The organism is Bifidobacterium pseudocatenulatum DSM 20438 = JCM 1200 = LMG 10505 (assembly GCF_001025215.1).
GTDB classification, from domain to species: domain Bacteria; phylum Actinomycetota; class Actinomycetes; order Actinomycetales; family Bifidobacteriaceae; genus Bifidobacterium; species Bifidobacterium pseudocatenulatum.
On the sequence record NZ_AP012330.1, the window covers coordinates 57672 to 115342 of the forward strand.

Annotated in this window: 37 protein-coding genes, 1 tRNA gene and 1 pseudogene (2 of these 39 cut by a window edge); 30 read left to right on the forward strand and 9 right to left on the reverse strand. The window is 58.0% G+C overall.

Features of this window, described 5'->3' with window-relative positions; all coding sequences use genetic code 11:
* Positions 1-591, reverse strand: the 5' portion of a protein-coding gene (gene tgt, locus BBPC_RS00240; RefSeq protein WP_004222894.1) for a tRNA guanosine(34) transglycosylase Tgt. 777 nt of this gene lie to the left of the window's left edge; 591 of the gene's 1368 nt are visible here — the first part of the coding sequence; its start codon is at positions 589-591; its stop codon lies beyond the left edge, outside the window.
* 274 nt (positions 592-865) lie between these two features.
* On the opposite strand from tgt, the gene BBPC_RS00245 reads away from it, so the two are divergent.
* Positions 866-2851 (forward strand): S1C family serine protease, encoded by a 1986-nt coding sequence (locus tag BBPC_RS00245; protein WP_004222897.1) that lies wholly within the window; start codon positions 866-868, stop codon positions 2849-2851.
* A gap of 379 nt (positions 2852-3230) precedes the next feature.
* On the forward strand, positions 3231-5765 hold the full coding sequence (locus BBPC_RS00250; RefSeq protein ID WP_004222899.1) for an HAD-IC family P-type ATPase: 2535 nt from the start codon (positions 3231-3233) through the stop codon (positions 5763-5765).
* A gap of 42 nt (positions 5766-5807) precedes the next feature.
* Here BBPC_RS00250 and BBPC_RS00255 read toward each other — a convergent pair whose 3' ends face one another.
* Positions 5808-6818, reverse strand: coding sequence for an asparaginase (locus tag BBPC_RS00255; protein WP_004222902.1), 1011 nt, complete (start codon positions 6816-6818; stop codon positions 5808-5810).
* A 220-nt stretch (positions 6819-7038) separates the two neighbouring features.
* Positions 7039-8538 carry an amino acid permease gene (locus BBPC_RS00260; RefSeq protein WP_004222903.1) on the reverse strand — a complete coding sequence of 500 codons (1500 nt, stop codon included), beginning with the start codon at positions 8536-8538 and terminating at the stop codon, positions 7039-7041.
* 484 nt (positions 8539-9022) lie between these two features.
* Between BBPC_RS00260 and BBPC_RS00270 the strand changes: the two genes are divergently transcribed.
* The 5 genes and pseudogenes from BBPC_RS00270 (at position 9023) to yddG (ending at position 13637) form a co-directional block, all read left to right on the forward strand.
* The gene (locus BBPC_RS00270) at positions 9023-10477 is read left to right on the forward strand and encodes an FAD-dependent oxidoreductase (protein ID WP_004222909.1); all 1455 of its coding nucleotides are present in this window, start codon (positions 9023-9025) and stop codon (positions 10475-10477) included.
* A gap of 193 nt (positions 10478-10670) precedes the next feature.
* The gene (gene htpX, locus BBPC_RS00275; RefSeq protein WP_004222911.1) at positions 10671-11771 is read left to right on the forward strand and encodes a zinc metalloprotease HtpX; all 1101 of its coding nucleotides are present in this window, start codon (positions 10671-10673) and stop codon (positions 11769-11771) included.
* Positions 11772-11875: 104 nt separating this feature from the next.
* Positions 11876-11949, forward strand: a tRNA-Gly gene (locus BBPC_RS00280).
* Between the two features lie 231 nt (positions 11950-12180).
* Positions 12181-12390 (forward strand): annotated as a pseudogene (locus BBPC_RS09450) (helix-turn-helix transcriptional regulator); the annotation flags it as partial.
* Positions 12391-12680: 290 nt separating this feature from the next.
* Positions 12681-13637, forward strand: a complete 957-nt coding sequence (yddG, locus tag BBPC_RS00290; protein ID WP_004222922.1) for an aromatic amino acid DMT transporter YddG — start codon at positions 12681-12683, stop codon at positions 13635-13637.
* A gap of 142 nt (positions 13638-13779) precedes the next feature.
* Here the strand turns inward: yddG and BBPC_RS00295 are convergent, their stop codons facing one another.
* Positions 13780-16104, reverse strand: coding sequence for a YhgE/Pip domain-containing protein (locus tag BBPC_RS00295; RefSeq protein WP_004222924.1), 2325 nt, complete (start codon positions 16102-16104; stop codon positions 13780-13782).
* Between the two features lie 2 nt (positions 16105-16106).
* Positions 16107-18890, reverse strand: coding sequence for a YhgE/Pip domain-containing protein (locus BBPC_RS00300; protein ID WP_004222926.1), 2784 nt, complete (start codon positions 18888-18890; stop codon positions 16107-16109).
* 308 nt (positions 18891-19198) lie between these two features.
* On the opposite strand from BBPC_RS00300, the gene fbaA reads away from it, so the two are divergent.
* The 8 genes from fbaA (at position 19199) to BBPC_RS00340 (ending at position 29399) form a co-directional block, all read left to right on the forward strand.
* Entirely contained in the window at positions 19199-20266 is a 1068-nt protein-coding gene (gene fbaA, locus BBPC_RS00305; protein WP_033524162.1) for a class II fructose-bisphosphate aldolase, read from the forward strand.
* A 210-nt stretch (positions 20267-20476) separates the two neighbouring features.
* Positions 20477-21763 carry an adenylosuccinate synthase gene (locus BBPC_RS00310; protein WP_004222937.1) on the forward strand — a complete coding sequence of 429 codons (1287 nt, stop codon included), beginning with the start codon at positions 20477-20479 and terminating at the stop codon, positions 21761-21763.
* A gap of 23 nt (positions 21764-21786) precedes the next feature.
* Positions 21787-23370, forward strand: coding sequence for a ClC family H(+)/Cl(-) exchange transporter (locus BBPC_RS00315; protein ID WP_004222940.1), 1584 nt, complete (start codon positions 21787-21789; stop codon positions 23368-23370).
* 186 nt (positions 23371-23556) lie between these two features.
* Positions 23557-24651 (forward strand): fluoride efflux transporter FluC, encoded by a 1095-nt coding sequence (locus BBPC_RS00320; RefSeq protein ID WP_033524163.1) that lies wholly within the window; start codon positions 23557-23559, stop codon positions 24649-24651.
* Positions 24651-25046, forward strand: coding sequence for a fluoride efflux transporter FluC (locus BBPC_RS09895; RefSeq protein ID WP_004222945.1), 396 nt, complete (start codon positions 24651-24653; stop codon positions 25044-25046). The genes BBPC_RS00320 and BBPC_RS09895 overlap by 1 nt, the downstream gene beginning before the upstream one ends.
* 644 nt (positions 25047-25690) lie before the next feature.
* Positions 25691-26776, forward strand: coding sequence for a LacI family DNA-binding transcriptional regulator (locus BBPC_RS00330; RefSeq protein ID WP_004222949.1), 1086 nt, complete (start codon positions 25691-25693; stop codon positions 26774-26776).
* Between the two features lie 263 nt (positions 26777-27039).
* Positions 27040-28554, forward strand: a complete 1515-nt coding sequence (gene gtfA / locus BBPC_RS00335; protein ID WP_004222953.1) for a sucrose phosphorylase — start codon at positions 27040-27042, stop codon at positions 28552-28554.
* Between the two features lie 188 nt (positions 28555-28742).
* Positions 28743-29399: a YesL family protein gene (locus tag BBPC_RS00340; protein WP_004222955.1), complete on the forward strand. Its 657-nt coding sequence runs from the start codon at positions 28743-28745 to the stop codon at positions 29397-29399.
* Positions 29400-29718: 319 nt separating this feature from the next.
* Here the strand turns inward: BBPC_RS00340 and BBPC_RS10010 are convergent, their stop codons facing one another.
* On the reverse strand, positions 29719-31596 hold the full coding sequence (locus tag BBPC_RS10010; RefSeq protein WP_004222957.1) for an alpha-amylase family glycosyl hydrolase: 1878 nt from the start codon (positions 31594-31596) through the stop codon (positions 29719-29721).
* 339 nt (positions 31597-31935) lie between these two features.
* Here BBPC_RS10010 and BBPC_RS00350 point away from each other — a divergent pair, with 339 nt between their 5' ends.
* The 10 genes from BBPC_RS00350 (at position 31936) to BBPC_RS00395 (ending at position 45420) form a co-directional block, all read left to right on the forward strand.
* Positions 31936-33222, forward strand: a complete 1287-nt coding sequence (locus tag BBPC_RS00350) for an ABC transporter substrate-binding protein (RefSeq protein ID WP_004222960.1) — start codon at positions 31936-31938, stop codon at positions 33220-33222.
* Between the two features lie 85 nt (positions 33223-33307).
* Positions 33308-34186, forward strand: coding sequence for a carbohydrate ABC transporter permease (locus BBPC_RS00355; RefSeq protein WP_022244560.1), 879 nt, complete (start codon positions 33308-33310; stop codon positions 34184-34186).
* A complete protein-coding gene (locus tag BBPC_RS00360) occupies positions 34186-35043 on the forward strand; it encodes a carbohydrate ABC transporter permease (protein ID WP_004222963.1) in 858 nt (285 codons plus the stop codon). Before BBPC_RS00355 ends, BBPC_RS00360 begins: the two co-directional genes overlap by 1 nt.
* A gap of 331 nt (positions 35044-35374) precedes the next feature.
* Entirely contained in the window at positions 35375-36976 is a 1602-nt protein-coding gene (locus tag BBPC_RS00365; RefSeq protein WP_004222967.1) for an MFS transporter, read from the forward strand.
* 452 nt (positions 36977-37428) lie between these two features.
* The gene (locus BBPC_RS00370; protein ID WP_004222972.1) at positions 37429-38778 is read left to right on the forward strand and encodes an MFS transporter; all 1350 of its coding nucleotides are present in this window, start codon (positions 37429-37431) and stop codon (positions 38776-38778) included.
* A gap of 308 nt (positions 38779-39086) precedes the next feature.
* On the forward strand, positions 39087-40139 hold the full coding sequence (gene ilvC, locus BBPC_RS00375; RefSeq protein ID WP_034878339.1) for a ketol-acid reductoisomerase: 1053 nt from the start codon (positions 39087-39089) through the stop codon (positions 40137-40139).
* A gap of 356 nt (positions 40140-40495) precedes the next feature.
* Positions 40496-41536, forward strand: coding sequence for a ketol-acid reductoisomerase (gene ilvC, locus BBPC_RS00380; protein ID WP_004222977.1), 1041 nt, complete (start codon positions 40496-40498; stop codon positions 41534-41536).
* Between the two features lie 141 nt (positions 41537-41677).
* Positions 41678-43495 carry a sialate O-acetylesterase gene (locus tag BBPC_RS00385; RefSeq protein ID WP_022244745.1) on the forward strand — a complete coding sequence of 606 codons (1818 nt, stop codon included), beginning with the start codon at positions 41678-41680 and terminating at the stop codon, positions 43493-43495.
* Between the two features lie 392 nt (positions 43496-43887).
* Positions 43888-44157, forward strand: coding sequence for a hypothetical protein (locus BBPC_RS00390; RefSeq protein ID WP_050775094.1), 270 nt, complete (start codon positions 43888-43890; stop codon positions 44155-44157).
* A 228-nt stretch (positions 44158-44385) separates the two neighbouring features.
* Positions 44386-45420: a LacI family DNA-binding transcriptional regulator gene (locus tag BBPC_RS00395; protein ID WP_004222986.1), complete on the forward strand. Its 1035-nt coding sequence runs from the start codon at positions 44386-44388 to the stop codon at positions 45418-45420.
* Between the two features lie 30 nt (positions 45421-45450).
* On the opposite strand, the gene BBPC_RS00400 is transcribed toward BBPC_RS00395, so the two are convergent.
* The gene (locus BBPC_RS00400) at positions 45451-45717 is read right to left on the reverse strand and encodes a hypothetical protein (RefSeq protein ID WP_004222994.1); all 267 of its coding nucleotides are present in this window, start codon (positions 45715-45717) and stop codon (positions 45451-45453) included.
* A 15-nt stretch (positions 45718-45732) separates the two neighbouring features.
* Positions 45733-47202 carry an amino acid permease gene (locus BBPC_RS00405; RefSeq protein ID WP_004222996.1) on the reverse strand — a complete coding sequence of 490 codons (1470 nt, stop codon included), beginning with the start codon at positions 47200-47202 and terminating at the stop codon, positions 45733-45735.
* A 252-nt stretch (positions 47203-47454) separates the two neighbouring features.
* Between BBPC_RS00405 and BBPC_RS00410 the strand changes: the two genes are divergently transcribed.
* Entirely contained in the window at positions 47455-50472 is a 3018-nt protein-coding gene (locus BBPC_RS00410) for an FtsX-like permease family protein (RefSeq protein WP_033524180.1), read from the forward strand.
* A 171-nt stretch (positions 50473-50643) separates the two neighbouring features.
* Here BBPC_RS00410 and BBPC_RS00415 read toward each other — a convergent pair whose 3' ends face one another.
* A complete protein-coding gene (locus BBPC_RS00415; protein WP_004223004.1) occupies positions 50644-52140 on the reverse strand; it encodes a cation:proton antiporter in 1497 nt (498 codons plus the stop codon).
* 294 nt (positions 52141-52434) lie between these two features.
* On the opposite strand from BBPC_RS00415, the gene BBPC_RS00420 reads away from it, so the two are divergent.
* From BBPC_RS00420 to BBPC_RS00435, 4 genes are all read left to right on the forward strand, one after another.
* Entirely contained in the window at positions 52435-52896 is a 462-nt protein-coding gene (locus tag BBPC_RS00420; RefSeq protein WP_004223008.1) for a hypothetical protein, read from the forward strand.
* A gap of 74 nt (positions 52897-52970) precedes the next feature.
* Positions 52971-54086 carry a class C sortase gene (locus tag BBPC_RS00425; protein ID WP_022244795.1) on the forward strand — a complete coding sequence of 372 codons (1116 nt, stop codon included), beginning with the start codon at positions 52971-52973 and terminating at the stop codon, positions 54084-54086.
* A 251-nt stretch (positions 54087-54337) separates the two neighbouring features.
* Positions 54338-56764 (forward strand): DUF7604 domain-containing protein, encoded by a 2427-nt coding sequence (locus tag BBPC_RS00430; protein WP_231857838.1) that lies wholly within the window; start codon positions 54338-54340, stop codon positions 56762-56764.
* A gap of 149 nt (positions 56765-56913) precedes the next feature.
* Positions 56914-57671, forward strand: the 5' end (the start) of a protein-coding gene (locus BBPC_RS00435) for a SpaA isopeptide-forming pilin-related protein (protein ID WP_004223015.1). Its footprint extends 778 nt past the window's final position; 758 of the gene's 1536 nt are visible here — the first part of the coding sequence; it begins with the start codon at positions 56914-56916; its stop codon lies beyond the right edge, outside the window.

A 57671-nucleotide genomic window follows, 5' to 3' on the forward strand; every position in this document is an offset into this window, starting at 1 on the left:
GCCGTTGAGCGGCGATTTGAACGTTACACCGTCCTCGTCCACGAACGCGAGACGCTCCTTGCCTTCGGCGATCACGTCGTCTGATTTCATGCCGGTCACGTCCATGGCGAGGGTTTTCTTGAAGCCTGCGCCGAGCGAAAGCACTTGGAAACCGCCGGAATCGGTGAAGGTCGGACCGTTCCAGTTCATGAATTTGGCAAGGCCGCCGGCTTCGTCGAGCACTTGCTCGCCGGGGCGTTCATACAGGTGAAACGCGTTGGACAGCAGGCATTGCGCGCCGAGGTCCTTCATGGTTTCGGGCAGAACGGCTTTCATCGCGGCCTGCGTGGCCACGGGCACGAACGCTGGAGTGTGAATATCGCCGTGGGGGGTATGGATGATGCCGGTGCGGCCGTATCGTGCGCCGCCTCGTCCCTTGCCGTCGGCTGCGTCGGGAAGACGGGTTTTCTGCTCGAAATAGAAGGCGTCGCGTCGGCCCGGCTTGCCTGGTTCCGCTCCACGCGGATGTTCGATGAGATTTTCGGACACTGCGGTTGCCGCGTTTTGCGTGTCTTGCGCTGTGTCGGTAGATGATTCGGTAAGGCTTGTCATGCGGAATATTTTATGCGATAGCGGCGATTCTTGAAAGTGCTGCAAAGAATGCGATCGGTGAAATGAAAACAAGGAAGATGTGGAAAGTGCGATGAAGGTGCCGATCGCATTTTGGTGCGATTTTCAGATTCAATGGTGATGTTGAACGTATTTGGCTGCTACTTTCAACAAACATTCAGGAAACTTCCAGAGCGAGTATCTTTACTCATAGATAGCAGTTCGAGCGGCACGATTGCTGATTTGTGAAATGCCGCGAGACGAATAAGGAGCGAAAATGGCTGAAGAGAACGACCAGAACGCCGTGCAGCCGCAGAATGACGAACAACAGACCGTGCCGATGCCGCCGGTTGATGCGGAACAGACGCAAACTTACGCAGGTGAGCCGTATGCTGCAGAGTCGGCTACCGAACCGATTGACGTGCAGGGCGGTATTGAGGATCAGCCGACGGCCGCCATGCCTGTTGCGAACGATGGCGCTTCGGCGGAATCCGCGGCTGCGGCGGGCGATACGCCGGATTATGCTTCCGCGGCGGACGAACGTACCGTGGTTGGCGGTTCCACGCAGGATGCGCCGGCCCAGCAGTACCGTCCGGCACCGGAATATGGTGCGTACGGTCCCGTGCCGACGCAGCCGGCTGATGGCACCGCAGCCGCGAACGATACTGCGAATGGTGCGCCGAACATACCCCCGCAGCCGCAATATGGCGCGTACGGGCAGGCTCCGCAGCAGCCGCAGCGGCCTCGCAATCCTTTCTTCGGAAATCCGTATGTGGGTGGAAATCAGCAGAACGATCAGCAGAACGCGCAATCGAATAACGGCAATCCATTCATGAAGCCCGCTGCGCAAGGCGGTGCCAACGTGCCGCCAGCAGCGCCGAATACTCCCAATAACGGCAACCCGTTTGGGAATCCGAATAACGGTAATCCGTTCGGTGCCCCGCAGCAGAATGGCGCAGCAACCAAGCCGAAGTCCGCTTCCGGCGTGACCGGGCATGTGATGACCGGCGTGGTGGCGGCCCTCGTCTCCGCGGCATTGTGCCTCGGCGTCGGCTACGCGGCAATCACCAATGGATGGGTGACCGTACCCACCTCCAGCTCACTGACCAGCGTGAAGTCCAACACGTCCGGATCCGGTTCGGCGAAAGCCAAATCCGGCGAGGCCGCGGACTGGAGCGCGGTGGCGAAAGAAGTGTCCGATTCTGTGGTGTCCATTGACGTGGCAACCAGCGACGGCAGCGCCAAAGGCTCCGGTGCAATCATCAGCGACAAAGGCTACATTGTCACCAACAACCATGTGATTTCCGGCGCGAAGCAGATTCAAGTGACGCTCGCCAACGGCACCATCTACTCAGCGCAAATCGTCGGCACCGACACCACCACCGATCTGGCCGTAATCAAACTCGACAATCCGCCGAGCAATCTGAAAGCCGCGGAATTTGCCGATTCCGACAATCTTGCCGTGGGTGAATCCGTGATGGCCATCGGCAATCCGCTCGGCTACGATGACACCGCAACCGTCGGCATCGTTTCCGCGCTCAACCGCCCGGTGACCGTGTCCGATGACAACAACAACGACATCGTCACCAACGCCGTGCAGATTGACGCGGCCGTCAACCCAGGTAATTCCGGCGGTCCGACCTTCAATGCGGCCGGCCAGGTGATTGGCATCAACTCATCCATCGCATCCACCACAACGTCTTCCGGCACCGCCGGATCCATCGGCATCGGCTTCGCCATTCCGTCGAACCTGGTAAAGCGTGTGGCTAACGAGATCATCGACAACGGCACCGTGCAGCATGTGGCGCTCGGCGTCACCATCAAGAGCTCCACGGTTGAGGCGGACGGCGTGACCCGCGGTTGCACGCAGGTGCAGTCCGTGGTCGACAACAGCCCGGCGGCCAAGGCCGGAGTGAAGGCCGGCGACTCCATCGTGGCGTTCAACGGCAAGGCGGTGAACAACAACTATTCGCTGCTCGGCTACGTGCGCGCCTCCGCCATGAACGACAAGGTGACATTGACGGTCGTGCGCGACGGCAACACCATGGAGCTTGACGTGACACTCGACCAGGAGGAATCCCAAACGAACTCCGCCAACAGCCAGAACCAGCGGAACAACGGCAATGATGGCCAGAGCCAGAACGGCAATGGCAACGGTTACGGTAATGACGGCAATGGCAACGGAAATGGACAGAGCGACGGCAACGGCAGCAACGGCTACGGTGACGGTGGCGGCCTGTTCGACCCGTTCGGCCTGTGGTAAAGCGAGATGTTGATGCGGTGCGTGAATTGACGGACGCAAGTTGTTGCGGTGCGCAAGTCAAGACTGTTGGGCTGGCTAAAACGTTTCGCGACATGCGAACGGACGGAAGCCACCCGATAGGCTGACGGCGAAGACGCGGCTGGCACCACGAAATCGCAAGTACAACGAAAACCGCGAAAATCAACAAAAAGCAAACCAAAAGAAGAATGCAATAAGGGCTGTGTGAGCAATCGCACAGCCCTTATTGCTGTATTGCGGCACAAAAATCGCAAATATTTGCTATGCTGAAAATATCTTTTTACGCCGTGTATCGATGGCTCGCGCGGGCGAGGCGCCGATGGGTTAACAAGGCGTCCGATACGAGCGTAAGGAGATTCTCATGCGTAGAATCATCGATATTTGCTGGCGACTGTGCAAACAGGTTCCGTTACTGCCGATTACCATTCTGTCCGCGATTCCGTTGGCATTGCTGGGGGAGTGGAAGCCGTGGGGCGAGGCTGCGTGGGATTCGTGGATTTCGCAAGTCGGCGTTGACGGGTTGAGTGCGTTCAATCCGGGCGTTGGGCAGTGGATTGTGATCGCGTTGGTTGCGTACACGATTGTGGTGACGGTACGCGGCATGATCGACGATCTGCGGCACGGGCATGTTGGCGTCGATCTGCTGGCGGTCGTCGCGATTGCGTCGACGGTCGCAGTGCAGGAATATTGGGCCGCATGGGCCGTGGTGCTGATGATCTCGTCAGGCGAGGCGATCGAGGAATTTGCGCAGTCAAAGGCCGAAAGCAACCTGACCGCGCTGATCGACGCGGCACCGCGAACCGCGCACGTGGTCGTGCTGCCCGGTATGCGGGGGCATGTGCACGCGTCGGGCAGCGAGCATACGGCCGACGTGACCGCCGACGGATTTCGTACTGTCAGAGTGTCCGATTCTGGAGAAACGGACAACCAAGACGGTGAAAAGCGTGCTTTTGCGTCTGAATCTCCAGAAACGGACACAAAAGGTGCTTCGCAAACGTATGATGCGGCTGGAGAGCGTTTCGAAACGGTCCCCGTTGATCAGGTACAGCTCGGCGACGTGATCCTGGTGTTGCCCGGCGAAACGGTGCCGGTCGACGGTGAGCTGCTGTCGGGCGTGGCCACGTTGGACCTAAGCAACATCAACGGCGAGCCCGTTCCCCGCGAAGTATATGCGGGCGCTCGCGTGATGTCCGGTGCGGTCAATGGCTCCACAACATTGACCATGCGCGCCACGCAACTTGCGCACGATTCGCAATACCAGAAGATCCTGGAGCTGGTCTCGTCGGCGCAAGAGTCGCGCCCCGCTGTCGTGAAGACCGCGGATATGCTTGCAGTGCCGTTTACCGTGCTTTCGCTTGCGATTGCTGGGATTGCATGGGTGGTTTCCGGATTGCCGCTGCGATTTGCGCAGGTGCTGGTTCTCGCCACTCCTTGCCCGCTGCTGATTGCCGCGCCGGTTGCGTATGTGGCTGGAACAGGGCGCCTTGCCAAAGCGGGAATCCTGATTAAAGCACAGGACGTGTTGGAAAATCTAGGTCGTGTATCGCATATTTTCTTCGATAAAACCGGCACGCTTACCGTCAAGCAACCGCAGGTCGTGCGCGTGGAGAAACCGTTCGGAACGAGTTCGCCGTTCAATGAAGACCATATTCTCATGATGGCCGGTGTGGTGGAAAGTTACTCGGTGCACATTCTGTCGAAAGGTATTGCGGCGGCCGGGCGCAAGGCTATGGACGACTTGTATGCGCGATATGCGTCGGGGCAGCGGTTATGCGCTGAGCGTGATTTGCCTGGGCATGGGCGCGACTATCCGGTGGTGAAGAACATTGTGGAGGATTCAGGTAAAGGTGTTTCCGGCGAAGTGAACGGGCACCGGGTGCGTGTGGGGCGTTTTGCGTATGCGACGGCCGACGAATCCGGATTCATGCCGGTGTTGCATATGCCGAATGCAACGTATCACGTGTCCGATTCTCCAGAATCGGACAACCAGACGGGTGAAATGTACGCGAGGATGTCCGATTCTCCAGAAACGGACATCCAAAGGACTGAAATGCGTGCGTATGTGTCCGATTCTCCAGAATCGGACACTCTTGGAACGCGAGGTGGAGTGTCTGGCGAGGGACGGTCCACGGTTGTAGCCCCATCCGTGTCCGTCGCAGCCGCGCAGACTGCATCCGCCCGCAAGCCTGAAACCGTCGGCTCGCTGTTTGCCCCGCTCGCGCCTGACGAAATGGCCGCATACGTGGCGATCGACGGCAAACTGGCCGCCCGCATCGTGCTTCGCGACGTGCCCCGTGCGAATACGAAACGTTCCTTGGCCCGTCTGCATGAGCTCGGCATCAAGGAACTGTCCATGCTTACCGGCGACAAGGCCGCATCCGCCCGCATCATCGCAAACGAGGTCGGTATCGATGACGTGCAATCCGAGCTGTTCCCTGAAGACAAGGTTGCCGCCGTTAAGAACGCCACCGAATCCATGCGTCAAAACCAGTCTATGCCCGCCCGCATCATACAGCGTATAACCGGCGAATCCAAGAATCGCCAAGTTACCATGATGGTCGGCGACGGCGTCAACGATGCCCCCGTACTTGCGGTCGCCGACATTGGCATGGCCATGACCGACGGCACGTCCACTGCGGCTTCCGAATCCGCGCAGGTGGTCATCATGAATGATGACATCGCCTCTGTGCCGCGTGCCATCGCCATCGCACGTCGTACGAAGAACGTGATGCTTCAGGCGGTGTTGATCGGCCTCGGCCTCGCCATCATCGGCATGGTCGCGGCCGCATTCAACTTGATTCCCGTGGTTGTTGGCGCATTCATGCAGGAGGTGATCGACGTGGTCAGCATTCTGTGGGCGCTCACCGTGCTTTTCGACCGCGGCGAATCCGCCTGATTTGCGAGGAGAGGTGTCATGCGCGGCGCTTTGGGGAAGCGTTTACAACGAGCTTGGCGAGATTTCTCCAGCGATCGATACGCGCATCCACTTGCCAAAGTCGACTCTGGTCACGCCTTGCGACAGCAGGAACATGATTTTCGCATACGTGGCTTCCAGCGTCATATCACCGGATCCGATCGCGCCGGCGCGAGCGATCGCATCGCCCGTCTCGTAATGGCCGAGCAGTACTTCCGCCTGCTGGCATTGCGACGCGATCACAACGGGAACGCCGTCATGCAGCACGTCGGCAATTACGTCGGTCAATCCCGGTTCGTCGCTCGGCACATTGCCGACGCCGTACGCGCGCAACAATACCGCTTCCGGACGCGGTGTAAGCATCGCTTCCAATCGCGCTGCGGAAATGCCGGGCGCCATATCAATCACGGCAACATCATGACGGGAGTAAGGTTGAGGTGACGTCCAGCCGTAACCGGCCGAAGCGGCGTCACCCGCATACCAATGCCATGGCGTGCCCGTACGAGCCAGTGGTCCGACGGAAGGCGCCGAAAATCCTTCAAACGCCCAACTCGACGACTTGCTCACGCGATTGCCGGCAAACAGGTGATGTCCAAAAAACAGTCCCACACCGTGGAATCGTCCGCTCATCGCGGCGTTCAGCGCGCCCGTGACATTCGCAGTGGCATCCGATTCGATTTTGCCGAGCGGATGTTGCGAGCCCGTGAAAATCACCGGCTTGCCGAAATCGGCCAATGCGTACGAAAGCGCGGCGCTCGAATAGCTCATCGTGTCGGTGCCATGCAGCACTACGAACGCGTCGGCATCATCGTGATGCGCACGCAAGTCATCAACCATCGTCTGCCAATTGTCGGGCGTCGCGTTCGATGAGTCGATCAGCGGATCAAGTTCGGTGAACGTGAACAGGCTTGCGTCCATGTGCGCGTCCTCCAGCAGGCGGAACAGCCATCCGCGAGTGTCGGCGCCCGGAATCAGACCGTTCGGAGAGTCGATCATGCCGATGGTACCGCCGGTATATGTGATGTGAATGCGCATTGCCACCTTCTTACGATTGCTTGGTACTTGATAAGTACTTGCTTGCGATTGCGGGATGAGTGAATTCCGATATTCCGGATTCCTGCATCCCGCGATTGTGCGACTACTTGCGATTGTACGTGCGTCTGCCGCGCTCATTGCGTGCGATTAATGCAGACGCACATTGTATTCATCTGGATTCAGCAATATCTGGTTGAATCCAGATGGCTTGCGATTTCGACTACTTGCCCGGCACTTCCGTGGTTTCAAGCACGTCAGGCACGTCGTTGCCATTGTTGTCGAGCATTTCGTCCATCAGATCGCCGTTGATGCGGCCACGCATGTAGAACCAGCCTGCAACCATGGCGATGACCACCACTACGAACATGGCGAGCGTCCAACGGCCGGCGGCGCTGGTGAGATTCGACAGCACGACAACTGCGAAGAAGATAAGCGAAATGTAATTCGTGTATGGAGCGCCCGGCATGTGGTAGTCGGGGCGAATCTCCTCACCGGTCTTCACCTTCTTCAAGAACGCAAGATGTGTGACGAGAATAGCCGCCCATGTTCCGGCAATGCCGATGCCGGCCAGATTCATGACGATCTCAAACGCGTCGGCAGGAAGTACCGCATTCATCACCACGCCGATCAGGCCAAGAGCAGACGTGATGATAATGCCGCCATACGGCACATGATGCTTGTTCATGCGCGCGGCGAACCTCGGACCCGAGCCGGCCACAGCCAGTGAGCGCAGCGTACGGCCAGTGGAATACAAACCAGCGTTCAGGGAGGAAAGCGCCGCGGTGAGCACCACAACCTGAATCACATCTCCGGCATGCGGAATGCCAATGCCGGAGAAGAACGTGACGAACGGAGATTCGTTCGACGAGTAAGCGGTGTATGGCAGCACCAGCGCCATAAGCACTACGGAACCCACGTAAAACACGAAAATACGGATGATCATCGAATTAATAGCCTTCGGCAGCACCTTTTCGGCGTCCTTCGCCTCACCTGCAGCCACGCCAACCATTTCGGTACCGCCGAACGCGAACACTACACCGAGGGTCAGTGCGAACACTGGAGCGATACCATTCGGGAACAGGCCGCCATTGTCGGTGATGTTCGCGACACCGGCATGCGCATCGCCAACCGGAGCGCCCGTGACAATCGCCCAAATCGCAATGACCATGAACGAGATGATCGTAGCCACCTTGATAGCAGCGAACCAGAATTCCGCCTCACCGAACATCTTCACGCTCAGCAGATTCAACACGAACACCAACGCCAACGCGCACAAGGCAATCAGCCATTGAGGCACCCCCTGGAACGCCTTCCAATAGTGGAAATATACGGCGACGGCGGTGATGTCAGCCATAACCGTGACTGACCAGTCCAGGAAGAACAGCCAGCCGGTCACATACGCGCCCTTCTCGCCCAGGAATTCGCGGGCATATGAAACGAACGCGCCCGACGACGGACGGCGAATCGCAAGCTCACCCAACGCACGCACCATCAAGAACGCGAAAATGCCGCACACCGCGTATGCGATCGCAAGACCCGCGCCACCTTGCACAAGACGGCCGCCCGCACCCAAAAACAGGCCGGTGCCAATGGAACCGCCAATCGCAATCATCTGAATATGACGCGGCTTCAAATCCTTCGCATAACCAGCATCGCTTTTATCCTGCTTCTGCGCGGACGACTGCTGCGTCGCGTTTGACGATGTATTGGAGTTACTCATAGTAGTAGTTCTTTTCTCTGATTTCTTTTATTATTTTTGACTGCACGTCGCAATTTTCCGGCGGAAGCTGTTTCGTGAAAGCGGGCCGTATCACCGCCATTATCGCTACCTCTGTGTGGATGCCGCGTACATTATATGGACCGTCCGTTACCGAACGTTGATATTTTGCCCATAGTGCGTCAGCAGTCACGGTCCGTGCCTTTCGTTCGGTGCAAAGATGTCCGATTCTGGAGAAACGAACATTCAAACATGCGTTTTGTTGTCTTGCTTGTCCGTTTCTGGTGAATCGGACAAGCAGATGCATGTTTCGGTATCCCACGTGTCCGATTCTGCAGAATCGGACATCCAAAAACAGAAAACGCTGCGAATGGGACGGGCCTAAAAATCCAAAGGGCGAAACCAGAAGAAAACAAGGCGAAGAAGTCGTAAGAAAGTACGTAAGCACCCCTGTTGCAAATGCAGGGAATGCATTAGGCTAGAGCGCGTGACTGAAACTAATGAACTTCGTATTGCTGTAATCGGCGCCGGCCCTGCAGGCGTCTACTCCTCCGACATTTTCCTGCGCCAGTTGAAGAAGCTCGGCGAGGAGCTTGGCCTCGGTACTGCCGCGCGCATCGACCTGTTCGAAAAGCTGCCGGTGCCGTTCGGTCTGGTGCGCTACGGAGTGGCCCCCGACCACCCGTCCATCAAATTCATCGCGTCGGCGCTCGAAAAGACGCTCGACAACCCCGACATCCACCTGTATTGCGACGTGGAATTCGGCAAGGACGTGACCCTCGACGAGCTGCTTGAGCGTTACGATGCCGTGCTGTTCGCCACCGGTGCCGTTGAGGACAAGCCTCTTGGACTGCCGGGTGCCGACCTGGATGGCGTGTATGGCGCAGCCAAGTTTGTGGAATGGTACGACGGTTATCCGACCGGCGCTCGCGAATGGCCGCTTGAAGCTGAGGAAGTCGCCGTGATCGGCGGCGGCAACGTGGCCATGGATGTGGCGCGCGAACTCATGCGCAATGCCGACGATCTGAAGGAACGCACTGACATTCCAGACAATGTGTACGAGGGCATCAAGGCGAACAAGGCTCGCGTGCTGCACCTGTTCATCCGCCGCGGTGTGGCGCAAGCCAAGTTCTCCGTACAGGAATTGCGTGAGATGGAGAAGCTGCCGGGAGTGCAGCTGATCATTAACGAAGACGATTTCGATTTGGATGAAGACACGATTGAAGAGGCCGGCAAAGACAAGCTGACCCGTCAGATGGTCGAAGAGCTGTTCACGATTCGTGAGATGGCGGAAGACATGGAAGATGACGGTGACGTGGATTACGAGGGTAATACGGCTGATCGCAAGTATTATGTGCACTTCAATTCCGCGCCGGTCGAAGTGCTGGGCGAGGACGGCAAGGTCGTTGGCATTCGCGTGGAGAAGACCGAAACGTCGGCTGACGGCAAGATGAGCCGTACCGGCGAGTTTGAAGAGTATCCGGTGCAGGCCGTGTACCATGCGATCGGCTACAAGCCGGCCACCGCGCCGGGCATCGCGTACGACGAGCGTCACGCGCATCTGGCGAACGCGAACGGTGACGGACGCATCACCACGACCGCTTCGGCCGAGGACGGCGCGCAGGTGCGTGAACGTCTGTATGCCACCGGTTGGGCGAAGCGTGGCCCGGTCGGACTGATTGGCTCCACCAAGTCCGACGCGCTGCTCATCGTCACCAACATGCTGGAGGATCTGTCCAAGGCAGCCGAAGGTGGTCGTGTGGCGGCGGACCGCGATCCGGAATCCATCGACCGTCTGCTGGCCTCCCGTGGAGTCAAGCCGATCGACTTCGCCGGTTGGAAGAAGGTCGACGCGTACGAACGTGCCGACGGTGCGAAGGAAGGTCGCGAGCATAAGAAGGTCATCGACCCGGAGCAGATGCGCGCCCTGGCTCACGCCTAAGGTGGGTGTTTGAAACCCAGTCTGATAGGTTTCAGGCTTCTTTCATGCGTCTTGGGTGTCCGATTCTGGAGAATCGGACACCCGGGGAGAAGCTGAACGTGCGAACTTCCGCAACTGCCCCTAGTCCTTTCCGCAGCCCAGTCTCCAGCGCATATCCAGCAAAAACTCAGACTCCGTTTCTACGCTAGTGACCATGAACGGCAAATTGCAGGTGCATGGCCATTGCAATGGCTTGAAGACAACGCTGTTATTCGCGTTGATGTGGGGCGTCATCATGCTCATTTGGTGGGCGACCGGTGGCAGCCAGCGCACACTTGGTATCTACATTCTCATCGGACTTGGCTCAACGTTCGCATCCTACTGGTTTTCCGACAAACTCGCGATCGCATCCATGCGTGCGCAGGAAGTCAGCGAGCAGGAAGCGCCGGTACTGTACAAAATCGTGCGCGAACTGTCGGCAAAGGCGGGCAAGCCTATGCCACGTATTTATATCGCCCCAACCATGAGTCCCAATGCGTTCGCAACGGGACGCAATGAACGTCATGCGGCGGTCTGCTGCACACAGGGCATTCTGCAGATGCTCAACGAACGTGAGATTCGCGGCGTGCTCGGTCATGAGCTTATGCACGTGTACAATCACGACATCCTGACGTCTGCAATCGCGTCCGCAATGGCGACGGTCATTTCGTATCTAGGCTATTCGCTCATGTATTTCGGTGGTGGCAATTCGCGCGATGATCGTAATGACTCGTCTTCTAATGGTCTTGGATTGCTGGGTGTGCTGTTGAGTACGATTCTTGCGCCAATTGCCGCTTCGCTTATTCAGATGGCGATTTCGCGTACGCGAGAATATGATGCTGACGAAGATGGTTCCATGCTTACGGAAGATCCGGAGGCGCTCGCGTCCGCATTGAATAAGATTTCGAACGGCGCTGAGACGATGCCGATGCAGAAGACTGCTGGTACGCAGTCGGTTGCTGCGATGATGATTGCGAATCCGTTTTCTGCGGAAGGTTTCTCCAAGCTGTTTTCTACGCACCCGCCGACCTCGGATCGCATTGCGCGGCTGATGCAGATGGGGCAGGAGATGCGTCAGCAGGGCGTGCAGTCCGGATATTTGGCCGGTGGCTATGCCACGAGCGGCGTTGCGGCGGCGGATATTCGGCAAGGCGGACGTTCTGCGATGGCTGGTGCCGGTGGTCCGCAATTTGGAACGCAGTATGGGCCCGGGCATGATTCGGGCGGCTCGGCTGGCAGATATTCTCGCGACTATTCGCAGCGGCCGCGCGGCTGAGTCTCCGTGATATTGCGGAAAATTGGTATCGCATGTCGGTCTGTGTCCGCATACGCATCCGTTGCGTGCTAAACTGAAGTTTCGTGCCCAAAAGGCACAGCCTTGCGGATGTAGTTCATCGGTAGAACGAAAGCTTCCCAAGCTTTAGAGGCGGGTTCGACTCCCGTCATCCGCTCCATTCGAAACCCTTGGAATCGTTGGAATTCCAAGGTTTTTTCTATTGCCGTAAAAGACCCGTGAAGTCAACTTCGCGCCGCGCAACTGTCGGTTGCGTCGCAAAATTTGGTTGCGAATCGCAATGCAACCGAAAGATGGTGGCGTGGAACGCGACGCTTATGACAAGCTGTTGCTTGGCAATCGCCAATAATCGCAAGTCGAGGCGATATGGAAACTCGACGAAAGGGCGGACATGAGTTTCAAAGAGAATCTGCAGTATCTGCGCGGTTCGCGCAACATGACGCAGGAACAGCTGGCAATGCTGCTGGGCGTTTCCCGGCAGGCAATTTCGAAATGGGAGTCCGAGAAGGCATACCCCGAAATGGACAAGCTGCTGATGCTTTGCGACATGTTCGGCGTGACGTTGGATGATTTGGTCATGGGCGACGTGCGCGCGTCAGCGGGCTGTGGGGGTGCGGGACGCGTGGACTTGGCTGCTGATACGGATGGTGTGGCCGCGTCGGTTGGGGTGGCTGATGCTGCTGTTGGCGCGGTTCCGGGGGTAATCGGGTTTGCGGCATCGCAGGTCGCAGGAATGTCCGATTCTGGTGAATCGGACGTGAGGGATACGAATCCGAATGTTTGTGCGTCCGTTTCTGGTGAATCGGACGCACAAGGTGCCAAAACCGGTGTTCAATTGTCCGTTTCTGCAGGATCGGACATGCGGGGTGGGCGGCAGGTAGGCTGGAATCCGTGAATACGGATCAGAAACTTCCCGCCGAATCCGCAGGCGAACGCCCCAGTAACCCCCTATTTGGCCATGCCATATCACACGCGGCGACACTCATCGGCCTGTTCGCAATCGTCCTGTGGGGCTTCATGGCCGGCCTCGTGCGACTCGTTTCCGAATCGTTCGGCGCCACGCTCGGCTCGGCGCTCATCTACACTGTCGGCGGCATGCTCCTGCTCATCGTGCGACGGCCGAAACCGATTAGCCAAGCGCCACGCAAGTACCTCGTCGCAGGCGGACTCATGTTCATCGCATACGAGGCGTCGATCTCGCTGTCGATCGGTCTGGCCACAACGAACGCGCAATCTGTGGAAGTCAGCCTCGTCAATTATTTGTGGCCGACGCTGCTGGTACTGATGACCGCCGCCGTGTCGCACAAACGCGGCTCGGTCTCCGAAGCGCTGCCGGGTGCAATCGTAGCCACCGTCGGCGTGGCAATGGCGGTCGGCGGTGAAAACCTTGACGTGCAGGAAGCGGTTGCCAATATCGCCAGCAATCCATTGCCGTACGCGCTCGCGTTCGCAGGTGCCTTTATTTGGGCGATTTACGCGACCGTGACGCCATCGATGTCCGATGGTTACGATGGTACGACGATTTTCTTCTGTTGCGTTGCTGTTGTGCTGTGGATTATCCATTTCGTTTCGGGCGACGGTTTGCCAGCTGTAGCGCCTGGCATCGGCGGCTATATTTCGCTGCTCGCATGTGCCGCGTCGATTGCTGGCGGCTACGCGTGCTGGGGGTATGGCATGCTACATGGCAGTATGGAAACGCTTGCGATCGGTTCGTATGCGACGCCGCTGTTCTCCACTGCTTCCAGCACGCTCCTATTGGGCGTGACGTTGGGCATGCCATTCTGGATCGGTGTCGCGCTGGTGGTAGTCGGCTCGCTGATCAACGTGTGGTTTGCGCGACGCCGCTGATTGTCCGATTCTGGTGAATCGGACGTCTGAGGTGTAATGCGCCCATCTTGGTTGTCCGTTTCTCCCGAATCGGACTTCCAGACCGTGTGCCAGCCGAAACCGATCTAAACCGGCTTAAACCAGCCCGTTCAAATCCACCTCGTCACATCACCTTGGTGGATTCCAGATTGCGGCTCACCCAGTTGTTCAACCGGATCACCGGCTTGCGCAACACCAATCCCAGCAGCAGCGAAGGAATCAGGAACAAGGCGAGATACACCATGTCAAGCAGGTACTCATTGCCGTACGATCCGGCCATCGCGGCGTGCATGGCATCGATGGCGTGCGGGAACGGTAGGAACGGGTAGAGCATTTGGAAGAACTTCGGCAGCGTCTCGATAGGGAACGTACCGCCCGAACCGGCGACCTGCATCACCAGCAGCACCACGGCCACGGCCTTGCCGATATCGCCGAACGACACGGTCAGCGTATATACGATATTCGAGAACACGAGCGCGGCAAGCCACCCCACGGCAAGGAACTGCAGCGCATGATTCGCCTGCACGCCAAGGAAATACATGTCACCCAGGCAAACCAGTGTGCCCTGCAGCAACGCGAGCAGTGCGAAGATCGCGTACCGTCCGAAATACTCGTGGTCGAGGCGCAGTCCCCAACGTGAGGCGTTCCCCGGGCCGGACGGGCCGGCGACGCGCGGCAGCGTGTCGCCCAAGCCCAGCACATGCGCCTTCTCGCGGTCCGAAATTGTCACTTTCAGCATGGCGCACAGGATGATCGCACCCACCCAGATTGACAGGATCGTATAGAACGGCGCCATGGCTGAACCGTAGTTCGCGATCGGGTACACTGAGACGCGATGCAGTGCGACGGGCGCGGAAATCAGCGTGGACAGTGTGGACGCGTTGGCGGTGGCCAGTGCACGTAGTTCGTCCGATTCACCCGAATCGGACGAACTGGCGTCGTTGTCACCGTCGCCACCATCGCTGTTGCCGTCACCGGCGTTCCCGCCCGTCTCCAGCTTCGTGATCAGCTCCTTCACCGTCGCTGCCGACGAGTCGAGTTTCTTCGCGATCGCGCCGAGCGTGGAACGAATGGATGTCACATTCGTCCCCACGTCGCCCGTCACATCGTCCAGATCGTCGGCGGTGCCGCTCAGCTGGGTGATCATGCTGTCGGTTTGGGAGATCAGCGTGCTGACTGTGGAGGCGAGCGCGTCGATTTTCGGCTTGACGTTCGTGGCGTAATCGTCGCGCACATTGCTGATCGACTGCTTCGCGGAGGTGATGCGGTTCAGGATCTCCTTGCGGGAGCGTTCCGCGGCTGCGGTATCCTGCGTGACCTGCGTGGAAGCGTCTTTCAGCTGCTGCGCGAGCTTCTGCGAATCGCCTTTGGCGGCTTCCAGCAGCGTGATCTCTCGGTCGATGGCTTCCAGCAGCGCCTGTTTCGCGGAATCACTGTCCGGTAGTTGTTCCACCGATTCGTGCATGTGGTTGAGGCTTGTGATGTACGTGTCGTACAGCGATTCGCTGCTGGAGACTTGTTCGCTCAACGTTGTCAACTGGCTGGCTGCGGTGTCTGAGTCCTTGCCGAGCGCGTCGAACGCCTTGTTCACCTTGGCAGCTACTTGGTCGAACGCGTCTGACACCTGGTCGAGCGCGGTGTTCACTGAGGAGGTGACGTTCGCACCTGCCGAAGTGAGCGACGTGGCACCTGATTTGCCTTGCTTCAACGCGTTCTGGGCCTGTTTGCCCGCCTTGGTCGCCGAGGCGAGCAGTTTGCCCGTGGAATCCACGATGTCGTTCGCCGAGCCGAGCAGCTGCGAATACGACGTTACCTGCTGCGATGCGCCGCTCAGCGTATCCGCCATGGTGGTGAGATTGCCGTTGAGGTTGCGCATGTATTCGGCCATTTGCGGGCTTTGCGAATAGTGTAGGATGCTTGAGGCCAGGTCGAGTCCGACTTGCGCGATCGTTTTGGCGAAGGTTTTGTCGATTGTGTTGACCACGGTTGTCGCGCCCTGATCGGTGATATGCGGGGCGATCGGGTTGATTTTCTCGTTCAGATAGTACTTGAGCTGCGCGTGTTTGATGTCGGGGGAGAACAGCGTCATCATGTCGGCGCTGAAACCTTTCGGAATTACGATCGCCGCATAGTATTCGCCGGATTTCACCCCGTCGATTGCCTTGTCGCTTTTCACGAACTGCCAGTCCAGCTGGTCGTTGGCGTGCAGTGTGCTGATGATGGTTTCGCCCACGTTGACGCGCACCGGTATGAGATCCGACTTGTAACCCTTGTCGTTATTGGCCACGGCGACCTTCAATGCCTTGGTGTTGCCGTAGGGGTCCCAGCTGGCCGCAATGTTGAACCAGGCGTACAGCGCCGGCACCACCACCAGGCCCATCGAGACGATCACGGCGATCACGTTGCGGGTGGCGTGGCACATGTCCCGCTTGAAGATGCCCCAGATCATTTTCACTGTTCGTTCCCCTCCTCACGCAGACTCCTGCCAGCATTTCCGTCTGTGTTTCCAGCCGCATACTCAGCCGTATACTCAGCCGCATGTTCAGCCGCATGTCCGGCCGCATGTCCGGCCGCATGTCCGGCCGCATGTCCGGCCGCATGTCCGGCCGCATGTCCGGCCGAACCACCATGCGCAGCCGCATACAGCCTCGTATGTATGGCATGCATCGGCTTGTAATGCATGCCCGGCCGGAATAGCAGGTTCTCGTGCAGGATCGCGCTGCGGAACTCTTCCGCACTCATCGCTTCCTTGCCCAGATAATTCGCATACCGTTCGCGCAGATACTCCACCACGATGAGATACGTGTCGATGGCGATGATCGAAATGATCCAACCGAGCAGCATGGCGAGCTTCATGCGCGTGATGAATAGCAACAGCAGGAACACGAACGGCAGTACCGCCAGCGCGAGGAATCCCCAGCGCACCAGGCGCGGGTACAGGCGGAAGAAATGAATCGCCCGTCTGCGGGCGAGTTCGGGGAACTCCTCGGCGATCTGCTGCGCGGTCTCGGTGAGCCGCAACGGTTCCACCGTGCCTTCGTTATGTTCGGTGATCATCAGATCAGTGTCCGCCAGACGGTTGTCGAACAGGCGGTTGAGGTTCAACGCCAGCTTGCGGACGACCAAGCCGATGAACAGCGCCACAGGCAGATACCAGAACAGCGAGAGCATGTCGATCCAATAATGGTTGGCATACATGCCGCCGATCGGCCCGCGCATCGCGTTGATGCCGTAGGTGAACGGTAGGAACGGTTTCAGACGGCGGAAGAATTCCGGCATCATCTCGATGGGGTAGAGGCCTGCCGCGCCCGGAATCTGGATGATCACCAGAATCACGGCGACGGCCTTGCCGATATGCCGGAACGCCACGGCGAGCGCGTAAATGATGTTCACGTAGACGAACGAGGCGAAAATGCCGGCGAGGATGAACAGGAACGGATGCTCGCATTGGATGCCCAGCGCGAGATCGCCGATCGTGGCGATGATCGCCTGCAGAAATCCGACCGTGACGAACAGCAGCCAACGGCCCATATAGCCTTGGCGTGGCGTGTACATGCGGATCTTCTCATCGCGGTCCACTTCAAGCTTGTAGATCGCGACGAGCACGAATCCGCCGACCCACAGCGCAAGATTCGTGTAGAACGGCGTGACCGCGGAACCATAGTTTTTGACCGGGTAGAGGACCTGTTCGTCCAAATGCACCGGCTCGCCCACGAACGAGCCGACCTCGCTCGCGTCAAGTCCGAGCGCTTGGGAAAGCTGCTGGAACATCGCCGAACTGCTCAACGCGGCCACATCGGTGCGCGTGGTGTTGAGCTGTTTGGCGAGATTGGCGAGCTGTGTCTGCGTGCCAGCAATGGTGGTGTTCGTTTGGGTCACGGTGCGCGACAACTGGTCGAGCAGCCCGTTGCCCTGTTCCAGCGTGCTTTGCAGCGTGGTAAGCGTGCCGGACAGCGACCCATTGGCCAGGCTGAGTGTATCGAGCCCGGTGTTGAGATTCGGCATGACCGTGCCGGTGATGGTCGTGCGTGCGCTCGTCATCGACGCCGTGCCGTTCTTCGCCAGCGTGGTGACATCGTCGTTGAACCCGTTCGCGGTGTTCTTCCCCGCGTTGATCGCAGCCGTGGTGTCCTGATCGAAGGCGTCGATGCGCTGCTGCTGGAACGTCAGCTGTTTGCGGGCTTCGGCGAGCTGCGCGGAAAGATCCTTATACGTTTGGCTGTTCGGATCCAGCTGGCTGGCCTGCAACGCCTTCTCCACGCCGTCGAGCACGGTGCCGGTGGTGGTGTTGATGCGATGCATGGTGCTGGACACTTGGTCGAGCGCGTCCTGCGTGGTGTTCAGTCCGCTGAGCACGGTGCCGGTGGCATTGCTCACGTTGACCTGCAGGCCGGACAGTTGCGTGCTGCCGTTGTCGAGCGCTCCGACCAGCGTGTTCGAGAATCGTTCGGTTTGTGTGCGCGTCTCGCTCAGCAAGTCGGACGCCTTGCCGACGGTGTCAAGCGAGTTGGTGATTTCCGAGGCGAGCGCGATGTTGGACTGTTTGGCCGAATCGATGGTGGTGAGGGCCTTGTCGAGCGTGGAACGGGTGTCGCGCAGCTGCTGTTGGACGGTTTCGAGCTGGTTGATGGTGTCGGTCAGATCGTTGATGACGTCGCTTTGCGCGCTTTTCACGCTGCCGGTGGTTTCTCCCGCTGCCTCCTTTACTTCCTTCGCCACGGCGTCGGCCACGCTGGAAACGAAAGTGGTGTTGATCTGCTCGTCGATCGTGGTCGCGCCCGTATCGGTGATTTTCGGCGCGATCGCGTTCAGCTTTTCGTTGATGTAGTACGTGATCGACGGTCGGTCGCCTTTACCGGTGACGGTGCCGATGAGTCTGGAGCTGAAGTCTTCCGGCAGTACGATCGCCGCATAGTATTTGCCGGATTCCACGCCTTCGATGGCTTGCTGCTTGGGAACGAAATGCCAGCCGAGCTGATGGTTCTTCTTAAGCTGGTTGACGGTCTGCTGGCCAGCGTCGAGATGGCCGACCAGCGTGGAGGTTGTGCCCTTGTCCTCGTTCGCCACAGCGACTTGGATGTTGCCCGTGTTCGCGTACGGGTCCCAGTTGGCGAGGATATTGCACCATGCGTACAGTGATGGGATGATAGCCACACCCAGCGTGACGACGAGCGCCACAGGGTTCTTCAGAATGCGTTTCACGTCTCGAAGGAAGATGGCGAAAACCTGGTGCATCAAGCCTCCTCGCGGGTATTGGTCGCAACATCTACGTGCGGCGGCATGCCCGTGCGGGAACACCCGGTTGGGCTCTTCGTCGCGCGATCCGGTGAATATTCTATGACTTCCGATGGAACGATCGCAATGGTTTCGCCATGTTTATTGGTCGGTCCCGCAAGTGTCGGGATATGAGACGAGAACGCTCGGCATATGGCCCTAGTGGGGCGGGCGACCTGGATATGGAGCGGACGGTCGGGAAAACGGAAAGGAAAGATGGCGAATGTTGTCACATGACAAGTGGGATAGGGTTGGGCGATAATGGAGGCATGACTATTGCAACGCCGGAACGTTATGCGCAAATGCTGGACGCCGCACGCCGCGGCGGTTACGCCTATCCCGCGATCAATGTGACCAGCACGCAGACCCTGAACGCCGCACTCCAGGGTTTCGCCGAGGCGGAATCCGATGGCATCATCCAAGTCTCCGTAGGCGGCGCCGCCTACTTCTCCGGGCAACGCGTCAACGACCGCGTCACCGGCTCGCTTGCCTTCGCAGCCTTCGCGCACGAAGTCGCGGCGAAATACCCCAACATCACCATCGCCCTGCACACCGACCACTGCGCCAAACAGTATTTGGACGAATGGGTGCGCCCCCTGCTCGATCATGAAGTCGAACAGGTGAAGCACGGTCAGGAACCGACCTTCCAGTCACACATGTGGGACGGTTCCACAGTGCCGCTGGGTGAAAACCTCGACATCGCAGAAGAACTGCTCGACAAATCCCAAGCCGCGCACACCGTGCTGGAAATCGAAATCGGCGCGGTCGGCGGCGAAGAAGACGGGCACAGCGCCGAAATCAATGACAAACTGTATTCCACGCCCGCGCAAGGCATCGCCGTCGCGCAACGACTCGGCCTCGGCGAGCGCGGACGCTACATGGCCGCCTTCACCTTCGGCAACGTGCACGGCGCATACAAACCAGGCGTGGTGAAACTGCGCCCCGAACTGCTCGACGAAATCCAGACCACGGTCGCGCTCGCGATTAAGGCCGGCGAAATGCCCGACCCCGCGCACTCGCTGGATGTCGCTTCCGGTAAGCCGTTCGCCCTGGTGTTCCACGGCGGTTCCGGCTCCGCGCCGGAGGAGATCGCGCAGGCCGTGAGCTACGGCGTGGTGAAGATGAACATCGACACCGATACGCAGTACGCATTCAGCCGTGCGGTGGCCGGTCACATGTTCTCCAACTATGATTCGGTGCTCAAAATCGATGGCGAGGTGGGCAACAAGAAGATGTACGACCCGCGTTCGTGGGGGCGCGAAGCGGAAAGCGCCATGGCCGCACGCGTGGTGGAGGCTTGCAGGCAGCTTGGCAGCGCGGGCAAGGCGTTGAAGTAGTGTGATGCCGCACGCGCCGTGTAATGCATGCGGCGTGTGCGGCACGATGGGTGTGTCGCGTTGTATGAGACGAAAACGATGGAACTGACTAGTTTCAACGGCCGATCGGTGCATATCCGGCAGATATCCGGTAGAGGGCGCAGGGTAGTCTTTGTAAGGCCTTGGGTAAGGCTTTGAGGCGAAATCGCATACGCGCGGAGGTGCAACAACATGCCTGGAATTGTTTTGATCGGTGCCCAGTGGGGCGACGAAGGTAAGGGCAAGGCGACCGATCTTATCGGCACCAAGGTCGACTATGTTGCGCGTTTCAATGGCGGCAACAATGCGGGCCATACCGTGGTCGTTGGTGACGAATCGTATGCGCTGCACCTGCTGCCCTCCGGCATCATCAGCCCGAACGTGACCCCCGTGATCGGCAACGGCGTCGTCGTCGATCCCGAAGTGCTGTTCGAGGAGATCGACGGTCTTGAAAGCCGTGGCGTGGACTGCTCCCGACTGCTGGTGAGCGAAGCCGCGCACGTGATCGCGCCGTACCATCGCACGCTCGACAAGGTGACCGAACGCTTCCTTGGCAAGCATAAGATCGGCACTACCGGCCGCGGCATCGGTCCGGCCTACGCGGACAAGATCAACCGCGTCGGCATCCGCGTACACGACCTGTTCAACGCCGAACATCTGCATGACAAGGTCGAGGCGAGCCTGCATCAGAAGAATCAGATGCTCGTCAAGCTGTACAACCGTCGTCCGATCGACGTGGACGAGACTACCGACGAGCTGCTCAAGCTTGGCGAACGTCTGAAGCCGTACGTGGCCAACACCTCGCTGGTGCTCAATAAGGCACTTGACGAAGGCAAGACCGTGCTGTTCGAAGGCGGCCAGGCCACCATGCTCGACGTGGATCACGGCACGTATCCGTTCGTCACGTCCTCCAACCCGACCGCCGGCGGCGCATGCACCGGTACCGGTGTCGGCCCGACCAAGATCACCCGCGTGATCGGCGTTTCCAAAGCATACGTGACCCGCGTGGGCGAAGGTCCGTTCCCGACTGAGCTGTTTGGCGAGGATGGCGAGTGGCTGCGTGCGCAGGGTCATGAGTATGGTGTGACTACGGGTCGCCCGCGGCGTTGCGGCTGGTTCGATGCGGTCGTCAATCGTTATGCGGCTCAGGTCAACGGCCTGACCGACATCGTGCTCACCAAGCTTGACGTGCTTACCGGCCTGAAGGAAATCCCGTTGTGCGTGGCCTATGATGTCAACGGCGAACGCCGCGACGATATGCCTACTGATCAGTCCGAATTCGCGGCGGCGAAACCAATCTACGAATCCATGCCGGGTTGGGACGAGGATATTTCCCAAATCCACGACTTCAATGATCTGCCGAAGACCTGTCAGGATTACGTCAAGCGTCTTGAGGAACTGTCCGGATGCCGTATCTCCGTGATCGGCACCGGCCCGCAGCGCGACCATATCATCCAGATCAATTCGCTGGTCGACTGACCGTCTGCAACGAATTTCCCGGCTTGACTGGTAACGACGCGGCACATGATATCCGCCGGCTGATTCCGCGATTCGACCACTTGAAGTGGAAGATGGCGGCGGCCGGCATAGTCGTTGGTCTGGTTTCAGGATTGCTGGTTGTCGTATACCGTCTCGGCATCGAATACGGCACGGATGCGTCCCGTTGGATATATGCGCGGATTCGCGAGACCCCGTGGCTGATTGCGCCATGGGCGGTTGCCGCGGTGGCGGCCGCGCTGGCGATCGCGTGGATGGTCGGTAAGGAGCCGATGGCTGGTGGCAGCGGCATCCCGCAGACCAACGGCGTGGTGATATGCGGCTTGAAGATGCGTTGGCAGACGATTCTGCCAGTCCGTTTCGTCGGTGGACTGTTGGGCGCGTTGTTTGGTCTGTCGCTCGGCCGTGAGGGGCCGTCCATTCAGATTGGTGCGTCTGGCGCGCAGTGCGTGTCCCACCGTTTGCGCGGCCGACGTCGTGAGGACATGCAGGAGCATTATCTGGTCACCGCCGGTGCCGCGGCCGGCTTGTCCGCCGCGTTCAGCGCGCCGCTGTCCGGCATGATGTTCGCTTTGGAAGGGGTGCATCGGAGTTTTTCCCCTGCGATTCTGATGGGCGCTACCGCCGCATCGCTGACCGCCGATTTCGTCTCGAAATACTGTTTCGGTCTGCGTCCGGTTTTGGATTTCGGTGATATCGGTCAGCTGTCGTTGGAAGAGTATGTGTGGCTGATTCCGTTGGGATTGGTGGCCGGTTTGGTTGGTTCGCTGATGAACCGCTCGTTGCTTGGCTTCCAGACGCTGTACGGCAAACTGCCGGCACGGAGCCGCCCGATGATTGCGATTGCGATCGCGTTGCCTGTCGGCATCTGGTTGCCCGATGTGCTCGGCGGCGGCTCGAATCTGATTGATACCGCCGAACATGCGCGCGTCGGCTTGGGAATGCTGTGTCTGCTGTTCGTGGCGAAGACGCTGTTCACATCCACGAGTTTCGGCTCAGGTGCGCCTGGTGGTATTTTCATGCCGATTCTTGCGGTCGGTTCGCTGGCCGGCGGCATCTGCGGTGAAGTGTTGCATCGATTCGGTGATCTGCCATCCGACGCAGTGGCGGTGTTTGCGGTGTGCGTGATGACGGGCACGCTCGCCGCGTCCGTGAAAACGCCGATCACGTCGATTCTGTTGGCTGTGGAGATGTCCGGAACGTTGACGCACATGCTGCCGGTCGCGGCTGTCGCTTTCATCGCGCTGTTGGTGTCCGATCTGCTGCGCACCAAACCGATCTATGGGGAGTTGCTGGAGCGGTACGTGCGCGCGCAAGGCATGCAGATGGCGATCGCAAGCCATGTGGGCAGCGGCATTATGGAACTGCCATTGGAAATGGGGGCGATTGCGGACGGCAAGCGGGTGCGTGACGTGCGTTGGCCGTCTGGGTGTTTGATCATCGGCCTGCGTCGCGGCGAAAGCGAGATCGTGCCGCGCGGTGATACACGGCTGCGTGCCGGTGACTATCTGGTGGTGCTGTTCAGTGGCGAGGAGGAGCGCGAGGTGCGACCTGCGATGCGGCGGCTGTGTGATGCCCGGCTTGACTGAGCCTGGCTGAATTCGGCTGGACTCTGGATGTCCGAATCTGCGGAATCGGACATCCAGAGTGCATACGTTGGCGCTCCGTGTAAACTCATATGCGTTAGGAAGGCGGCAACCGCGGCCCAGCTCGTTGTTGCACGGCCTATGGGCGGAACAACGCTGTCCGCAGGAGGCCAGTACAGGGGGAGCGCAATGGAATCGCAAGAACAATCGCCGGGAGACGTGGTGACTGCGGGTGAGGACTCGCATCCCATCACGCAGACAATCGACACTGTTGAGGTGACGCATGCTGGTGCAACCGCGCCCGCCGCTAACACCATGGATCCGCCTACGATTCCCCTGGCACCGATGAAACGTATGCAGGCGCGGTTCAATCCGCTCGCCGACGGACTGATGTATGTTGTGGTGTTCGTCGGTGGATTTGTTGGAGTCGGCTGTCGGCATGCGTTGGATATGCTTCTGCCGTCGGTCAGCGGGACGCCGTTCGTTGTGGGCACGTTTGTGTCGAATATGGTCGCCTGCTTCCTGTTCGCGATGCTGACCGAATTCATGGCGACCGCTTCGTGGCTGCGTCGCCGGGTGCGGCAGGTTGTCAGCCGTGGCGTTGGGCTCGGCTTGCTCGGTGGGCTTTCGACGATGTCCGGCGTGATGCTGGAAACGATGGAAGGTCTGCACGAGCGGCATATCGCCAGTGCGCTTGGCTATCTTGCGGGAAATTTTGCAGGCGGTTTGTTCACTGCCGCCGCCGGCGTGGTTCTGATGCAGGCACTGCTGTCACGGAGTACTCGAAAGCGGGTTCGAGGTGCGTTTTCAGCTGTTTCCGTGTCCGATTCTGCCGAATCGGACACGCAGGGCGTACGCCATGTGAAAGTGGCCGACGTAGCGCGTTCTGCCGCGCAGGCCGCAATGGAAGCCGCGCAGGCGGCGCAGCAGGCCGCGCAGGCGGCCCAGCAGATTGCACAGACGGGACAGGTTCCGCGAGTCGAAACGCCAACCGTGCCGCCGACCGCCAGCCAGCCTATGCAGACAGGCCGCGTTCCGCAGATTCCTCCGCTGGCCGTTCCTCAGCTGACACAGCCATCGCAGCCGTTGCTGCGCGAGCCGGATACTCCAGACTTGGGGCAGCTGCCCGAGCCGATTCAGCAGTCGCAACCAATCCAGCAGCCCCAGCAGCAGTCGCAGCCGATCCGGCAGCCGGCCAACCCGCTTCCGCCCAGCTTCGAGCCCAAACCGATCACTGCGGAGATTTCGCTTGTCGCCGACCCGGCTACCGGGGAGGTGCGCTGATGATGTGGATGATCTGTCTGTTCGGCGGTCTGGGAGCCATGGCCCGTTACGTGCTCGACGTGTCAATTCAACGAGGCTGGAATCGCGAGAATCGGAGAACGAGCCGCAACTTCCCGCTATCCACGCTCGTCATCAACGGCGTCGCCTCGCTATGCGCGGGCATCGCCATGATGTCCTACTATTCGCAATCGGTGGATATGGGCACGGTCATGATGTTCGTTGTCGGATTTCTCGGTGGTTTCTCAACATTCTCCACAGCGCTCAACGAAGTGGTTTCATTGATTCGCCAGCGTCGTTTTACGCTGGCTCTGGGCTATGGAATAGCAACCGTCGCGGTGCCTCTCATTTGCGTGGCCACCGGTTTCGGCATTGCGCTGCTCGTCAATCCGGCGTAATTTTCACGTTACACGGGCGGTCGCTGAGTAACGTGAAAGAAATCTGAGCGCAACCGACATCAAGGCCGCCAGTCCGGATGCAACGCTGGTGATTGCATTCGACTAGACCAAGCTGCTGCTGAAGGATGGCAAGGATATCCAGTACCAGGGCCAGACCGGTATCGGGCCGTTCAATAAGAACAATGATCCGAGTTCTGCGAATATTGGCGTCTACACTTTCGACAAAGACAACAAGCCGGTCTTTGACCACACGCAGTCTGGTGACGTTCCGACCGACTGATCGCAATGTAGGTCATCATCAATACAAGAAGACGGCGCAAAGTGAGCGTGTATATCGCAAGCTTTGTGCCGTCTCTTTCGTTGTGCGTAATTGTGATGTTTTGCAAGATGTTGTGCATGATGTATCTTCCATCGATGCAGTATCGACTGCAGTGCAAAAGTGATCCATGAATGTGATTTCAAGGGATCATCAAAAAAACACATGATGGAAATAAAGTGAGGGGTGCCCCCGTCAAACGATATACACACCGGACTGTCGAACAGGTTCGAGAGAATGTGAAAATAAGTATAATATCTCGCGAGAGGCGCGTGGTAAGCACGTGAGAATACAGCGATGGAACAGTGATAACGGGAAAGGTGCGATCATGGTCGGCATGCGCGATGTGGCGAAGAAGGCCGGGGTGTCTCTGAGCACCGTCTCGCTGGTGGTGAACGGCAACGGGTACGTGTCTGATGACATGCGCGACCGCGTGCGTAAGGCCATGCAAGCCCTCAATTATGTGCCGAACGAGCTTGCCCGCAATCTGTATCATGATCGCACGAATCTGGTCGGCGTCATCGTGCCTACTATTCGTCATCCGTTCTTTGCGACGTTTACCGCACATCTGCAGCATGCACTCGCCGCGCAAGGATTACGCACTATGCTGTGCTCTACTGCAGATGAGGCGGAGGGCGAAATCCAGTATGTCGACATGTTGCGTCGGCACATGATGGACGGCATCGTCATGTGTGCGCACACTTCGCATCCCGGCGATTATTGGACGTCGATTCATCGCCCGATCGTCGCGTTCGACCGTGTGCTTGGAGACGGTATTTCGTCAATTGGATCCGACCACGAGCAGGGTGGGCGATTGATTGCGCAGATGCTGATCCGCAATGGTGCCAAGCATGTGGTGATGATTGGCGGTCCGCGAGATCAATTCTTCGATTTGGCTGCGCGCGGAGAAGTCGAGGAAGGATCGTTCGATTTGGGAAAGACCACGTTCCCGACGGTGCGCTACTACCTCACGTTGGAACAGGAATTGACCTCCGCAGGCGTGAAATACGAGTATGTTGAAGCTGGCGAAGTAATGGATTTTGCCGGCTATCATCGTGCGGTCAGCAATGTGCTCGACAAGGTGACGACCGACGGTGTCGATGCCGTAGTTAGTTCCGATATTGGTGCGTCGTTCTGCGTGCGCGAAGCGTTGAGCCGCGGAATTTCCATTCCTGACGAGCTGCAGATCGTTGCCTACGATGGTACGTATTTGACTGATTTGGCCGGCATGAAACTGACCGCGGTCGCGCAGGATTTCGCGGCGATCGCACAGTCGGCAGCCGACCATATTGTGCAGGCGATTGCCAATGAGGAAGTGGCCGCAGCTAACGCTTCACGCAAGAACATCCCCAAGCCGTTCGAGCCGAACGTGCTTATTCCCATGACGCTGGTGCCAGGCGATACCACGCGTTGATGCTGTGCATTGGAACGCCGGGTTGCATAGAACACCGAATCAAACCGGTTCGACACGCGCATTGCCACCTTCGGACTGGACAACAACGCCCCTCTCGAGGTAGCATCGAACCGGTTCGATACGTACGTGAGTACGCAAATCCGTACGTACTTATGCGCAGGCAATGCGCGCAAGTACGTGCAACACAGTCATAAACACATATAAACAGCAAACAGGTAGACGCGCACACATTGCATCCGCGCCCATGAGCCAAGGGAGGTCCCATGAAAAACAAAGTGCAACTCATCACTTACGCCGATCGTCTCGGCGATGGCACTCTTAGCTCGATGACCGACATCCTGCGCACCCGCTTCGACGGCGTGTATGACGGCGTGCATATCCTGCCGTTCTTCACTCCGTTCGATGGTGCGGATGCAGGCTTCGACCCGATCGACCATACCAAAGTCGACCCGCGTCTCGGCAGCTGGGATGACGTTGCTGAACTTTCCAAGACCCACGGCATCATGGTCGATGCCATCGTCAACCACATGAGCTGGGAATCCAAGCAGTTCCAAGACGTGCTTGAAAAAGGTGAGGAATCCGAGTATTACCCGATGTTTCTGACCATGAGCTCCGTCTTCCCGAACGGCGCGACCGAAGAGGATCTGGCCGGCATTTACCGTCCGCGCCCGGGTCTGCCGTTCACCCACTACAAGTTCGCGGGCAAGACCCGTCTGGTATGGGTCAGCTTCACTCCGCAGCAGGTGGACATCGACACGGATTCCGACAAAGGCTGGGAATACCTCATGTCCATCTTCGATCAAATGGCCGCGTCCCACGTCAGCTACATTCGTCTCGACGCCGTCGGCTACGGCGCTAAGGAAGCTGGTACCAGCTGCTTCATGACGCCGAAAACGTTCAAGCTCATCTCCCGCCTGCGTGAGGAGGGCATCAAGCGCGGTCTGGAAATCCTCATCGAAGTGCATTCCTACTACAAGAAGCAGGTCGAGATCGCGTCGAAGGTCGATCGCGTCTACGATTTCGCCCTTCCGCCGCTGCTGCTGCATTCGCTGAATACCGGTCATGTCGAGCCGGTCGCGCATTGGACCGACATCCGTCCGAACAATGCCGTCACCGTACTTGACACGCATGATGGCATCGGCGTGATCGACATCGGTTCCGATCAGCTGGACCGTTCGCTCAAGGGGCTCGTGCCGGATGAGGATGTCGACAATCTCGTCAACGCCATTCATGCGAACACTCACGGCGAATCGCAGGCCGCTACCGGTGCCGCCGCATCCAATCTTGACCTGTACCAGGTCAACAGCACCTACTATTCGGCGCTGGGATGCAACGATCAGCACTATATTGCGGCTCGCGCAGTGCAGTTCTTCCTGCCAGGCGTTCCGCAGGTCTACTATGTTGGCGCGCTTGCCGGCAAGAACGACATGGAGTTGCTGCGCAAGACTAACAATGGCCGCGATATCAATCGCCATTACTATTCCACGGCTGAGATCGACGAGAATCTGCAGCGTCCGGTGGTGAAGGCACTGAACGCGCTTGCCAAGTTCCGCAACGAGCTTGATGCGTTCGATGGCACCTTCTCGTACAGCGCCGACGGCGATACGTCCATCAGCTTCACGTGGGAGGGCACGACCACTCAGGCCACGCTCACGTTTGAGCCGGGCCGTGGTCTTGGTGTGGAGAACACCGCGTCCGTCGCCACGCTCGAATGGCGTGATGCCGCCGGTGAGCACCGCACGGACGATCTGATCGCCAATCCGCCGGTCGTGGCCTGATTCAGCCTCGCCTGATCCGGTCGCTGCCTGACCGCGCATAAATCCATAAATCTGTAATCGTCCTTCCTGTCACCTCTCCTTCAGGAAGGACGATTCGCATTTTCGTTTTTTCGAGAAATCGTCTTATCGGGAAAACAATTTTCCCGGGAATCAGCTGAAATCCCAGCAAAAACGGGTAAGGTGAGCTTATGTCAAAGATGTCAAAGCTTTTCGATCAAGACAACATGTTTTTCGCCATTATGGGCGTGCTGTTCGATCTGATTATTCTCAACGTGCTCACGCTGTTGTGCTGCCTGCCGGTCGTCACGGCCGGCGCATCGTTCACTGCGATGCACAGTGTGCTCTGGCGCATGGTCCGCCATGAGGAAACGTATGTGGCGCGCCAGTTTTTCGACTCGTTCAAGCGCAATCTCAAGCAGTCGCTGCTGCCGTGGCTTGCGTTCCTGCTGGCGGCGATTGTGCTGGTGGTCGACGGCATGCTCGCCCGGTCCATGGGGTCGATGCGCGGGCCGCTGATGGCGTGCGTCGCGTTCATGGGATTGGTGATTATTGCGATTGCGCAGTACTTCTTCCCGCTGCTTTCTCGCTATGAGAATCCGACTTCCGAAACGTTGAAGAATGCGACGAAACTTGCGCTCGGCTTTTTCCCGCGCACCTTGTGCATGCTGGTGATTTTGGCCGCGTTCGCCGTGCTGTATGCGCAGTTTTTCATATATATGATTCCGCTGCTGATTTTGATGGGCGTCACGTTGCCGCAATACTGTTGCGCGTGGATCTACAACTGGATTTTCCGCCGTATCGACGGTGAGATCGACGCCAAGGGGCGCAAGGTAGCGCAGTCCTGAAATTGTTTGCTCGTAAAGGCCGTTCCGCAGATTGCAAGTTCCGCGGAACGGCCTTTACGCGTTTTCGTCGCCTTGAGTGTCCGATTCTGGAGAATCGGACAACTGGAACGTACTTTTGGGCGCGTGAATGTCCGTTTCTCCCGAATCGGACAACTACAGGTCAAAGTGGGGTGCTTGAATGACCGATTCTGGAGAATCGGACAACCGTGGGTCTGTTTTGGTGTTCCGGTTATCCGTTTCTGGTGAATCGGACAACCGGAACATGTTTTGAGGCGCTTGGATGTCCGATTCTCCAGAATCGGACACGCTGGGGGCAGGATTAGCAGGGGAGGATGGTGGCGCTGCGGGCTGGGACGTGCAGTTGGGTGCCGTCGAAGCGTGCGGGGTTGCCGATGCTCAGCAGTACTGTTTTCTCCGCTGGTTCTTGCGATATTTCCTGCGCTAAGCCGCCAGACAGCAGTTTCACATAGTCGCTCGGCAGTGTGCAGCTTGCGTCGGTGTTTGACGGATTGATGGCGACGACGATGCGCTCGCCACCTGCTTCGCGATTAATCTTGCTGCATGTTTCACAAGGTGTTTCACAGCTGGTTTCGTGTGCTGTTCCGCTGCGTTCGCCGTCAGTTGCGTCGCGTTCGGCTTCGCCGGCCTCGGAGCTTCTCGCGTACACCAGCGGATACGCGTGATCTTCCGCGTAGAGGAACTCGATGCCTCCGTCGGCCTGCAGTGCGGGATGTGCCAGGCGTAGCGTGTTCAGTGCGCGTACGGTTTCCAGTAGCGAGTCGCTGCGTCCGGTCTGCGAAGCCACGTTCGGGCGCTCGCTGTCGGCATCGATCGGCAGATACAGATCATCGGGCCGGGCTGCGGAGAATCCTGCGTTGGTTGCGCAGCTCCATTGCATTGGTGTGCGCGATCCGGTGCGCTCGTATCCGCCTTCCTTGGATTTGAGCCCGTGCATGTAGCGCATGCCGATTTCGTCGCCGTAGTAGATGAACGGGCAGCCGGGCATGGTCAGCAGAAATGTGAACGCGAGCTTCATTTCATCGGTGGTCAAGGTGTCGCGCATGCGGATCATGTCGTGATTGCCCGACGGAATGCAGATGTATCCAGGCGTTCCGGCGGTGCTGGCAAGCATGGCCGTATATGTGTCCGCAAACGCCTTGATGTCGCCGCTCGCATTGCCGACATTGTCGTTATTGCAATTTGGATTGTCTCCGTCGACGACTGAATTGCCGTTGCTGTCGCACCCGCTGCTGCCCGCGCCGTCGCATTCGCTGCGTTCGCCGTCGTGTTCCGTTTCGGCAGTTTCGGCGCTGCCCGTAGCTTCGGAAGATCCGGCCGAAAAATACGGATTCTCGCGGAACAGGTCAAGATAATGCGACGGCCCGAAATGCAGCAGGAAGTCCATGTCGAATCCGGCGTGCAGCGCCTCTTCGGGGTCACCCCATTCCGATACGAGCACCGCTTCCGGGTAGGTTTCGTCCAGATGCGCTCGCACTTGCTGCCACAAGAGTTTCGTCCAATAGTGGTCGGGGTCTTCCTTGACGAGGCTGCCTGCCATGTCCACGCGGAAGCCGTCCGCTCCCAACCCGAGCCAGAAGTCCATGATGTCTTGGATGAGCAGCCGGCCCTGCACCGCTTCGGGGGAGTCGGCGGCGAACTGCCAGTCTTCGGTGACGGTGCCGAATCCGTAGTTGAGGCATGCCTGCGTGGAGAAGCAGTTCACGGCCGCCGCGTCGGGACGTTCCGCAATGCCTCCGAGGAATCCGCGGATTGATTCGTATGGCGAGTTCAGATTCGGCGATTGCGTCATCGGTCGCCAGATGTAGCGGTCGGTCCATGCGTTGCGTTCGTCCTTGCCGGATTCAAGAAACCATGGATTGTCGACCGCGGAATGCCCGGGTACGAGGTCGAGCAGTACGTGCATGCCTAGTTCGTGCGCGCGCTCGAAGAGCCGCTGCAGGTCCGCGTTGCTGCCGTAGCGTTCCGCGGCTGTGTAGTAGTCGCGTACGTCGTAGCCGGCATCGTAGAACGACGAGTCGAAGCATGGGTTGATCCAGATCGCATTGCACCCCAGATCGTGCACGTATTGCAGTTTGTCGATGATGCCTTGGAAGTCACCGATGCCGTCGCCGTTCGAGTCGTTGAATGATTGCGGATAGATTTCATAAAAGATTGCGTTGTTGAGCCAGCTTGCCATAAATCCTCCTGTTTTCGCATCTTTGCTGTTGGTCTACCGATGTATCGCAACGTTGGAAACGTCGGTCACTGCTTTTCCGTCATTATAGCCCGTGAAGACACTTTTTAGGGGTGTATGGAATGCCAATGTTTGCAATACGTCAATCGATTGACGCGACACGCCGACGGATGGCACTGTGCACAAGGTTTCTCGAACCGGTTTGACAACTCTCGAACCGGTTTGATATCCTGTATACCAAGGACGGAGAGATTCCGACAACGCGAGTCGGGGATTCACCTTCCTTTATCACCTCATTGGGCAGGGCTGCTCGGTGAATAGTGGATAGAAAGGGATTGGAAAATGAGCAAGTTCTCTTCTTGGAAGAAGGCTGGCACCGCTATTGTTGCAACGCTGATGACCGTTGGCATGCTGGGAGCATGCGGATCGTCGTCCAGCTCCAGCGGCACCAAGATCACCATCTTCAACTCCAAGGTTGAAATCGAAAGCCAAATGGAAGACATGGCTGCGAAGTACTCCAAGGAAAAGGGTGTGGACGTTGAGGTCTACTACTCCAACGACACCGTCGCAGCGCATCTCGCCACCAAGTACGCATCCAAGGATCCGTACACCATCTCCATGGTCGACGCCAAGGACATCTACTCCTTGGCTGAAGAGCACGCCGTCGATCTGTCCGACCAGGATTGGGTCAAAGACACCGACTACGCCATCAGCATTAACGGCAAGACCTACGGCTTCCCGGTCTCCATCGAAGCCCGTGGCCTGATCTACAATGCTGACGCCATCAAGCAGGTCACCGGTAAGGAATTCAAGCCTGAGAACTACAAGACCCTTGACGAGTTCAAGGATCTCATCGACGAGCTCAAGGCCGGCGGCATGGAATCCCCGACCGGTGTCATGAAGGAAGACTGGTCCCTCGCCGCGCACTTCCTGCCAGAAGTCTACGAGGAGCAGGAAGATCCGGACGCCTTCTGCCATGAGCTCAAGGACGGCAAGGTTGACCTCAGCTCCAACGCCAAGTGGAACTCCCTGATGGACTTCTTCGACGTGATGAAAGACAACAACTACGCCAAGTCCTCCGCCATCTCCGCCGAGCGTGAGGTGACCGAGCAGAAGCTGGCTGAAGGTGAAATCGCCTTCATGTTCGGCGGCAACTGGGATTGGTCCGTGCTGAACCAGTACGATTACACCGAGAACATGGGTCTCATGCCGGTTCCGCAGAACACTGATGACGGCTCCAATGAGAAGCTCGTCGGCGGCGGCTCCAAGTACTTCTTCATCGACTCCTCCGACAACACCTCCGACGAACAGCGCCAGGCCGCCAAGGACTTCCTGAACTGGCTCGCCGAAGATAAGGCAGGCCAGGAGTTCATCTCCACTGATGCTGCTCTGATCTCCCCATTCAAGAACAACGAGATCGAAGCATCCGATCCGCTGGGCAAGTCCGTGAAGTCCTACGCTGACGCCGGCAAGCTGATCGACAACTACAACTACCTGCCTGACGACCACTTCTCTGTGCTCGGCGCCGCCTTCCAGAAGTGGCTCGCAGGTGAAGAGGACCGTGCAGGCCTCGCTCAGGACATCCAGGACTACTGGAAGACCGCTAAGTTCACCGGCGCAACCGCCTGAACTTCCAAATAATGCACCATGATGCAGGGTCCGCCGCTTCCTTCCTGCGGCGGACCTTACATCCCCGGCACGTATGGGATCCATCATGAAACAGAATAAGCTTTCCTATAAAATCGGCCAGTTTCTGATGTTCGGTGGTCCGGCGACGATTCTTTTCTTCGCCGTGGTGATCCTGCCGTTCTTCTATGGCCTCTATCTGACACTTACCAGCTGGGACGGCGTTTCGACAACGAAGCCGTTCGTCGGTCTCGAAAACTACAAGGCGGCTCTTGCCGACACCGCATATTGGCAGTCGCTTGGACGCACCTTCATCTACTCCGTCATCGCCGTCATCCTCACCAACATCGTCGCCTTTCTGCTGGCCTACCTCGTGACCAGCGGCATCAAGGGCCAGAACTTCTTCCGTGCGGGCTTCTTCATTCCGAACCTCATCGGCGGCATCGTTCTGGGCTACGTGTGGAAGTTCGTCTTCAACCGCGCATTCGTGGCCATCGCCGAAGTGGCGACGCAAACAGACCACGCATCGCTGCTCTCCACGCCAAACGGCGCAATGTTCTGCTTGATCCTCGTTTCGGTCTGGCAGTACGCAGGCTACATGATGCTGATTTACGTGGCAGGCTTCATGAGCGTTGACCAGAGCCTGAAGGAAGCGGCCATGATCGATGGCTGCAACAAGGGCAAGGCCATGTGGCACGTGGTCATCCCGCTGATGCGCTCCTCCTTCGTGCAGTGCATCTTCCTGAGCACCACCCGTTGCTTCATGGTGTACGACCTGAACCTTTCGCTTACCAAGGGCGAACCGTTCAACCAGTCGGTGCTCGCGGCAATGCACGTCTACAACCAGGCATTCGTTTACAAGAACTATGGCACCGGTCAGGCGGAGGCGTTGGTCCTCTTCATCGTCTGCGCAGTGATCGGCATGCTGCAGGTGTACTTCGGCAAGAAGGGTGAGGTGGCAGCATAATGAAGGGTCAAACCAGCACTCGCACCAAGGTTCTGCATGCACTGATGATCGTCGTTCTGACGATTCTGCTGCTGCTGTTCATCGCACCGTTCATTCTGGTCGTGATCAACGTCTTCAAGACCAAGGCGGACATCAACACCGCTCCGCTGGCACTGATCGGCAAGCACGGGTTCACCCTGGAGAACTTCCCCAGGGCAATGGACAAGATGAACTTCGTCACCGTGTTCGGCAACTCCGCGGTCATCACCATCAGCGCAACCATACTGACCATCCTGTTCTCCGCGATGTGCGCATACGTGATCGTGCGCAACCCCTCGTGGAAGTTCGGCGGCATGGTGTTCGCACTTATGGTGGCCTCCATGGTCATTCCGTTCCAGGTGCTCATGGTCCCGCTCGTGTCCGTCTACGGCGGCCTGCTTGACGTGTTGAACAGTCGTATCACGCTGATCCTCATGCACACCGGCTTCTCGGTCTCCCTGGCGGTGTTCATGTTCCACGGTGCGATCAAGACGAACATTCCGAACGAACTTGAGGAAGCGGCCAGCATCGACGGCTGTTCCAAGTGGCGCACCTTCTGGACGATCGTGTTCCCGCTGCTCAAGCCGACCGTCGCTACCGTCGCCATCATCGACGCCATGGCGTTCTGGAACGACTACCTGCTGCCGTCCCTGGTGCTGGGCCGTCGCGAACTGTACACCATCCCGATCGCAACCCAGATCTTCTACGGCACCTACTCCAACGATATCGGCCTGATCATGGCGGCCCTGCTGCTGGCCATGCTGCCGATCCTCATCCTGTACCTGTTCCTGCAGCGCTACATCGTCGAAGGCGTGACCTCCGGCGCAGTCAAGGGCTGATCGAACGGTACGGAATCCGCAATCATAACTGAACAGACTCACACAACCGGTCCGGATGCGAAGCGATAATCGCATCCGGGCTTTTCTTATGCGATATCGATTCTTATGCGATATCGATATTGAGATTGCCATCGCATGTTTCTGCTGTCTGACAGGACGTATTGATATGGTTGATTTCGCCGAAAGAATCGCTCGAATGCACTGGTGCAGTGTGTCCGGGCGATTTTCATATGTGCTGAATATCGTGTGACATTTCGAAACGAGCAACGAAATAGAAGCAAGAACGAGAAGCGACGATACAAAACAGGAAAAACAGGAATAGAAATAAGAGATGACTGAAGACAATCAACATAATGCAGGTGAGCAGCAGACTCCAATGCAGCCGCAGCCGCTGCCGGGCCAGGTGTTCGTGCGCCCCGGTATCGATGACCGTCCCGATTACGAAAAAACGCTGACCGAAGAGACCAAAGCGGCCCTGAAGCGCTTGGCCGTACAGCAGAATCCGCGCGTGCCCGAGGCTTCCAACGAGCGTCCGGAAGTGCAGCAGACCCTCATCAACACGGAAGGCGGCTCCCCGCTGACCGCGTTCGCCCATCTCGACGCCGCTGTGCCGAACCTCGAATCGTCGTTCCTTGACCTGCGCGATCCGATGACCGCGCCCGACGGCACCACGCCCACCAAACCGCAGGTGCATCGTCTCACCGCCGGCTTCGCGCTTGGTGCGCTGCTGTTCACCGCGCCGATGGCCGCGCTCAACTCTGTGCTCATTCCGCAGACCATCAGCCGTCTTTCCGGCACCGACCGCGTCACCGATCTGGCGCTGCTCAGCGTCGTCGGCACGTTGTTGACGTTCCTGATGAACGCGTGGATTTCCGTCGGATCCGACCATTCGTACTGCCCGCTGGGCCGCCGCACCCCGTGGATCATCGCCGGCACGGTGCTGACCGCCACGTCGGTGGCGATTCTTTCCGCATGCGATTTCATGCCGTTGGTCATCGTGTTCTGGCTGTTTACGCTGATCGGACATGCGATGGTATCGATGCCGCTGGCGGCCGCTTTCGGTGAGCGCGTGCCTGACAAGTTCCGTGATCGTGCGGACGCGTGGCGTGGCGTTGGCCAAGCGTTCGGCCAGGTGTTGGGCATTATCGCGGCCGTTTCGATTACGTGGGCTGCCGACGATTCCGGTTGGGATGGCACCACGCGTTTCGCCATGATGGTGTTTGCGTTGTGCCTGGTGGTGGCTGGTGTGGCTACGTTGCTGGTGTTGCCGTTTGAGGGTTCCAGCAGCTATTTGCCTCGTGAGGGTGTGAAGAAGGGCGATTATTTTTCGCAGTATCGTCCGCCGAAGGGCGCTCCGAAGTTCTTCATTGCGTTTGCCGCGCGCATGTTTGCCATCGCAGCCACTTCCGGCATTGCGATTTACCAGTGGTATCTTGCGCAGGATGGTTTGGGTGATGTTTCGCAGGTCACCATGTTTGGTTTGTCCGGAGCGGCTGCGGTTATGTCGATGATGGCCGTTGCCGCGTTCGTCGGCTCGCTGTTGGCTGCGCTGCTGCTTGGCCGCATCGCCCGCGCTTTCAAAGATTCCCGTATTCCCGCGATTGCCGCCTGCTTGTTATTTGTGGTTGCTGTGGTGCTTCCGTTGACGCCGATCGATAGTGCTATGGCGGTCGCGCTGTATGCGCTGTTTGCAGGTTTCGCGTATGTGGTGTATGACGGCGTGAGCCAAGGGTTGAATCTTGCGACGTTGCCGGATGTGCGTTCCGTTGGTCGTTCGTTGGCTGCGTTCAGTTTGGCGAATACGTTCGGTTCGTTGATTGGCGCTGTCGTTTGCGCGATTGCGATTGCGGTGACTGGCGAGTATCTGCTGATTTTCGCTGTTGCCGCCGGTTGCATGGCTGTTGCGGGCGTGCTGACGTTGCTGCTGAAATGATTTGGATGACCTGAGATAATCCGAAAAACGAATATCAAATTCAAAATTGCGCGTCCACATAGTGAACCTTTAGTAGAAAGGGTCTGTGGACGCGCTTATCTTTACGGCTTAGTTCGAGCGGATAATCCGCCGAATACAAGACTTTGCGAAAGGAGGTTCGCCACGATGAACGGAATGGTTGCACGCGTACTGCTGTCCGCACGAATTATTATTCCGCTTTCGTTGGCGGACTGATTCGAGCAATGCAGCTTCAATCCCTCGCCAACGGAGGCAGGGTTTGAGGCGCGCAAAACACACACGTTGATGGCCCTGCATGCTGCGGGGTCTTTTTGTTGCCGCCCACAAGGCGTAAGGCAACGAAATGAAGACTGCACACAAGAGAATAGAAGAAAGACGTTATCGGCGCATGTTGGGAGCCGGCAACGCATGACAGACGTAACAGGAGTAATCCAATGAGTGCAGTCGAAGCAGCCGCTGGCAAAGCGCAGGCAATGGTGCGCGATTCGGTGAAAACCGTTATCGCCGCTTCCATGGTCGGCACCGCCATTGAGTTCTACGACTTCTACGCATACGGCACCGCCGCTGCGAACTATTTCCCGAAGGTGTTCTTCGGAGACACCACCAATCCGACTGTCGCACTGCTGGCCAGCCTGCTGACCTTCGCCATCGCGTTCATCGCACGCCCGCTCGGATCCTTGGTGTTCGGCCATTTCGGCGACCGCATGGGCCGCAAGACCACGCTGGTGGTTTCGCTGTTGACCATGGGCATCGCCACGTTCCTGATCGGCTGCCTGCCGACTTACAGCCAGTGGGGCATTGTGGCTGTCGCCGCGCTGTGCCTGTGCCGTTTCGTGCAGGGCATCGGTCTGGGCGGCGAATGGTCGGGTGCCGCTTTGGTGGCCACCGAGAACGCTCCGGAAGACAAGCGCGCGCTGTATGGCTCCTTCCCGGAATTGGGCGCTCCGATCGGTTTCTTCCTGTCGAACGGTACCTACTTCCTGTTGGAAACGTTCAACGATGACGATGCGATGCTGGCATGGGGCTGGCGTGTGCCGTTCCTGCTGTCCGCAGTGCTGGTGATCGTCGGCCTCGTCGTGCGCGTGCAGATGGAGGAGACCCCGATCTTCCGCATGGCCCAGGAGCAGAAGAAGGTCGTCAAGTCCCCGTTGACCGAAGTGTTCAAGAAGAGCTGGAAGGAAGTCATCCAAGCCACGTTCCTGGTGGCCGTCACCTACACGCTGTTCTACACGCTGGCAACCTGGTCCCTCGCTTGGGGCACCAAAACCGTCGAGCAGGGCGGCGGAGACCTTGGTTTCACCAATCGTGAATACCTGCTCATGCTGATGCTTGCCATCTGCGTGTTCGCCGCGTTCATCGTCATTTCCTGCGTGAACGCCGATAAATTCGGCCGCAAGCGCGTGATCGTCATCTCGTCCTGCTGCCTCGTGGCATTCGCGCTGCTCTTCCCGTTCCTGCTTGATCCGTCGGTCGTCGGCCAGCGTAACTTCGCCGCCAACCTGCTGTTCCTATGCATCGGCTTCGCGTTGATGGGCACCGCATTCGGTCCGATCGGCGCGTTCCTGCCGGAGCTGTTCGACGCCAACGTGCGTTATTCCGGCTCCGGCATCGGCTACAACCTGGCCGCCATCGTCGGCGCGGCATTCGTGCCGACCATCGCCACTTGGCTGTCCCACCACTGGGGTGTGCACTCCGTCGGTCTGTACCTCGGCGTGATGGCCGTGTGCTGCCTTGTTGCGGTGCTGAGCTGCAAGGAGACTAAGGATGTTGATTTCACCAAGTGATCAATCGCCAAGTGCCGTTTGACCGGCTATTCAGCGACGTGTCAAGATGACATCGACGGAAGCCTTACTAAAAACGTTTGACGCGAATATAACCACTATGTGAACGTCAGCAACCAATATAAAGAAAGCGGGACTAAAACAGTTCCGCAGGAGAGGCGGGGTGGTTCCTCGGACACAATCCGGGGGGAGTAATCTCCTAGGAACCATCGCCCGCTGTGAACAACCGAAACAAGAATTAAATATCGCGAGTTTGTTCGGGAATGCAAGTCCCGAATCGCTATAAAAAGAAAAATAAAGGAGCGCCTATTATGGCAGCAACTATCTGGTACGAGAAGGATGCCGATCTGTCCGTGTTCGATGGCAAGAAGGTGGCCATCCTCGGTTACGGTTCCCAGGGTCACGCCCACGCGCTGAACCTGCGCGATTCCGGTGTGGATGTCGTCGTCGGCCTGCGTCCTACCTCTAAGTCCGTGGAATACGCCAAGGAGCAGGGCCTCGAGGTCAAGCCTGTTGCCGAGGCCGTTGCCGAAGCCGACGTTGTGATGATCCTGCTGCCTGACCAGTACCAGGCCGCCGTGTACAAGAAGGACGTTGAGCCGAACCTGAAGCCGGGCGCTGCTCTGGCTTTCGCTCACGGCTTCAACATCCACTACGGCTACATCAAGCCGTCCGAGGATCATCCGGTGTTCATGGTCGCCCCGAAGGGCCCGGGCCACATCGTTCGTCGTGAGTACGCCGCCGGCCGTGGCGTTCCGGTCGTTGTGGCTGTGGAGCAGGATCCGGATGGCAAGACCTGGCCGCTGTGCCTGGCTTACGCCAAGGCTCTGGGCGCTCTGCGCGCAGGCGCCATCAAGACCACCTTCACCGAGGAGACCGAAACCGATCTGTTCGGTGAGCAGGACGTGCTCATGGGTGGCATCAACCACCTGTGCGATATGGGCTTCGATGTGCTGACCGAGGCTGGCTACCAGCCGGAGATCGCCTACTTCGAGGTGTTCCACGAGCTGAAGATGCTGGTGGATCTGGCCAACGAGGGTGGTCTGAACAAGGCTCGCTGGAGCTGCTCCGACACCGCTCAGTACGGCGATTACACCTCCACCGTCATCACTGAAGAGACCAAGAAGCGCATGCAGTACCAGCTCAAGCGCATTCAGGACGGCTCCTTCGCCAAGGAGTTCATGGATGATCAGGCCGCGGGCGCTCCGAAGTTCAAGGAGCTGCAGGAAGAGTACAGCCACCCGCACCTGGAGACCGTTGGTCCGAAGCTGCGCGCCATGTTCTCTTGGAACAACCAGACGGACGCCGATGCCGATATGGCCGAGTCCTTCAACGGCAAGATCGCTCGTACCCAGGTTCAGTGATTTCGCTGTAGCGGCTGCATGTTAAGGGCCGATGAATAACGTAGTAGCGCAATACACGCGAAACGTGTTGGAAGCCACCGTCTCACCGCGGTGGCTTCTTTTTTGTTGCTGTGTTGTTTTATGACTGGGATATTTCGTATGCGGGATCGCAGTACTGATTGTCGGGAGAGCCGCACGGCTAGGCGGTGGCCCACTTTGTGGACTCAATGCTTATTTAGGAAGGGACGGGAGTAGGATAGACCCCAGTTTGCAGGACAAAATCCATGCACAAAAACACGCGAATTCATCTGCGAATGGTAGAAACCCGAGCGCCGGGAGGCGTTCACCCCACTACATAAAAAGGAGTGCCAAGTACAATGGCTGCACAAATCTGGTACGAGAACGACGGCGATCTCTCGGTCCTCGAAGGTAAGAAGGTTGCCATCATCGGTTACGGTTCCCAGGGTCATGCTCACGCTCTGAACCTGCGCGATTCCGGTGTGGACGTCGTCGTTGGCCTGCGTCCGACCTCCAAGTCCGTCGAGCACGCCAAGGAGCAGGGTCTGGAAGTCAAGTCCGTTCCGGAAGCTGCTGCTGAGGCCGATATCATCATGATTCTGGCTCCGGATCAGTACCAGCGCACCATCTGGGCCAATGACATCGAGCCGAACATCAAGCCGGGTGCAGCTGTTGCTTTCGCTCACGGCTTCAACATCCACTACGGCTACATCAAGCCGTCCGAGGATCATCCGGTGTTCATGGTCGCCCCGAAGGGCCCGGGCCACATCGTGCGTCGTGAGTACGCCAACGGCCGTGGCGTTCCGGTCGTCGTGGCCGTGGAGCAGGATCCGCGCGGCGACGCTTGGGACATCACCCTGGCTTACGCCAAGGCTCTGGGCGCTCTGCGTGCAGGCGCCATCAAGACCACCTTCACCGAGGAGACCGAGACCGATCTGTTCGGCGAGCAGAATGTGCTCATGGGCGGCGTGAACAAGCTTGTTGAAATGGGCTTCGAGGTCCTCACCGACGCCGGCTACCAGCCTGAAATCGCCTACTTCGAGGTCTGCCACGAGTTGAAGATGCTCGTCGACCTCATGAACGAGGGTGGTCTGAACAAGGCTCGCTGGTCCTGCTCCGACACCGCCCAGTACGGCGACTACACCAACACCTGCATCGACGAGCACGTGCGTGAGCGCATGCAGTACCACCTGCAGCGCATCCAGGACGGCTCCTTCGCCAAGGAGTTCATCGAGGACCAGGACGCTGGCGCTCCGAAGTTCAAGGCTCTGCAGGAAGAGTACGGCAACGTCCGCATCGAGACCGTCGGTCCGAAGCTGCGCGCCATGTTCTCCTGGAACAACGGCAAGGATGACGACGCTGATATGGCCACCTTCACCGGCAAGATCGCCCGTGGCTGATGTGGCTCATTCGGCTAATCGCTGAGTCTTTTACAAGACCGCTGCCCTTACGGGTGGCGGTCTTTTTTGTATGTTCTGTCGCATATTGTTCTAGGATAGATATGTACGGTTTCTTACGGTTTTTCTATAGGAAGAGATGTCATGGTCACTGCGACTGGTCCCGCACCTGGTTCTGAAATGACAACGTCGGCTGAACCTACCGAAGACCGTAGCACGTCAGGAGTTCTGCACGTCGCCGCGATTTTCGCCTCGCATATGGTGTTGCAGCGTAACAAGCCCATCGCCGTGTTCGGCGCGCTTGATGCCGATTGCGCCGGACTTGAGGTTTCCGCGGAAATCCGCGATTTCGATGGTTCCGTGATCGTGCAGGCGCATGCGTACGCCTCCAAAGAGATCAAGAACGGTTTTTCACCGTGGCGCGTCATGCTGCCGGCACAGCCCGAAGGTGGCCCTTACACGTTGCGCGTCACCGCAGGCAACGATTTCATCGAATATTATGACGTGCTTATCGGCGAAGTATGGCTGGCCGGCGGTCAAAGCAATATGGAACTTGAATTGCGCAACAGTGAAGACGCCGAGGAAGCCCTCGATAACTGTGCCGATCCGTTACTGCGCTTCTACAATGTGCCGAAAACCGGTGTGATCAATCGCAACGCCGAACATGCGGCAAGCTGGCAGGAATCATCGCCTGAAAATAGTGGCGTAATGAGTGCGGTAGCGTACTATTTTGCGCGAAAACTGCGTGATGAACTTGATTCCGACCTTCCGATCGGCATTATCGACTGCTATATCGGGGGTACGTCGATCAGTTGCTGGACGAGCGAAGATGCACTGAATTCCAGCGAATCCGGGCGCGGCTATCTTGCGCGCTATGAGCAGGCGATCGCAGGTAAAACGCAGGAACAGTTCGATTTGGAGTACGGCGAATGGCAGTCGCGTTCTGATACGTGGAATGCGTCGATCGCAGCCGCCCGCGAAGACGATCCTGATGTGACGTGGGATACGCTGACCCAACAGTATGGCGAATGCCCGTGGCCGCCGCCGATGACGCCGACCTCGCAGTGGCGTCCGTCAGGCGCGTTCCATGCCATGCTGGAGCGCATTGTGCCTTACTCCTTGGCGGGATTCCTATGGTATCAGGGCGAGGAAGACGAGCCGTATTGCGGATCCTACCGTGAGTTGCTGGGCATGATGATTGGTGAATGGCGTGCGCTGTGGAGCGAAAGCCTGCCGTTCCTGATCGTGCAATTGCCGCAGTGGATTGACAAGAAGGTCGACGAGGGCGACGGCGATCCGATGCTGTGGCCGGTGTTGCGCGAGGCCCAGTGGGATGCCGCGCAGTCCATCGACAATGTGTTCGCCATCTGCACTATGGATTGCGGCGAATACAACAACATTCATCCGGTTGATAAACGTACACCGGGCGAGCGTCTAGGCAATTGTGCGCTTCGCCAAGTGTATGGTATGAGCCGTATTCCGGTGTATGGGCCGACTGTGCTGGGTTTCCGCTGCGACGAAGGCGGCCGCGTACGCCTGTTCTTCCGGTACGCGCACGGCCTGCATTTCAGCGGTACTGCGCCCGACAGTTTTGGTGACGAGTTCGCCAAGAGCCTGCCTTCGCTGGTGCGTCTGCCGGAACGTTCCGGTTTCGAGCTTGCCGGTGCCGATGGTGTGTTCCATCCGGCCTACGCCGCGATTTTCGTGGATTGCGATATTGACGATCTGGTCAACGCAAAGGTCAACGTGGTCGATTACAACGCCACGGAATTCGGTATTCCGATCAACAGCCGCAGTATCGGCACGATTACGTTGGCCACGCCGGAAGTGCCAGCGCCGGTGATGATGCGCTACGCATGGCGTAGCTGGGGTCCGGCACCGTTGTTTAATGACAATAATCTGCCTGCTCACCCATTCAAGCTGGACCTGACCGATCACACCGACTCTGATCACGCTGAATAATCACGTTAGATAGTTGCGTTGAACGGCTGCGTCACATGATTGTCGATAGTTGACGATGAATAGCGTGCGATTGCTGTGCTTATAGTGTGCTGCAATCGCACGCTTTATATTGCGATTGAAGTCCTGCTGATCGCACGTCAGTCAAATACGAATCAAATACCAGTCAAATAAAAAATCGTTGAAAAATCAACGTTTCTGCGATTTATGCCACCAAAATCGCAGAAACGAATCAAATAAAATGCGCTGCACTGCGAGCGCATAGGCTATTGCCAGAGGTCCGGGCCGAATGATTCCAGGTATGCGGTCAGTTCGGCGGCCATCTGTTCGTCTTCCGGAACGCGCGGATGGCCATCCGTGCCGCAACCATTGCGTGAATACAAGAAATGTTTTACGTGAAACTCGCCCTCAGTGCCGCGGCCGTTGCCGTGGAAGATGGCGTGGAACTTACCGCCACAGCCAAGAGCTACGTGCGCGACCTGTTCTGCATGGCAGATAAGGTCGACGCGAAGGCTTCGGTGGCCGAGGGCATGGTCTCGCTGCTTCCGGGCGAAAGCGTCGTGCTGCATATCGCCACTGCCGATGCCGCAGCGCTTGCCGCTCCGGGTGCGTTCGCAGCCGCCAACGTGCCGCGTTCCGCCAACGATCCGAAGCGCGAATGGTGAGCTTCCGCGAGTACGCCGTCTACTGAAGCGGTAGAAGAGTGGATAGAGGACTACTGAAATTTCAGTTGACGTGTTCGGTTGAGTAAAAACATAAGTTGAAGCGCCGCCAACCTTAAGAAACGAAAGTGTTGTGAACGCTGACTTTTCAAGAGGTTGGTCGGCGCTTTTACTGTACGATGTAGATGAACCGTTTAAGTTGCGATTTAAGTTAAGAAGAAGGACACGGACATGCCTATTCAAAAAAGCAAGGTGACGATTTTTGACGTTGCCAAGGCTTCGGGAGTCTCTAGTAGCGCCGTTTCGTATGCGCTCAACGGCAAGTCTGGTGTTTCCGATGTGACTCGAGACAAAGTGTTGAAGGTCGCACACGAACTGGGATGGAAGCCGAATGGCGCGGCACAGGCGCTGGCCAAGGCGAAGACGCAGCGCGTGGGTCTAGCGCTGGGTTACGACCCGAAGCTGCTTTCCGTCGAATCCTACATGATGGAACTTATTTCCGGTCTTGGCGCCGAGCTGGAAAAATACGATTATTCTCTGCTGGTACGCATGGCCGTGGGTGAGGACGCGAAGCTTTCGATCATCGATGATTGGATTGCTACTGGCAACGTCGACGCCATGCTGCTCGTCAATGTCGAGCTTGGAGACCCTTGCGTTGCCTTGCTTGAGGAGCATGAGGAGATGCCGGTGCTTGCCATTGCCGATGCCTCCGTGGTCGGCAATCTGCCGAGTCTGTCAAGCGCCGACGCCGATGCCGTGCGCCGAGCGGTGCGATACCTGTATGATCTCGGGCATCGTCAGATCGCCCGCGTCGGCGGTCCCGAATCGCTTGCGCACTCGTATATTCGCGATTCCGCCTTTGCGGACGTCGCTTCCGAGCTGGGCATGCGTTATCGTTGCCTGCACACCGACTACACGCCGGAAACCGGTCGCGAGGCCACGAAGCGCCTGCTGGCGTTCTCTGAGCATCCGACGGCGATCATCTACGACAATGATGTGATGGCGTTGGCTGGCCTTGGCGTGGCAGCTTCGCAAGGCATCAAAGTACCGGAGGAAATCTCCATCATGTCGTGGGATGATTCCCTCATGTGCACCGCGGCGTATCCGAACCTGACCGCCATGGGCCGTGACGTGGTCGATACCGGTAAGCAGGCCGCCGGATTGCTGCTCAAGCTGATCGGCGGCGAGCGTGTGGGGCATCTGATGGAAGGGCCGTACGAATTGCGTGCCCGCGCTTCGACCGGTCCCGCTCCGGCAGCGGAATAAGATGCGATGATGAGTTAATGCGATGATGAATTAAAAAATTGCGATTGCGCATTTGCTGCGCCCCGACAAGGGCAGGATGAAAGCGAGCAGCGAGCCGATCGCGGCGATCGCCGCAAGGGTTACGCCATACAGGATTGCGACGGTGTTGCCGGACTGCTTCGACAGGTACCACAGGTCGAACGGCGCGAGTCCCCAGAACAGCCCGGGAATCGCGGATTGGAAATCAAAATCTGAAATCTGAAATCGTAATCTGAAATCAAAAAGCGCCCGTGCCCCTCGCTTGAGGCATGGGCGCATTGTTGCCTTACGACTTCAGGCGCGCTTCTGTGTGATCTGATAGGCGGCGAACAGCACGACCAGCCAAATCACGCCGGCGACCACTGCGATGCGATAGCTTGCGGAGAAGCACATCAGCACCACGACCAGCAGCATGAACGCGATCACCACATACGGCGTCACCTTGGCGAACGGCAGCTTGAACGCAAGTTTGTCAAGTGCTTCCTGGCCCTTCAATCCCTTTAAATCATTCGGACCGTCGCCGGCGGCGACAACGCGACGGAACTTAATTTCCGTAATCATGATCATGATCCAATTAATCGCAGCGGCAATCGTGGCAATCGACATCAAATAATTGAACGCGAAATCAGGCCACACGAACACCACCACCACGGCGATCGCAATGATGATGGCCGACGTGATCACACCCCCGACCGGAACGCCGCGCTTGTTCAGGCGGCCCAGATACGCGGGCGCATTGCCCTGCTTCGCCAACGAATACAGCATGCGCGAGTTCGCGTACAGGCCGGAGTTGTACACGCTCATCACGGCGGTCAAGCACACGAAATTCAGAATGCCGGCGGCCGCATGCACGCCCACCGAGTCGAAAATCTGCACGAACGGGCTGGAATTGCCGTCGATCGTGCTCCACGGCACCACGGCCATAATCACGCCGAGCGCGCAGATGTAGAACACGAGAATACGCCAGATAATGCCGTTCGTGGCCTTCGGGATGGTGGTGCGCGGATTTTCGGTTTCGCCCGCGGTGATGCCGATGAGCTCGGTACCGCCGAAGCTGAACATCACCACGACCAGCGCCATCAGCAGGCCGGTCCACGTGCCGTCCGCATTGCGAGACATCAGGCCATGCGGCAGGAATCCGCCGTCAACGGTAAACCAGTTGGCGAACGACGCGCGAATGCCCGAAGCGGTCGGCACATTCGCGATGATCACATACAAACCGCCGAAAATCATGGCAAGCACGGCCACGATCTTGATGATGGCGAACCAGAATTCAAATTCGCCGAACTTGTTCACGCCCATAAGATTCAGCGCCGCGATGGCCACCAGGAACACCGCCGCCGACACCCACTTCGGAATGTTCGGGAACCAGTAATTCACGAACGAGCCAACCACGGCCAACTCCACCATGGCCACGAGCACGTAGTTGAACCAGTAATTCCAGCCGGAAATAAAGCCGGCTCGCTTCGACCAGTACTGCGTGGCGTAATAGCTGAACGCGCCCGCCTTCGGATCCTCGACCGCCATTTCGGACAGGGCGCGCACGATCAGGAAAATCGCCAGACCGCCGATCAGATAGGCGAGCAGAATGGCCGGGCCCGCCAGCTGAATCGACTCGCTGGAACCATAGAACAGGCCGGTGCCGATCGCGCCGCCCAATGCGATCAATTGAATATGACGATTCTTCAAAGACTTGCGCAGCGTCGGCGGAACCGGCACATCGTCGGTTTCGCGCGGTTTCTTCGCAACGGTTGCGTCGCTCATGAATGCTTCCTCTTCTTGGGTGCCTCGGCAATATTCGGCAAATTCGGCAAAAGTTTGCGATCTTGGCGATGTTGCGTTCGGCAGTAGTGGTAGGTGACGCGCCTATGGTTTTTGGTATGGCGCGTCTTCCCCGATTGTAGCTGTAGCGCGTGGATTCGGTTTCATAGTGTTCAATAGTTCGATAGTTCAATAAAATGAAGGTTTTGGGAGCAATGGTTGGTGCTGCTTGAGCGCTACGGGCTGGAGGTCGTCATGGCATTCATCAAAGACATGGTGCGTATGTGGTTGCATGCGTGGAAGCGATTCATCTCCATCGCACTGATCTCGTTGCTGGGCGTCGCCGTGCTTACGGGCATTTACGCGGGTTGCCGAGACGCTTTTCTTGCGACGGATCGTTTTTTCGACACCCAAGGATTGCACGACATTCAGGTGTTGTCGACGGCCGGATTGACCGATGACGATATTGCCGCGCTCCGTAAGATTTCCGGTGTCGCGAAAGTGCAGGGCGAACGTTCGCAAACCGTGACCGTCGATCTGAACGGCAAAAAAACCGTGACCATGCAGGAGATCGGCACGAACGGCATTGACCAGCCGTATTTGCAAAGCGGACGCATGCCGGAGAAGTCCGGTGAGATCGCGGTGACGCGCAAATTCATCAAGGATTCCGGATATAAAAAGGGCGACCATATTACGGTGACACCGCAGGATTCGGCGTCTTCTTCTGTGTCCGATTCTGCAGAATCGGACAATCAAACGGGCGAAAACGGGTCCCAGATGTCCGATTCTGCAGAATCGGACACGCAGGATGGCAAACGTGCCGCACGGGTGACCGATTCTGGTGAATCGGACAATCAGGCACCGAGCTTCCCCACCGAACTGACTATTGTGGGCGTGGTGCTTGACCCGCAGGATCTCACCAATCCAGACGGCTATTCGGGTACGAACGCATTCCGTTCCTCCGCCACCAGCGACTACACGTTCTTTGCGCCGTCCGACGGTGTGACCGGCAGCATGTACACGGCCGTCACCATTCTCGTGAAAGGCACCGCCGACAAGGACTCGTTCAGTGACGTGTACGACGACACCGTCAGCGAAGTAGCTGACCGCATCGACGGCACGGTGCGAACCAATCGCCAGAAAGCGCGTCATCAGGAACTACTCGACGCTGGAACCAAACAAATCGACGAGGCGAAAGCGCAAACCGACAAACAGTTCGCCGCAGCGCAACAGCAGATCGACAGCAATCGCAGCCAGCTCAATCAGCAAATCGACCAAATCGTCAATATGCAGGCGGGCGCGGCTGCAGGATCCCTCGACGAAACAACCCGTGAAACACTACGTGAAACGGTAATTGCCGCAAGCCCGCAATTAGCGGAAGCCAAAGCGCAACTCGACCAGGCACAATCGAAATTGGACCAGCAGAAAAAAGACACCGAACGGACACTGCAATCCAAGCAAAACGAGCTGGAAGACAGCATTCCGCAAGTGCGTTGGTATGTGCAGGACCGGTCGCAAATCGGCGGATTCAGCTCGCTGAAATCTGATCTGGAATCCATCCAATCGCTGGGCAACGCATTCCCGATCGTGTTCTTGCTCGTGGCGGTGATGATGAGTCTGACCGCCATGGCGCGCATGGTCGAAGAGGATCGCGGGCTGATCGGCACATACACAGGGCTCGGCTACGGGCGTCTTGCGGTCGCCTCACGATACCTGTTGTTCGCGCTGTTCGCCTGCCTGATCGGCGGTGGACTCGGCCTGATCGCAGGCTTCCTTGGCATTCCGGCGTTCCTGCTCGTCGTATTGCGAGGCTTGTATGTGATGCCGGACGTACGCTTGGCATACGACTGGCTGTACGGAACGGCCGGAGTCGCGCTGTTCGTGGTCGGCGTGCTTGCCGCAACCGTGTATGCGTGCGCGCAGGAAATGCGACAGAAGCCGGCCAGTCTCATGCGTCCGAAAGCGCCGCGTGCAGGATCGCGCATTCTACTGGAGCGTATCAAGCCGTTGTGGAATCGCATGAGCTTCCTCGGCAAAGTCACGGCGCGCAACATTTTCCGCTTCAAATCGCGTCTGATCATGACGGTCGGCGGCGTGGCCGGCTGCACCGCGCTGATTGTGTGCGGACTTGCGATCAACGACACCGTTGCCGCATTGGGCGCGAAACAGTATCAGGACGTGTATCAGTACGATTTGATGGTGGTCGCGAACGATGATGACGCTGATGCGATGCGGCAGAAAGTCGCTTCGGATGGTCGCGTCACGTCGAGCATGGACGTGCGCGTTGAATCGGGTGATTTGACCGGCGATTCGGGGAGCGAAAGCATTCAGCTGGTTGCCGTGCCCGACAGTGAACGCAGCGAGTTCGGCAAGATGGTCACGTTGCAGCCGGTGCGCTCCAGTTGGGTGGATGGTGCGGCCGATACGGTAAGTCTGGGCGATGACGGCGTGATCGTATCGCAGTCCGCGGCAAGCGCGATGGGCGTCAAAGCGGGCGGTATGGTAACGCTGACCAACGGTGACGATATGCAGGCCGAAGCGCATGTCAGCGCGGTGATCCGCAGTGTGATCGGATCGGACGTGTATGTGAGCGAAACCTATTATCGCCAGCTGTTCGATACTGCTGCATCCGGCACGTCTTCCGCATCTTCCGCGTCCGATTCTGGAGAATCGGACAATCAAAACGGCGAATCCGGTACCTCGAATGGCGCATCGTCAAACGGCCAACAATTGGTGTGGAACGCCATGTATGCGAAGCTCAAAGGTTCAGGCGAATCCCAGGCCGCCTATGCGGAAAAGCTGGAAGACGACGATGCGGTCATGAAAGCCGTGAGCTGCGCGCACATGGCGGAAAGCTTCAAATTCGATCTGATGGGTGCGGTGGTCGCGCTGATCGTGGCGCTCGCGGGCGGGCTCGCGCTCGTGGTGTTGTTCACGCTCGCCAACACCAACGTGTCAGAACGTGAACGCGAGATGGCCACGCTCAAGGTGCTCGGATTCTTCGACAAAGAGGTTCACCACTATGTGAACCGTGAAATGATGGTGCTCACCATGATGGGCGTGGTGCTGGGCTTGCCTCTCGGCCGTTTCGTCGGCGGATTGCTGACGGCTGCGTTGAATATGCCCGCACTGTATTTCGAAGTGGAATGCACGCCGTTGAGTTATGTGATTGCGGCCGGCGCGACCATGGCTTTCGCGCTGCTCGTGCAGTTGTTCGTGAATCCGGTGTTGGATCGTATCGACCCGATTAGTTCGCTCAAATCCGTCGAATAGGCGCATGTCTGAATGTCCGATTCTCCAGAATCGGACAACTAGACGGGTAAAAGTGCGTTACGGTTGTCCGTTTCTCCAGAATCGGACAAGTAATGCGGCGAAAGTGCCCTGTGGTTGTCCGTTTCTCCAGAATCGGACACTTAGAGTGCCGGAAAGGCTCGGATTCGCGTTTCAGTTCTTCGGATAACGGTAGTTGTGTGGCAGTTGCGTGGTGAGCTGCGGGTCCAGGCCGAGTTCCTTCAACTGCCGGTCGATTTCGCGGCGCGCACGTTTCACAAGTTCGGCTCGATATTCATCGCCATGTCCGGCATTGCTATGTGCCGCATCGCCATGTCCCATCGTTCCCATCTTCTCCAGTGCGTCCAATGTTTCCGCCATACGCTTGAGCCGGTCCTGATGGTGCAGCAGCGCACGCACCTGCGCATGTTCGTGCACGATCGTCCGCCAATCGGATGGTGTGTGTGCAATCTCCCGAACCGCGGTGACCGGATGTACGTCGGCCACCTGATATGTGATCGAGCCAAGCAGCGGCATTAGGAACACCGTAATCGCGCCGGCTGCGACCAGTGTTGACGCGGTGTCGCCTTGCATGGTGCCGACCTTCACCGCCAGTGACGTGACGGCGACGATGATCGGCAGCGCGGTCGTGCAATACAGCGCTACGGTGACGCGATGATGCGATGACAGCGGATTCTCGCGTTTGTCGAGCGATAGCGCAACATATACGGGCACCGCGCGAATCAGCATGAGCATTACGATGAACGCGACGAGCAGCGCGGGTCGGCCTGCCACGGCGCGCACGTTGATCGCGGCTCCTGACACCACGAAAAACACAGGAATAAGGAATCCGTAGCCGACGCCTTCCAGTTTCATTTCCAGCGACTTGCTGCCGTCGGGGATGATGTAACGCAGGATGAAGCCTGCGGCGAACGCGCCGAGCACCGCGTCAAGTTCGAACAGTGCAGAAATGGTGACAAGGAAGATGAGCAGGAATGTGGTCAGTCGCATGAGCGTTTGCGATGACGTGTTCGCGTTTTCCGTAAGGAAACGGTACAGGCGATGGCCGGTTTTCAGTGCTTTCGTGGGTAGCATTGCGCACAGTAGACAGATGGTAAGGAACGCGCCGAGCACGAGCATGGTCTGCCAGCCGGTTCGGGTGGATAGCAGGATGGCCATGGCAAGGATTGGGCCGAGTTCGCCCCACGTTCCGTACGAGATGATGGCGTCGCCGATGGGGGTGCCTTCGAGGTTGCGTTCCTTGAGAATCGGCATGAGTGTGCCGAGAGCGGTGGTGGTAAGTGCTATTACCGTGGCGATGCCGTTGATGCCTTGCTTTGCGAAGAATGGAAGCAGGGTCACGACGAGTCCGGCGAGCCCCAAGGTGATGATCCATGTGACAAGGCCGACTTTGCCTTGATGCCCGGCGAGTCGTTTTGGGTCGATTTCGTAGCCGGCGAGCAGGAATAGGAACGCCATGCCGAGCTCGCTCAAGAGTTTCACGGCGTCGTTCACCTCGATTACGCCCAGTCCGTACGGACCGAGTGCGGCTCCGGTGACGAGCAGCAGCACGGTTTGTGGAATGAACCTTCCTGGAATCAGCTGCGCCACAATCGGGCTGACGGCCGTCACCGCCATGATGATAGTCAATGAAACGAGCTCTTGCGTCATGTTTCTAGCCTAGTGAGTCTGCATGACGGTGTTCAAGGACGTGATGCCCCATGATGAGCCAAAGGGCACTCTGGGGCAAGGTTAAGTTTTTGTAAATTTTATGGGGGGGGGGGTAATTCTATGAGCGTTACTATCTGTGCAAAATGGCGGAACTGTTTTGTTTTGAAGATGGAACTCCTTCTTTTCATTGGGGGAAGGGTGGGCTTTATTCGAGGGTTTTAACGAGGGTGCCAATGGGAAAGCTCCGATACGATTCTGAACCAAGCTGTTTAGGCAATATAGGGGGAGGGAAGAATGGTTGATGGAAAATTCACCGCAAAGGAGCGCGCGTATTTGGCCAGCCTTCCCGCAGTGGAAAGCGTGAGCGCGTCGCATATCCGGTATGCCGACAGTTTCCGCATCGAAGTCATGTGCAGATACAATGCGGGCGAATCGCCGGCCGCCATCTTCCGCGAGGCGGGTCTCGACCCGAAACTCATCGGATACAAACGCATTGAGCGGTGCATTGCACGCTGGAAAAAGCAGGAGGAACGAGACCGCCGCAACAGCAAGCGGGTGGACCGCGACGACCTGCTCGTCATTCGGCATCATGATCTTATGCGCGATGATGCGCAATCGTCGGCAACGGAATCGCAGGATGCGCTTTCGAAGCTCGCCCAAGCGCAACTCATCATCAACCAATGCGACGAATTGATCGCGAAACAGGCGTTGCGCATCGACGAACTGGAACGTGTGCTGCGAAAGCTTGTCGGGTGACGGCACGGTTGCGTGAGATGGAGGAAACGGCGGAATGGCATGACGGTCGTTGGCCGTCACCCGAAGAGGCTCCGATGGGTGGTCGACTTTCGTTGGAAAGTCGCTTTCCGTCGTTCGAAGAGGCGATTGACGTTGCCGACGAAATGCGTCAACGACGTCACGCTCGCGGCAAAACGCTGGCGATGCGTGCGATTGCGGCGCTGTTGATTGTCGCTGCGATCTGTATTGGCGGTTTTCCGGCGATGTTGCAGTATCGGTCGGCGCGTGATCTGTCGGGAACGTCGGTAAGATCCGCGCATACGGTTGCGGGCTGGCCGTATCCGCAGGCGGATGACGCGTTCGCCGCGGCCCAGGACTATAACAAGCGGCTTGCGGAATCCGGACAGCCGATTTTGGGTGAGGCGAAGGATCCGTTCGCTGATGTGCGCGGAGGATCGCGTGCCAGTGTGTCCGATTCTGGTGAATCGGACAATGAAGCGGGTGAAAGTGGACCACAGTTGTCCGATTCTGGTGAATCGGACAATCAGAGTGGTGCGGGTACAGGCGCGGACGCCGGTTCCGCGGACGCTGGTTCCGCAAGCGCCAGTTCGGCGGACGCGGAGTACCGGAGTCTGTTGGATTCCGGCGGTGGCGTGATGGGTACGATTCGCATTCCGAAAATTTCCGTGAGACTGCCGATCTACCATGGCACCTCCGAATCGGCGCTCGCCTCGGGCGCGGGCCACCTGTACGGCAGCAGCCTGCCAGTCGGCGGCAAGAGCACGCATGCGGTGCTCACCGGGCATCGCGGACTGGTCGAGGCGGCCATGTTCACGCGGCTCGATGAAATGCGTGTCGGCGACTACTTCTACATCGAAGTGATGGGTCGAACGCTCGGCTATCAGGTGGACCGTATCACGGTGATCGAGCCGAACGACACGTCGCAGCTGAAAATCGTGCCTGGTGAGGATCGCGTGACCCTGATGACCTGCACGCCGTATGGCGTCAACACGCACCGTCTGCTGGTTTCGGCCACACGTTCCGCCATTCCAGATGAGATTCCCGCCGAAAACGACGCGGTGAAGGATGCCCGCGCGATTGGTGCGATCACAGGTATTGCGACTCTCGTAGTGGGCGTGTTGTTGGTTTGGTTGCGACGCAAGCCGTGGCATATTCGCAGGCATGCTGCTTGGTGGCCGAAGCGTGGCTGATTCGGTTACATTTGCGTGAATAATCGCGCTTTTCGCACGTTTTTCCTTTTGTGATGTCGGGTGATTGCGCCGTAGGAAATGTGTTGCAGGGATTTTGTTGTTGCGCTGTTGCCAAACCCCGACTTTCCCGCACGTAGGGTGTGCGCGCGATTGTTTGATTTCCTTTAGTTTTCAGGGTTGAAGCAGTGTCGGATTGCTCCAGGCGAGTCAGTGGCGCGATTCGATGAGAGACGTGAATTAAGGGGATGCATATGAGACATGCGCACAACGAGGCAAAGCCGAGGGGAAGCTTTGTTCAACGCATGGTTGCGGCGCTCGCTGCGATTGCCATGCTTGGCGGCTTGGGTTACGTCACCACGTCTTCCGCCATTGCGGAAGACGACCAGAATCCTTCCGGTGACACTTCCACCTTGCAGCCTGCGAATAGTAAAAGCATTGCCAAAATCGAAGGTGGAGACGGTGATCAGTATGCGTTGCATTTGACTGCGTCCGGCGATAGTTCGTCGTCCACGGTTACGACCGCGGTGCCTGCCGATATTGTGCTGGTGCTTGACAAGTCCGGCAGTATGAAAAACAGCAACCGTGACACGAATGCGAAAAACGCTGCCACGGCCTTGGCGAGTAAGCTTCTGACGGCCGCGAATGCCGCTCTTCCGGCTGAGCAGCAAGTACAGATGGCGGTGGTGACGTTCAGCGACAGGGCGCGAACAACTTCGCAGTTCACGACTTCCCCTGGCGCTATCGGCACGGCCGTCAGTGCGTGGCCAAATGGCGGAACCAACTGGGAAGACGCCCTGAAAACAGCGAACGATCTGTCGTCGGGACGTTCCGGTGTGCAGAAGCATATCGTCTTCCTGTCTGACGGCAATCCGACCTTCAGAATCACATCCTATTCCGGATGCTTCAAGTGGAGTGGGTTCGGTCAGGGATGGGAAAGCCATCCTGAATACGGGACACAGGCGGAGTGCGAGGCTAACAATAAGTGGTTGGACCAGTCCTACCAGTGGAAAACCGACCCGGACGGCTCGGACGGAAACATCCACGGCGAGGGCGATGACGATAGCTACGGCTACAACTATGCGGCCGCTCTGTCGGAAGCCAACGAACGCGGGAACGCAGCCCTGTATGTGGTGAAGGTTTCGGCCGACGCCAATAAGATGAGCGACCTAGCCAAAGAAGCGAACGCCGTCACCGGCAAGGAATACGACGGAACGTCCGCGGAAAATCTGACGAAGGCATTCGAACAGATCTACAACACCATCACCACAACCGCGAAAATCAGAGCGTATTCCATCACCGACACCCTGTCTCAATGGGTTGATCCGGTCGATTTCGCCGATGTGGCAAACGGCGCCGATATCACGCAATATGTGACGGTAACCAACAATGGCACAACCGTAAGCGGATATACGGCCGTCTACAACGTCGACGACAACGGCAATCGCACGATTACCGTGACATTCAACAATGGGAACGGCATGATCGTCGACAAAAACGAAACCATCGACGTTTCCTTCAAGGTAAAACCAAGCGACGCCGCATATGCGGATTACGCAAGCAAGCAGCAATACCCGGACACGGGAGAAGCCAATACCGGCAATGAATCCGCAGGAAAGCAAGGATACTTCTCCAATGCCGGAGCGCATCTGAACTACTGCGTGGTCACGTCCGTTAACGACCAGGAATCGGAATGCACCCAACAGACGCTCGACTATGCCAAACCGGTCGTGCAAGTCAGACTTGGCCAAATCACCATCAACAAGGTGTGGTCCGACGGTGCGAGCAAGCATGCGAGCGACGCGGTGACGGTCCAATTGCAGCGCACGAAGACCGGGGAAGCGGCCGCACAGGCTGAAAAAGTAGGCGATCCAATCACGTTGAACGCGTCGAATAATTGGACGGCCACGATCGGCAGATTGCAGCCCGGATACACCTACAGCGTGGCTGAAACGTCGGAAGACAGCCGCTACGCGGTCTCCTACCAGTATGGCAATGCTGCGAGCAACGCGACCGGCGTGGACCTCACCAAAGCCATGGTCTGGCAGAGTGACGGCAACGGCGGCAACATGACGGCCACATTGACCAACACGTTGAAGAGCGCGACGCTATCCAATGTGATCACCGTGCAGAAAATCCTAGAGGGGCGCGACTGGAAGGCAGGCGATTCGTTCGATTTCGAACTGACCGCAGACGGCAACGCGCCGCTGCCGGCCGATTGCGCGCAACAGGCGCAACAGTCGTGCAAGGTGACGGTCGCCTATGATGCTGATTCCCCGGATAGCCAGCATTCCGCAACGTTCGGTGACATCACCTACAACGCTGGAAAAGCCGACTACACGTACACCATTACGGAAGGCAACGGCAATATCGCAGCCCTGCACTATTCGGGCGCGAAATACCAGATTGTGGTCGCCGTTACCGAAACGAACGGCGCATGGACGGCTTCGGTGAAATCCGTGACGAAACTGCTCGACGACAACGGCAAGAACGTTTCCGAATCGCAGAAAATCGGCGATCCGATCGCATTCACCAATACGTATGTGGCGGTGTCGGCGTTGCCGTTGACGGGCGGAACCACGGATCGTCAATGGCTGCTGGTTGGCGGCTCGATCGGCGGACTCGCAGTACTGCTGGTTGGCGCGGCTGGCGTCTGGAACAGCAGGAAGCGTCTCGTCTGAGACGGTTCCTCGGGCTGGACTGCCCTACCAACCTTCGCAGGGCAGTCCAGCCGTGCATCACAAATTTTGTGGATCCAGAGCATGTTGGGCTTCGGATCCCGTTAGCAGAAACAAACACAACATCAACAACACAAGGAGAGGGGATTCTCATGAAGATGAGGAAACTTTTCGCCGGTATCGCCGCCGCTGCGACGTTGCTGGGCGGCATGGCCCTGGGCGCAACCAGCGCACAGGCCGACGGCAGCGGCACTGTCGTCAAGAGTGATGTGAATTTCACATTCACTGCTCAGGACGCCAAGCAGCTGACCAATCGTAAGCTGGACGCCTACAAGATCGCTGACTACGTGCAGTACGGCACTGGTAGCAATGCAACGTACGGTGTGCAGACTGCCGGCACGGTGACGGATAACTCCGGCATCAAGGCTGCGCTCGAAGCTGCTGTTGCAGGCACTAATAAGACGGTTCCGACCGATGGCGGCGATCTGATGGCTTGGGCGCTCGCCGAAGGCGTGCTGTCTGTGGACAATTCTGCAGATGGTGCATGGAATAATAGCGCTTCCCGTAAGTTTGTGGAATCGCTGAAGACCACGACTGACAAGCTTGGTACCGCAGAAGAGGTTGATTTGGGTGCTGCCGCTAATGGCACTTCCGCTACTGTGACGCTCCCTACAGGCCTGTACCTGTTTGTGGACGCGGATTACTCGGTTGGCACCAATGGAGCTGCCACTCCGTCTATCGCAATCCTCGTTGGCTCCGGTAACGTTAAGGATGGCGTGCTGAATCCGCTCACTGAGGCAACTGTGACCATTAAGAACCAGACCACCACTGTGAGCAAGACGGTGAGCGCTGCAACCGCTTCCGCCGGCCAGACGGTGACTTACACCATTACGAGCAAGGTGCCGCAGAA

Bases quoted from the DNA above. Each gene is read 5' to 3' on its own strand.
- BBPC_RS00245 (WP_004222897.1), top strand. From the start codon at position 866: ATGGCTGAAGAGAACGACCAGAACGCCGTGCAGCCGCAGAATGACGAA.
- BBPC_RS00250 (WP_004222899.1), top strand. From the start codon at position 3,231: ATGCGTAGAATCATCGATATTTGCTGGCGACTGTGCAAACAGGTTCCG.
- BBPC_RS00255 (WP_004222902.1), bottom strand. From the start codon at position 6,818: ATGCGCATTCACATCACATATACCGGCGGTACCATCGGCATGATCGAC.
- BBPC_RS00260 (WP_004222903.1), bottom strand. From the start codon at position 8,538: ATGAGTAACTCCAATACATCGTCAAACGCGACGCAGCAGTCGTCCGCG.
- htpX (WP_004222911.1), top strand. From the start codon at position 10,671: ATGAACGGCAAATTGCAGGTGCATGGCCATTGCAATGGCTTGAAGACA.
- BBPC_RS00295 (WP_004222924.1), bottom strand. From the start codon at position 16,104: ATGATCTGGGGCATCTTCAAGCGGGACATGTGCCACGCCACCCGCAAC.
- BBPC_RS00300 (WP_004222926.1), bottom strand. From the start codon at position 18,890: ATGCACCAGGTTTTCGCCATCTTCCTTCGAGACGTGAAACGCATTCTG.
- fbaA (WP_033524162.1), top strand. From the start codon at position 19,199: ATGACTATTGCAACGCCGGAACGTTATGCGCAAATGCTGGACGCCGCA.
- BBPC_RS00310 (WP_004222937.1), top strand. From the start codon at position 20,477: ATGCCTGGAATTGTTTTGATCGGTGCCCAGTGGGGCGACGAAGGTAAG.
- BBPC_RS00320 (WP_033524163.1), top strand. From the start codon at position 23,557: ATGGAATCGCAAGAACAATCGCCGGGAGACGTGGTGACTGCGGGTGAG.
- BBPC_RS09895 (WP_004222945.1), top strand. From the start codon at position 24,651: ATGATGTGGATGATCTGTCTGTTCGGCGGTCTGGGAGCCATGGCCCGT.
- BBPC_RS00330 (WP_004222949.1), top strand. From the start codon at position 25,691: ATGGTCGGCATGCGCGATGTGGCGAAGAAGGCCGGGGTGTCTCTGAGC.
- gtfA (WP_004222953.1), top strand. From the start codon at position 27,040: ATGAAAAACAAAGTGCAACTCATCACTTACGCCGATCGTCTCGGCGAT.
- BBPC_RS00340 (WP_004222955.1), top strand. From the start codon at position 28,743: ATGTCAAAGATGTCAAAGCTTTTCGATCAAGACAACATGTTTTTCGCC.
- BBPC_RS10010 (WP_004222957.1), bottom strand. From the start codon at position 31,596: ATGGCAAGCTGGCTCAACAACGCAATCTTTTATGAAATCTATCCGCAA.
- BBPC_RS00350 (WP_004222960.1), top strand. From the start codon at position 31,936: ATGAGCAAGTTCTCTTCTTGGAAGAAGGCTGGCACCGCTATTGTTGCA.
- BBPC_RS00355 (WP_022244560.1), top strand. From the start codon at position 33,308: ATGAAACAGAATAAGCTTTCCTATAAAATCGGCCAGTTTCTGATGTTC.
- BBPC_RS00360 (WP_004222963.1), top strand. From the start codon at position 34,186: ATGAAGGGTCAAACCAGCACTCGCACCAAGGTTCTGCATGCACTGATG.
- BBPC_RS00365 (WP_004222967.1), top strand. From the start codon at position 35,375: ATGACTGAAGACAATCAACATAATGCAGGTGAGCAGCAGACTCCAATG.
- BBPC_RS00370 (WP_004222972.1), top strand. From the start codon at position 37,429: ATGAGTGCAGTCGAAGCAGCCGCTGGCAAAGCGCAGGCAATGGTGCGC.
- ilvC (WP_034878339.1), top strand. From the start codon at position 39,087: ATGGCAGCAACTATCTGGTACGAGAAGGATGCCGATCTGTCCGTGTTC.
- ilvC (WP_004222977.1), top strand. From the start codon at position 40,496: ATGGCTGCACAAATCTGGTACGAGAACGACGGCGATCTCTCGGTCCTC.
- BBPC_RS00385 (WP_022244745.1), top strand. From the start codon at position 41,678: ATGGTCACTGCGACTGGTCCCGCACCTGGTTCTGAAATGACAACGTCG.
- BBPC_RS00395 (WP_004222986.1), top strand. From the start codon at position 44,386: ATGCCTATTCAAAAAAGCAAGGTGACGATTTTTGACGTTGCCAAGGCT.
- BBPC_RS00400 (WP_004222994.1), bottom strand. From the start codon at position 45,717: ATGCGCCCATGCCTCAAGCGAGGGGCACGGGCGCTTTTTGATTTCAGA.
- BBPC_RS00405 (WP_004222996.1), bottom strand. From the start codon at position 47,202: ATGAGCGACGCAACCGTTGCGAAGAAACCGCGCGAAACCGACGATGTG.
- BBPC_RS00410 (WP_033524180.1), top strand. From the start codon at position 47,455: ATGGCATTCATCAAAGACATGGTGCGTATGTGGTTGCATGCGTGGAAG.
- BBPC_RS00415 (WP_004223004.1), bottom strand. From the start codon at position 52,140: ATGACGCAAGAGCTCGTTTCATTGACTATCATCATGGCGGTGACGGCC.
- BBPC_RS00420 (WP_004223008.1), top strand. From the start codon at position 52,435: ATGGTTGATGGAAAATTCACCGCAAAGGAGCGCGCGTATTTGGCCAGC.
- BBPC_RS00425 (WP_022244795.1), top strand. From the start codon at position 52,971: ATGGGTGGTCGACTTTCGTTGGAAAGTCGCTTTCCGTCGTTCGAAGAG.
- BBPC_RS00430 (WP_231857838.1), top strand. From the start codon at position 54,338: ATGAGACATGCGCACAACGAGGCAAAGCCGAGGGGAAGCTTTGTTCAA.